This is a genomic window from Algoriphagus persicinus (assembly GCF_035156415.1).
In the GTDB taxonomy this organism is placed as follows: Bacteria; Bacteroidota; Bacteroidia; order Cytophagales; family Cyclobacteriaceae; genus Algoriphagus; species Algoriphagus persicinus.
The window spans coordinates 115,344-173,014 of sequence record NZ_JAYEEY010000003.1 but is presented as its reverse complement, the minus strand read 5'-3'; the positions used below and the strand labels follow the sequence as shown (position 1 = coordinate 173,014).

Below are 57,671 nucleotides of genomic sequence, written 5' to 3'. Positions count from 1 at the left end.
CCACTGCAGGCGGAGATACCATTTCAGCTTTGGCAGCAGGATGCCCAGTGATCTACAAAGGCCACCCAGCACATCCTGATACTTCAAAATTCGTAGCCGAATGCATTTCCAAGGCGGTTAAAAAATCTGGTTTGACTGAGGGAGTATTCACTCATGTGGAAGGTGGAGTAAAAATGGGGCAAGATCTAGTGAAGCATCCTTTGGCAAAAGCAGTAGCCTTTACTGGATCATACGGAGCAGGAAAATCTCTCTTTAATATAGCAAGTGATCGTGAGGAGCCTATACCAGTGTATGCTGAAATGGGCTCTGTAAATCCGATTTTTACCTTTCCGTTGCGGTTGAACAATGAATTAGTCCCTATGGCTCAAAGCTATGTCAGCTCACTCACCTTAGGAGCAGGGCAATTCTGTACCAACCCGGGGTTGATTTTTGTACCGAAAGAATTGGCAGGCAGATTTGAAAATGCGATATCGGAAGCGTTGAAAGGAGCTGCAGATAGCCCTATGCTTCACGAAGGAATTGCGAGCTCCTACTACACTGCGCTAGACAATCTTAAAATGCGATCAGAACTGAATTGGGTAAAAGTGCCAGATGCAGGTCATTTAATCAATGGAAGCCCGGCATTGGCAGAGATCAAAGCTGCCGATTGGATCGCAGATGATCTTTTCCAGCAGGAAGTATTTGGCTCTTTCGCCTTGATGGTAGTGTATGAAAATGAAGCCGAGCTTATAGAGGTTGCCAAAAAACTTCATGGACAGCTTACCATTACCCTGTGGGCGGATTCCTCTGAGCTGAAAGCCAACACTGAACTGATTAATCTTTTGGAAGAGAAATGTGGACGATTGCTATTTGCAGGAGTTCCAACTGGTGTAGAGGTAGGCTATGCGATGCAGCATGGCGGGCCATTCCCTTCTACTACTAGTGTAAATAGCACATCTGTTGGAGCTCATGCAATCAAGCGATTTGCCCGACCGATTGCTTTACAGGATATGCCAGCCGCTTTGCTTCCTGATGCATTGAAGAACGAAAATCCACTTGGAATCACTAGACAGATAAATGGCAAGTTCACCACTGAGAAAATCTAGGGATTCACGAGGTTGGATTTGGGAATTATGTGCATACGATGCACCTCAATTATTTCTAAATAAGTTACCATTGGAAATTTGAGTGTTATCCAGATTTGCTCACTTTCTAGGCTATTTTCGAATCTTTCTATCCACCACGGCCAGGTTCTTCCAATTTTGAAACAACTAATGTCAACAAGACACACCTTTTCCTGCATCGATGCCCATACTTGTGGCAATCCGGTGCGGGTAGTTTCAGGCGGAGTTCCCTTTCTAAAAGGAAATAATATGCTTGAAAAACGCCAATATTTCCTGGACAATTTGGATTGGATCAGGACTGGATTGATGTTCGAACCACGAGGTCATGATATGATGTCCGGCTCGATGCTTTTTCCTCCGCATAATATAGAAAATGATGTCGCTGTGCTCTTTATTGAGACCAGCGGCTGTCTACCTATGTGCGGGCATGGCACGATTGGGACGGTGACGATTGCGATTGAGGAAGGATTGATTTACCCTAAAACTCCCGGAAAGCTAAGATTGGAAACCCCAGCAGGTTTGGTTCTAGTCGAGTATAAGCAAGAAGGTAACAAGGTGAAATCCGTAAAGCTCACCAACGTCAAAAGTTTTTTGGCCGCAGAAGGATTGGAAATAGAATCCGATGAGTTGGGAAAACTCGTCGTAGATGTCTCTTATGGGGGCAACTTCTACTGCATCATAGATCCTCAGGAGAATTTCCCAGGCCTGGAACATTTCAAAGCAGAGCAATTAATCGCTATGGCTCGTTCGCTTCGCCAGAAGATGAATGAGAAATATGATTTTGTGCACCCAGAGCATCCCGCCATCAAAGACATCTCCCACATACTTTGGACAGGAAAAACACTAGATCCAACGAGCACTGCCCGTAATGCCGTTTTCTACGGAGATAAAGCGATTGACCGTTCTCCTTGTGGCACGGGCACATCAGCAAGATTGGCTCAATGGTACGCCAAAGGGCTTCTGAAACCGGGAGAGAGTTTTATCCATGAGAGCTTTATTGGCTCCAAATTTATCGGAAGAATCGAAGAAGTAACAGAGATTTCAGGTAAACCAGCCATTATCCCAAGTATTGAAGGTTGGGCTAAAGTTTACGGATATAACACCATCATCCTTGATGACGATGATCCGTATGTACATGGGTTCCAAGTGATATAAAAAGACATTAGAAACAAGACTCCCTACATGCATTGTATTCCATCTTGATACTAACTACTTGATACTTATTCATGAAACCAACCATCATCATCGGCGGCGGAATAGTGGGACTCTTCTCAGCTTATTTTCTTCAAAAAGAAGGAATCGAAGTCACTGTAATCGATCAGGGCGATATGGAAGTGAATTGCTCCACGGGCAATGCCGGCATGATCGTTCCAAGTCATATTATTCCTCTGGCTGCTCCCGGCATGATCAGTAAGGGTATTTCCTGGATGTTCTCTTCCAAAAGCCCTTTCTATATACATCCTCGAATGGACGCCAAACTTATAAAATGGTGTTACCAATTCTATAAAGCTGCAAATCCTGATCATGTGAAGCGGAGTGTCCCTGTTTTGAAGAATCTAAGTTTGCTAAGCAAAGCACTTTATCAGGAATTCCGGGATGAGCATCCCGATTCATCGATTGCTTTACAGGAGAAAGGATTAATGATGATTTATCAAACTGATGCAGTTGAAAAAGAAGAAATTGAATTTGCTCACCTGGCAAGAAAACACGGTCTGGAAGCAGATATCCTAAGTCCTGAAGATATCCGAAAGTTTGAACCAAATCTGGAGGTAAAAGCCCGTGGAGCGGTTCGATTCCCAGGAGATGCGCACTTGGATCCGGGAAAGCTATATGAATTTTTGAAACGCTTCCTTCAGGAAAAAGGTGTGAAATCCCTACCAAACACTATCGTTCAGAGTTTTGAAAAAAATGGAAATACTGTCAACGCAGTCCTCACAGATCAAGGGAAAATCGAAGCGGATAAAGTAATCCTTTGTGGAGGCTCTTGGTCTGGGGAATTGGCTGATTTATTGGGCTTTACCCTTCCTATGATGGGTGGAAAAGGCTATTCTTTCTTACAAGTGAACAAGCCTGAGATTATGCAATCTTCGATTTTGACAGAAATGAAAGTGGCTGTCAGCCCTTATGGCTCACATATCCGCTTCGGTGGGACAATGGAAATCGCTGGTACCAATCAAAAAATCAACCTCAATCGAGTAAAGGGAATTTACGAATCCATCAATCGCTATTACCCGGAATTTGAAGCAAAATTTCCTGACGAAAACAACATATGGAAAGGACTAAGACCTTGCTCTCCAGATGGACTGCCCTATATAGGTTTTGCACCTGGCTATTCCAATGTGATGGTAAACAGCGGGCATTCCATGATGGGGATCAGTCTTGCTCCTGCCTCAGGGAAAATCATAAGTGAATTGCATCAGCAGAAGGATACAGCATTGGAATTGACAGGATTTGAAGTAGGGAGATATAGCTGAACTTGAATTATGGTACTTGAGACTGAGTCCTTCGAAATTTTGAAAACTTCGAAGGACTTTTTTTTTATAAAACCTGAACCATTTCATTAAATTGCTATAATGAAACCTGAAGAGAAAGACACTGTACAAGAGCCATTTACAGAATACGGAGTGTATTCTTATGCGGACTATCTGACTTGGGAGATAGATGAAATGGTCGAGCTTATAAAGGGAAAAGTATTTCGTTCTGCTGCCGCTGCCCCTAGGAGAAAGCATCAGGAAGTAGCTGGATTACTACATTCTCGATTTTTGATACATCTAGACGGAAAAAATTGCAAGGTATTTATCGCCCCTTTCGATGTGAGATTACCTGTCAAATCCAAAAAGAACGAGGAGATATTTACGGTAGTTCAGCCAGATATTTGTGTAGTTTGTGACCGGTCTAAACTGGATGATGCCGGGTGCGTCGGAGCCCCGGACTTAATAGTAGAAGTGCTTTCTCCTGGAAACAATAAAAAGGAATTAAGAAACAAATATGAAGTTTATGAAGAGTCCGGCGTAAACGAATATTGGGTTATTCACCCCGAAGAGGAGACGTTGATCATCAACAAGATGGTAGATGGCAACTATGTTCCTTCCCGACTTTTCACGCACGGTGACATTGTAAAGTCAGATTGTATCGCTGGTTTTAAGCTTGATCTGGAATATTTCTTTGAGAAGATAGATTGATTGCGGTTTCATAGTACTGGATTTAGTCAGAAAGTAAATTTATCTAGACATAAAAAAATCCTGCTTCAAGAGAAGCAGGATAACGGTTTGATATAAAAACCCTATCGGTTAAGTCGTATAAACCGAATTGAACATTACATAGTCTGTGGTAAGATCGGAACCCCATCCTATACCTTCTTCTTCGCCTGTATTGAGTTCCAAGTGAACTCGAATGTGTGATTCCCGAAGTAATTTCTTCATGTACGATTTTTCAAAATCTACAGGATTCCCTTTGTCCAAGACCTGCACGAGATGGTTTTGGTCTCCAATAAATAGATTCACTTTTTTGTAATTGAAAGAAACGCCAGCGTTCCCAGCAGCTGCAATGATACGTCCCCAGTTTGGATCACGACCAAACATGGCCGTTTTCACCAAGGTAGAATCAGAAATCGCCCGAATCAGAATTCTAGCTATTGCTTCAGTTCTCGCTTTAGTGACTTTGTATTCTATAAACTTGGATGCTCCTTCTCCATCGGATACGATGAGCTTAGCCAAATGCGTCAATAGCCCAAGAAGTTTTTCCAAAAAAATTATATATCCAGGATCTTCTTTACTTAATACCTTTCTATTTCCAGCCAATCCATTGGCCATCACAGCGACCATATCATTGGTGGAAGTATCGCCATCCACGGTAATCATGTTGAATGACCTATCTACACAATAGCTTACTGCTTCTTGAAGTAATTTCTCATCAATATTAAAATCAGTCACAATAAAGGCCAGCATTGTAGCCATGTTTGGATGAATCATTCCTGATCCTTTTGCCACTCCTCCCAGGTTGATTACAGCACCCTCATGCTGGAAATCAACAAATCCTTCCTTTGCGAAAGTATCTGTTGTCAAAATCGCATTGGCTACAAAAGACCCAGCTTTTAATTCATTGCTCAACTTAGGAATATTGACATTCAGGCCTTCCACCACATCTTCCGTAGGAAACTCCACTCCGATAATCCCGGTAGATGCCACGATTACATCTTCCTCTGGTATTCCCAATAACTCAGCTGTAGTCTTCACCATAGCCTCAGCTCCTTCTCTGCCCTGATCGCCAGTACAAGCATTCGCATTTCCAGCATTACAGATGATCACCTGAGCCCGGTTATTTTCTAGGTTTTTTTCCGTGATTTTGATCGGTTCTGCCCGCACTTTATTTAGCGTCAGAGTCGCGGCAGCTGCAGCGGGTACTTCTGAGTAAATAATAGCAAGATCCCGCTTCATTGATTTCACTCCAGTATGCGCACCCCAGCATTTAATACCGCGTACGTTAGTTATATTTTTAATCATATTTTTCTTCTTAAGGTTTTAATGGTACTTGACTCAAACCTTCCGATTCGGCCATTCCAAACATTAAATTCATATTATGAACCGCCTGACTAGCGGCACCTTTTAGCAAATTATCAATTGCTGAGATGACAATGACGCGCTCTGTCCTCGCATCCCAAACAGGAAACACATCGCAGAAATGACTTCCACGTACATCTTTGATTCCTGGAGCTTGATTTCTCAACCTAACAAAAGGCTTGTCCTGGTAAAAATTACGATAAATTTCGGTCAATTTCGCCTGAGTCATCTCTCCTTTGATTTTTGCATAGGCTGTCACCAAAATACCTCTATCTACAGGAAGCAGGTGTGGTGTAAATTGAACTGTCGTCTGATTACCAGCCAAAGCTCCTAGCTGCTCCTCAATCTCAATCGTATGTCGGTGACCTGCTATGCCATAGGCCTTGAAATTCTCATTCACATTAGAAAAATGTGTAGTGGTACTAGCCTTTATCCCAGCTCCTGTAAGACCAGACTTAGCATCGATGATCAGAGATTTTTCCTCTACTAGCTGCTTCGCAAAAAGCGGAGCCATACTTAAAATAGAAGCTGTAGGGAAGCAGCCTGGATTAGCCACAAGATTTGCTGTTTTGATTAGTTCTGCGAAAAGCTCAGGCATTCCATACACAGCCGTTTGGAACCCTTCTGGATAGCTATGCTTTTTATTATACCATTCTTCATAGACCTCTTTGGTAGAAAGTCTAAAATCTCCAGAAAGATCAATGATTTTCGCACCAGAATCTTTCCATTTGGCTACAAAATCCATAGAAACTCCGTGCGGCAAAGCCAAGAAAATAACATCTAGTTTTTTCTTACTCACCTCTTCAGCACTCACCAAAGGAATATCCAATCTAGAGAAAAACTGTGGATGCAAGTCCGAAAATGGTTTGCCTACATGAGACTCTGAAGTAATCATTTCTATAGATACTCCTTCATGATTGAGAAGTAATCTCGCCAATTCAGAGCCTGTAAACCCAGACGCTCCGACTATGGCTACTTTTAATTTTTGAAGGCTCATATTAGGCAGTAACTGCAGTTTCGGTTAAGATTTGGTCTAGCTTTTCAAGGAAAATATTTAATTCATCTCTGCTGATGTTCAATGCCGGTACCAGTCTCAAAATATTTACTGCAGTCGCATTTGCCACTATCCCCTCTTCAAGCAAACGAATCACAAGTGGCTTGGCTTCGGATTTCATTTTGACTCCCAGCATCAAACCTAGCCCTCTGACAGATTCTAGCTCATCATGTTTTACTATCAACTCAGCCAACTTACCTCTAAGCCATTCGCTTGTTTCTGTTGCTCTTTTGCAAAGTTGTTCCTCATTGATCACCTCAATAGTCGCTATCGCCGAAGCAGCGACCAGTGGATTTCCACCGAACGTCGTACCGTGATCACCATACTCAATGGCACTGGCTACTTTCTCATTACACAGCAAAGCTCCGATTGGCGCTCCTCCACCTAGGCCTTTGGCTAAGGTCATGATATCCGGCTGCACTCCGAAATAGTCCTTTGCGAACCAATTCCCCGTTCTGCCGATTCCACATTGTATTTCATCAAAAATCAATAATACACCTTTCTCGTCACAGAGCTTTCTCAGTCCTTCTAAATAAGCTTTTTCCGCAGGTACAACTCCGCCCTCACCTTGGATAGGCTCCACCATTATAGCTGCTGTGTCCTTGTCAATGGCAGCTTGCACTGCCGCAAGATCATTAAAAGGAACTTGCGCAAATCCCGTTGGGATAGGAGCAAATCCTTGCTGATATTTCTCTTGTCCAGTAGCAATGGTAGCCAAGGTTCTTCCATGAAAGGAATTATTCATAGAAATGATTTTGCCTCCTTTGCCATGTTTGTGAGCATATCTTCTGGCTATTTTGATCGCCCCTTCCACTGACTCAGCCCCACTATTAGTCAGGAATACCCGATCTAGGCCTGAGATTTTCACCAGTAATTCACTCAGTGCCACCTGCTGAGGACTCACGAAAAAATTCGAAATATGCATCAGCTGCGCTGCCTGCTCCTGAATCGCTTTCACGACCTTGGGATGGCAATGTCCTACATTATTCACGGCTATCCCAGCCAATAAATCAATGTATTCCTTACCGTCAGCATCCCAGAGCCTACTTCCTTTTCCCTTGATGAAAGCTATAGGAAAGCGATTGAATGTGGGTAAGTAATTTTCTCTGTCTTTGGTATATAAATCTTGATTCGTCATAGTCTTTTAAAGTGTCAAAGTTGTTCCAATTTTCTCATTATCAATCACATATTTTGCAATCTGCTCAGGCTTGGTGCCATTTAGAATGATGGCTTTTTTCACGCCTTCTTTCAGTGCCAGCACACAGGATTGGATTTTCGGGATCATTCCCCCTTGGATGGTCCTTCCCAGGTGCTCTTTCACGGCACTTTCATTGAGTTCGTGAATGATTGAAGCAGGATCTGGGTAGTTGAGAAAAAGCCCATCCACATCCGTCAGTACAATTAGTTGATCAGCACTGACTGCCGCCGCAAGTTTCCCTGCAAAGGTATCCGCATTGATATTATAAGATACTCCATCGTAGCCATCAGCTACACATGCGACCACGGGAACATAACCGGCTTCGCAAAGCATACTAATTAATGCATTATCAATTTCGGTAATCTCTCCCACCAATCCTAAATCCACACTACTGCCATCAGCTGATTTATGCAAATATTTTTGGGCTCGGACCATTCCGGCATCTTTTCCGGAAAGGCCAATTGCTTTCAATTTATTTTGATTAAGCGTGGAGATCAAGTCTGCATTGACTTCTCCTATCAGGGCTTTTTGGATTTCTACGAAAGCATTAGCTTCTGTCACTCTTAGGCCATCTACAAAGTGTGAGTTGATGGCTGCCTTTTCTAATGCTTTATTGATAAATGGCCCACCTCCGTGCACCATGATGACTTCAAATCCCGCTTCTTGAAGTTTAAAAATCTGGGCAGCGATTTCCTGCTGCAACTGGGGATTGATCATCGCATTCCCACCATATTTGATAAGAATTCTTTGCTTAGACATTGCTACTATTTTTATATTAAATTGATTTTTTCCTAACCTGGCTTTCCCTTGTAGACTGTCAGATATGGAAACAAATCAGAATTGAATGACAGTTTTTAAAATGTGGAAAACTTGATAAATACAGGTTTAACTTATTTAAGCCGCTACTATTTTAACAACCTTCGTACCGAAAGAGTATATTTTGCAGAATGACACAATGTTGTTGAAATAGTGAAACTCAAACCTCTTAAAAGACAAATATAAATTAATTATTTGCCTGAGTAAGGTGACAAGGTGGCAGTTGAAAATATGGTTTTTTAAAGAAAACTGTAATCCCAAATCACTTTTTACATGTATATTTTGTGATTACGATCACAAATATTATACATTTTTAGTGATTCACCCCCTTTCCAACACCTTCACCATGTTATCAAATCCCTTTTTGATCTCCGCAATCTGAAGATCTCTGGAAGCTTCCAATGCTTCTTTTGATGCAGCTGTAGCAACTTTGAATTGCTCATAAATTTCAGGAAAATCAATTGCGCGCTGATTTCCTTCCAATCCCCAAGTTGCTAAATAAGCCCCGAGTTTTTCCACTTTCAAACCGACATACGGGACAGCAAAACTCATCGCTGTAATTGCTCCATGCAAACTCGTACCCACATAACACTTCGCATTAGCGATCAAGTACATAATATCCCAGATATTATCAGCATCAAAATACACGTGTGATGTATTCATTAGTTGGCCAAGTTCCTCCAAGGCTTCATGATCATCATGGTCGAGTGCTTTTCCAATTGGACACAGGCAAATATCAGTTTGGCTTTTCAGATTTATCTCATCCAGTCCGCTGCTAATAGACCGCTCATGCCCACGGGTAGTTTTCTTATTGATCTGTGCAAAAACATAATTGCCTCCATTCGCATCAACATATTCAGCCACTTCCAGAGTTACCTTAGTTCGAAGAAAGTCCAAGGGATAAAACTCAGACATCAAAATAGCAGAATCTGGAAAAAGAGCTACACTGACCCCGCTTTCCTTCAAGTTTTCCACAGTCAGCCGATCACGGACGGCAAAATAATCTGTATTCTGAAGCTTTTCTTTTAGGAAATCGTATTTGGCGAAAACTGCGGGGCTAAGTCCGGATCCGCCTAAGGAATTCAAGATCACGGACTGAACGCCAGCAAAATCACTTTTATCAAACACAAAAGGCAGGATTGTCTTTCCTTTCAGGATTTTTTTGGTCCAGGCATTCAGATCCATCACCTTATTCACCTTCACATGCCTTTTATTGATCTGCTGAAAAAGAGGATTAAGTGCTGCATAAAGTGAATTCCATGTGACACCCAATGCTTCTCCTCCCGCGATAATCACATGAACGGGATCAGAAGGATCACTACATGCCTTATAAAACTTCTTTATTCCTTGGGTTGGAATCCCGCCTACTTTGGATAGGTCACTTTCTATCAGTCCAAAATATTCAAACTGGAATTTATCCCCGTATGAACTCAGTTGACTTTCGATCACCAATGGAAAAAGTAGATCCCCATAATTATAACGGTCGAAAGCACCTATAATTAAGACTTTTGTCATGTGTTTGAATATTAAAATATATGATCAATCGAAATCAAACCTGCAATAACTCGTCAAATAAGAGACTTGGCTGGAAGACCGTTGACCGAAGACAGAATGACCTTGCCTGATTTTGGTTTTCACATTCTTGTCTACTGATTAAGATACGGGGACATAAACAATAACCTCATCGTCGCATATTGAATCTTCCTTGCAAAAAAGATACTTGATTTTAAATCCAAAGAAATTAAGCTCAGGAACTATTTTTGGTAAGTAGGAGGTAAATTCAGTACAAAATCATCAAAAGACTATTTTGAGCACCAAACCAGTAGCAGTCCATCGTATTTTTTCAGGTTCAGTCTGGGGGATTTTAGCCAAAATCCTAGATGCAGCTGCCAAGTTTGTCACCATTCCACTTTTGGTAGGCTATTACGGCAAAGCGGATTATGGACTCATCGCACTTGCATTCTCGCTAAATGCATATCTACGGCTCATGGATCTTGGGATGAATGTAGGTTCTGTGCGCTTTTTCTCCATGTGGGAAGCCAAGGCAGACTGGGACAATATAGGAAGAGCTTCACGCTCCAGCATCATTTTCTATGGCACTATCGGACTGGTAAACGCACTGATTTTCATACTCATGGCCAATTACGGTCAGTTGTTTTTCAATTTAAATCCCGATCAAATCCCAACATACCGGATGATGATGTACATTCTGTCAGGCAGCACGGTTTTGAACTGGCTATCGAATGTCATTATACAGTTGCTCAGCGCCAAAGATGAGCTGGGCTATGTAAACCGCGTCACAGTAGTCAGCAGCGTCTTGAATTTTGCGGTGGCTATAATGGCGATTCACTTCAAGTGGTCTTTGCCTCTCTATTTTCTATTCTATACAATTTCCACGCTAGTTCCTATCCCACTGAATATGCTTCGCTTAGGCGTTTTCCCAATCCCTTTGGGACAATTGCTTACCCCAAAGTGGGACGGGAAGATTTTCCGGGAAATAATCGGCTATAGTTCTGCAATATTCCTGATGGGGCTATTCCAGCTGACAGCCAATGAATTGCGGCCAATTCTGCTAGCCAAATTCGCCTCGAGTATAGGCGTACTGACAGATTATCGTGTGATTCAGACGATTGCCATGCTGATTATATCCTTTGGGACGATCTTTCTCCAGGTGCTATTGCCTTCGGCTTCCAAAGTCTATCAAGAGGGAAATCATTCCAAGATGGAAAAGATGGTTTTTACAGCAACCCGCTACATTTCTTTTTTTCTAAGTTTTATTGTTTTTCTTCTGATCTTGAATTCGGAGTCAATACTGCTTCTCTACATGGGCAAAGATTACCTCCATCTGACTAGTTGGCTGAACATTTGGCTACTCACGGTGCTTCTCAATATGCACAATACGCCCGTGGCTAGCTTGGTGCTTTCTTCTGGCAAAACCCGATTCCTGATTTACTCCTCGGCGACGGCTTGTATTCTATCGCTTCCAATTACCGTATTCCTGGCACCCACGCTCAATGTAGGTGCGGCTGTAATCGGGTATTTAGTTTATATGCTGATTCAGATCGGTTTCTTTTATATTTATTATATTCCTAAAGTGCTCAAGCTGGATAGTAAGAAGATATTTTTCGGTGCTTTTTCACCATCTGTCTTAGGTGCTGTGATTGCATTTGGCTTTGCTTTTGGCATAGGAAAATGGATAGAAATACCTGAAGGATTGCTAGGAATCATAGTAAACTCGGCCATTTTCACTACGATTTTTGTCGCATTCCACTTCCTGTTCATCATCAAATCCGCAGATATTGAATTTCTTCGCACGAAACTTTTCAAAAGAAAACCAACCCATGAGCAAGATTAAATTTTCGATTTGTATTCCTGCTTATAAGAGCAAATACCTCCAAGAATGCATTGACAGCATCTTGGATCAGAGCATCCTAGACTTCGAGTTGATTATTTTGAATGATTGCTCTCCAGAGCCGGTTGAAGAGATTGTTTTGAAAAATTCCGATCCTAGAATCCGCTATTTCAAGAATGAAAAGAATGTAGGAGCTTATGATTTAGTGGACAATTGGAACAAATGTCTGGAACTTTCGACTGGGGAATATATCGTCATAATGGGTGATGATGACCGATTGGCGACAGATTATTTAGCTGAGTTTGAAAAATTGATCCAAACTTACCCAACCTTGGATGTCTATCATTGCCGCAGCAAAATCATAGACGATGATGGGAATGATCTGGTGCTCACACCAGCACTTCCGGCCTTTGAGTATGTCTATGATTCGATCTGGCATCGCCTACGCCAGTTACGGTCAAATTATATCTCGGATTACGTGTATAACACTTCGGCTCTAGGGGCACAAGGCGGCTTCTATAAACTCCCTCTGGCCTGGGGATCCGATGATATCACGGCATTTATCGCCTCTGCGAAAAACGGGATTGCGCATAGCAATACCCCCATTTTCGAGTATCGCAGCAACAAACTTTCTATTACTTCCACAGGAAATGACTTGCATAAGATGATGGCTGACTTGAGCTATGCGGACTGGCTGAAAGATTTCCTGGAAAACCATCCTCCACATCCTTCAGAAAAGGTGATTTATCAGCATTTGCTGAAGGAAAAAGATAAGTACATGCATGAGAAGAAGCTTTACACCATGATGCTTTCTATGCGCAGTAATCCTCTGGAGAAAGCAAAAATTTGGATGAATACCCGGGAAAAATTCGGGTTGTCGATCAAAGACATTGGGGTTGCGCTTGCTAAAAGTATGAATTCAAACCGATCCTAATTGATGAATTCGCCTATCAAAATCATCTTCAATCCCTGCGAGAACAAGGAAAATCAATACATCGATATTCTGGTCAATGGACTGGAAAAGCATGGCTTTGAAGTGAGTCCACTGGATGATTTTTTAACTTCTGTAGCCCATTTTCAATCGATCAAACTACTTCATCTAAATTGGTTTGAGAACCTGGATGATAGCAGTGCAAACAGCATGTGGAAAAGCTATATTAGAAAATTGGTGGTGCTGGCTGCCATCAAATTTGGGAAAAAGAAGCTGGTATGGACGATGCACAACAGGCTTTCCCACGAGAAAAAATCAGGAAAATTAAGTAGGGCATTAACCCGGAAAATCGTCGCTCAAGTAGATGCTGTTGTAATTCATGCTTCGATCACGAAAGATATTTTACGTAACCAATATCCAAATCTACAGGCCAAAATCGTCCACATTCCACATCCAGACTTTATCGATGTCTATGGTCCGATGTGCCCTGAAAACTCGGTCGAATCTAATTCTCCATTGAAGCTACTTTTCCTAGGAGCCATCAAGCCCTATAAAAACATTGAATTACTTATTGAAATCGCTCAGCAATTCCCAACTGATATCCACCTGACAATTGCTGGCAATCCGAATTCTGAATCTTATCAAGGCGAATTACAACACCTAGCTTCTGAAGCAAGCAATATGACACTGGAGTTGAAATTCATTCCCGACCAGGACTTACCAAACTTTATTCATCACTCAGACTTACTCATTCTTCCATATTCGCTGGAAAGCAGCCTGAATTCAGGAACTGTGATCTTGGCATTTTCTTATGGGAGAACTGTCATCTGCCCGAGAATTGGCACTATTGATGACTTGGATGCTGGAGAAAACGTATTTGACTACACCTATGCTTCCGAGGCAGAACACCGCGAAGCACTTGAAAAACAAATTCATAGAGCCATTTCCCTGAAACGAAATAATCCAGAATCTTTGAGGAAAAAAGGACTTAGCATGCGGGAAATGGTGCAAAAGAAAAATGATAAAGAAAATGTGTCTGCTCAGTTAATTGACCTGTATAAGACCTTGCTCGATTAAATTCGTTTTTTCAGCTAAATCCAACACATGAAATCGAGCATGATTCTAGCGTCACACAGAGGAATGATTATTGACCATGCGAGATTCTCCCGATCCGCCGCGGCGGACGGGACAGGCTATGTGGCCTTTAAAAAACAATTATCATCACATGAAAATACTATACATCAATTCTCTCTATAGCCCACTGATCGAAGGTGGTGCAGAGATCTCCCTGAAGCTGATCGTGGAAGGAATGAAATCTCTGGGGCATGAAGTTGTGGTGTTGAGTTTGATGCCTGAGGAGGGGTTGAGAAAAGAGCAGGTGGAAGGAGTAACTGTGTATCGGGCAGGACTCCAAAATGGGTATTGGCCTTATTCCAAAGCAAAGAAAAGTAAGCTTTCTAGATTAGCTTGGCACTATAGAGATCAGTCAAATGAGGTAATGGCTGAAGTGGTACGAGAAATTTTGCTTGCCGAAAAGCCTGATATAGTCTCTTGTCACAATCTTGCTGGCTGGTCTACCGCTGTTTGGACACCGATTCATCAGGCAGGTATTCCCATCGTTCAGGTTTTGCATGATCTGTATTTGCTTTGCCCCAACAGCAACATGTTCAAAAATGAGCAAACCTGTGAAGATCAGTGCTTCAGCTGCAGGCTATTGCGAAGCAATCATTCAGAGAAGTCTAAGCAAGTTTCGGCAGTAGTAGGTATCAGCAATAGCATCTTGCAACGATTTATAGACTTTGGGTATTTTGCCAATGCCTCCAAAAATATTATTTATAACACACGAAGCTTATCCAATCCACCTTTACAGCCAGCCAGAAAATCCGGACAGAAAATCCGCTTCGGATACCTGGGTACACTTTCGAAAGTAAAAGGGCTGGAATGGCTAATCGAGCAGTTTAAGAAATTAGATTTTGATACAGACCTACGAATTGCGGGAAAAGGTGAGCCCGTTTACGTGCAGCATCTCAAAGAACTAGCTAAGGACGCTAAGATAGTGTTTGTAGGCTATGTGAATTCCACAGAATTCTTGGCCGAAATCGACGTATTAGTTGTACCATCTCTCTGGGAAGAACCTCTTGGGATGGTTGCAATAGAAGCATTAGCCAATCATGTGCCTGTGATTGCTAACAAAAGAGGCGGCCTTCAAGAGACCGTAAAAGGTGGCGTTAATGGCTTGTATTGCTATGATGTGAAGCCTGACTCCTTGAGCAATGCAATGCGTAAGCTTTATGAAAATCCTGAGCTATACAATCAATTCTACATAAATGCGCGCCTTTCTGTAGCTTCGATATTGGATGCTGACCGGATGATCGGGGAATATGAAGCAGTGTTGAAACAGGTAGTAGAGAAGCCTATAATCGATGTTTTCAAATGAGCACACCGGAAATCACAGGAATCAATTCTGCGGTAACACTTGATGGAAACCAATGGAAGGCTCTTTCAATTGCTGAATCTCTGTTTTTGATTTCCATCATTTCCATGTTTCTTCCAGTGAAAGTTTACCCGTTGGTTTTTCTGGTCAGCTCTTACTTTTTCTACAGAGAAATCCCACAGCTGAATTTCCCGAGATGGGCTATTGCTTTAGTTGTGTTTAGCTCCTATGCCATAATCAGCTATCTTATCCATTTTCCTGGCGAATCTCTTGCGCTGACTAATATCACCAAGCTGATTTTTAATTTCTGCTTTCTGTTTTTTGCTTTGCTCTGGCTGGGTTCACGGGACAACGAATCCCTGATCCATAGACTGGACACCGTACTTCTCCTAGTGCTGGCGCTTTCTTTTGTGCAGCTTTTGATCTATCATCAAGGGTTTGATTTCAAGCTCATCTCAGGAAGCGAAACATCTGGACAGGCTAGTTCGCTGTACCGGGACTCGCTGTACTTTTGGGGTTTGGATGACAAGAATATGTTTGGCGCTCGCATAGCGTTGATGGGATTTTCATTTATCTGTATTCCTGTGGTATTGAAAAGTAAACTCTCAATGTGGAGAATTGCATTTGTATTTCTGATTGCTTTTTTGAGCCTATCACGTACTCCGATTGTTGCCTTATTACTTGGTGTATTCTTCTTAGTTTGGATGTCTGTGACGAAAAAATGGAAAATAGCACTACTTCTTATTCTAGTCATAGCATTGCCATTTGTGCTTCAAAATGTAATCCGTGTCGATTCTCTGACTTCCTCTAATGATGGGATGGGAATACGATTAGTTTACTGGAAAGCATTTTTCCAGCATTTTGATATGATCTCTCCGCTTGGCAACGGATTTATGAGTGCACCGGCATTTCTAGGAAAATATGCCGAATTCTACCGAGGTGAGCCTCATATTCACAATACGTTTCTTTCTACCTACTTAGAATTGGGACTAGTAGGATTCCTGTCATTTTTGGCTTTCCTCTATTGGCTGATACGTGATTTTTGGCGTCAGACAGCCAATCCAAGACTATGGATCGCGCTTTTCCTCCCGATCTTGGCGATCATGATGATCCTGTATTCTGGCTATGATAATGACGTGGTGATGTATTTTTGCCTGACTTTTCTCATCGGTAGCTGGAGCACGGTAAACTTCCAAAATATGAAACTCAGCTTATGAATAGTCAAAAATGCATATTGATCGACAGTCGCTGGGCAGGGAATACAGGTATTGGAAGGCTGTATCAGGAAGTGATGAACTATGTCCCCAAAGAAGCCTCATGTGAATATGTACAAAGCAAAATGGGATTGGGTAGTATGCTTTCGCCCTTAATGCTCAGTGAGGAAATAAAGAAGTCAAGCGCAGAAGTGTTCTACAGTCCTTCCTTTATGCCTCCTGCCTTTTCTAAGATTCCTTTTATTTTCACTGTGCATGACCTGATGCACTTGTTTTATTATTCGAAGCTGCACAAGATCTATTATGAACAGGTGATCGCCAGGCTGGCGCCAAAAGCGAAGAAAATCATCACCGTGTCTCACTTCAGCAAAAGTCAGTTGGTTGAGCTTCTGGGCATTCCCCAAAACCTGATCAAAGTGATATACAATGGAGTGGATAGTCATTTTCTACACAATGAGGAAGAATATGAAAGTGTGCGTCCATATTTTTTGTATGTCGGGAACCGGAGGAAAAACAAGAATGTGCCAGCTATGCTTTCTGCTTTTGCAAAAGCAAGGATATCCAATGACTTCATGTTTTACCTTTCGGGAAATAAAGATTCAGAACTAGACGCCTTGATAACTAGCCTCGGCATCCAAAAAAGGGTTCGGTTTTTGGGTTTTATTGAAGAACACGATTTACCCAAATTATACAAGGGTGCCCATGCTACTTTATTTGTCTCATTGATGGAAGGATTCGGCTTACCAATCATCGAATCTATGGCTTCAGGAACGCCAGTCTTGACCTCCAATACAAGTTCTCTTCCAGAAATCGCCGGTGGGGCGGCACTTTGCGTGGATCCAACGAGCGTTTCAGCGATTCAGGCAGGCATAGAAAAATTGGTAAGTGATCAGATATTTTACGTGGATTGTAGTGTAAGGGGTCTGGATCGGGCACAGGAATTCAGTTGGGAGAGGACTGCATCAGAAACATGGGAAACAATTCTTTCATAATCTTAGCTATGAAAAAATATTTTCACATCATCTTCATTTTACTTTTTGCCTTGCCAGAATCAGGTTTTTGCAAGATGGAAGATGCCGCAAATGGAAAATTTATCAATGTCCTTGACTATGGTGTGTTGGCAGATTCAAAAAACGACCAAACTGCGGCCATTCAGCAAATAATCGATCAGGCAACTGAGGAGGATACCGTGTTTTTCCCCGCAGGGCTATACCTTATCCGCACCATACACTTGAGATCTGCTGTACATATTCTTTCAGAAGGCACGCTCAAACATCATAATTCAGCGAAAATAGGGGAATTTTCCATAGAAAAGCAGAATTCTCCCAATCCTTTGATCTTAGGTGATCAAGTGAAAAATATTCGTATTTCCCTCCGAGGAGAATCCAAAAACGAGGGGATTTATCTAATCAAAAGCCATCAAATCTGGATTTATAACACAGAGCTAACTGGCGATTCGACCAAGCTGCGATCCTACCCTGGCATTATGACTTTTCAATCAAGCGGGATAGAAATTGCCAATTCAAAAATTCATCATTTTGGGAAGCCACGCGCTGAGACGCATAGCTATCAGCCAGGTACAGGCATCCGGATTTTGTCCAGCAACACCATATCAATTCATGATTCTGAGATTTACAAAAATGGGGAAAATGGGGTTTTTATCCATGGCAGCAGAAAAGTGGAAGTGATCAATAATGTCATCCATCGTAATGGAATGTCCGCGATTCAGGTCGCATTTGGGGATACCGGAAAGGAAAAAGACTACAATTTTTCCTTTAATATTTTGGAAGAAAATGCCTCTGACGCGATTGACATTAACAATCGATCTCAGGAAAAAGCTAAAGATATTGAATGCTTGATCACCGAAAATATCAGCTGTGGAAATGGCTTTGTCAACGGCATAGCCACGCCAGATGGCTCTGGCATAGCTACGCTCATCAATGTCTCAAATGTCATAATCTATAAAAATGAGGCGTATAGAAACAACCGACCGGCAATTTATCTAGAAAGCTGTGGATTGATTCTAGCCAAAAAAAACTGGGCTGACAATGAAGTGGAAATTACCCTCGATCTGCAGGAATTGCTCTTGGATCAAAACAGGTTCAGTAGCATCAATCTGATCGCCAACACGAAGGCAAAGAAAATCCATATTCGGGGAAATACCATAGGTTCACTTTCCCTGCCTAATGGTATCCAAGTGGAAGAATTCCTTATCGAAAACAACAGGTTTTCGAATGCCTCACTCAATCTCAATTTGCAAGGAAGGATTCGCTTGGTTGGAAATAAAATTGAGAACAAATCAACGAATCCTGCCATCTTAATCACCAAAGCTGACCATGCTAGAATAGTAAAAAATGATATTCTTAGTCAAAATTCCTCAGCAATCATTCTTCGTAAAACTGCTGAAAATGTGCATATCATCGAAAATCACATCCATTCGTTCAACACAGCCATCTTTGATGACAGCTCTTCCCACTTACTGATCAAAGACAATGTATTAACCTCAATCCTTGGTGGACCAGAAAACCAAACATTCCGAAGTCACTTTCCAAAGCAACTCAAGATGGAAGGAAATGAACATATCGGAATCGAGAATTCAGTATCAGTTCTATTTGTGGGTAAGGGGACAGCAAGCATAGAAAACGAGAAAATAACCTTGGGAAAGGTAAATTACGGGGAGGTAAAGCTAAATGATTAAGCTACAAGAGAAAGAGCCTAGCAGTGAGCTAAAAGTCAATCTTTATATCCCTACACTAAATGCCGGAGAAATCTGGAAAGATGTTCTCGCTGGCGTGGCAAAGCAAACCTATCCCATTTCCAGGTTAGTGATTATTGATTCTGGCTCGACTGATGGCACGCTTGATTTAATCAATGAAGAAACCTGCTCATTGATCCAAATTGATAGGCAGAATTTCGACCATGGCGGGACACGACAAATGGCAGTGGAGAAATTCGCAGACGCGGATGTTTTCGTCTTTATCACCCAAGATGCCATCCTAGCTGAACCTAATGCAATTTCGGTGATGATTCAAGCATTGGAAGAAAACCCTGAGCTCGGCATGGTCTATGGCCGCCAGCTTCCACATAAGAACGCGAAGGTGTTGGAGACACATGCCAGACTGTTCAATTACCCTGCCGAGTCCAAAGTAAAAAGCATAGAAGATGCTAATCGCTACGGTATTAGAACAATTTCTTGTTCCAATTCTTTTGCAGCCTATCGCAAAAGCACATTTATGGAGGTCAAAGGCTTCCCAACGGGCTCTATTCTAGGTGAAGACGTATTAATTGCAGGAAAAATGTTGCTTGGTGGATGGAAAATGGCTTACCTTTCGAATTCGAAAATATACCACTCACATAACTATTCTGCCATTGATGAATTCAAAAGATATTTTGACATTGGAGTATTCCACGTCAATAACCATTGGATTTTCGAAAACTTTGGCAGGGCAGAAAGTGAGGGATTCAAGTATCTCAAATCAGAACTCACCTATACTTTTCAGCATAACCCTCTATTGATCCCAAAATGCTTACTCGCAACAGGGGCTAAATTGGTTGGCTATCAACTGGGACTTCACTATCTATCACTCCCAGTTGGACTTCGTAAGTCATTTTCTATGACTAAGGCTTACTGGAGCCGAACCTGATATTTTCCTAAAAAGGTGGCATCACTCACAATGTGGGGATCGCTTCTACATAAAAAATGTTAACGGCCTCTTAATATGTGCCCTAATTTCTAAAGTAGGCCAGTTTTTGCTTGGCACTCCAATTGGATACCACCTAGCACCACACTATTTGACTAAAAGTACTAAACCAATGATTCGTAATTCATCACATCAACAAGAAATTGTTTTTAAAGGCTTTCAGTCAGGTCGAATTATACCTGACTTATTTTCACTAACAAACCTATCAAGAAGCTCGGTTTCGCAAACAGTGAACCAGGGAATAGAGGTAACTACAAGGTTTGTAAAAAGATCATTCGATATCTTTTTCTCTTCTCTAGCAATCTTAGCTGGCCTGCCAGTATTCTTTACGCTAATACTTATTACCAAGCTTACCTCAAAAGGACCTGTGTTCTATAAGCAAGAAAGAATCGGAAAGAACGGCTCTCCTTTTTATATCTACAAATTCAGAAGTATGATCGTAGATTCTGAGGTAAATGGTCCTCAATTGACGACCGACAATGATCCTAGAGTTACCAAATGGGGAAATTTCATGCGGAAAACTCACTTAGATGAGCTTCCTCAGTTTTTTAATGTGCTTATCGGTGATATGTCTGTAGTAGGGCCTAGACCTGAGCGTGCTCATTTTATCCAACAAATCGTAGCTAGACAGCCTCTTTACACCCAGTTGCTCAGCATCCGCCCAGGCATTACTTCTATTGGGCAGGTTGACTTTGGGTATGCAGAAACTGTAGAGCAAATGTGTCAGAGAATGTTATTGGATTTGAAATACCTAAGTAGTGTGAATTTGTTGACTGACTTAAACATCATCGGTCAAACTGTGATGACCATGATTAATAAAAAAGGAAAGTAATAAGAACAATTAACAGCGCATCGAATACAAAATCGACAACCCATGTGGTTGTCGATTTTGTTTAAATCCTATATCATACCAGCATTCTACAGGTCATATAAAAAGTACTTTGATTTTTGAATTCTAAAGTTAAATTAGAATAAACTCATCAAAATTCACCCTGAATAATGAAGAAAACAGTACTAGAAGATATAGGATTATTAATCATGAGATTGGGTGCTGGAGGTATGATTTTAACCCATGGCTATCCTAAGCTGATGCGTGTTTTCGGGGATGAGTCAATAAAATTCATGGATTTTCTTGGTTTGGGATCCGTAGTCTCCATATCACTTGCTGTATTTGCTGAGTTTTTTTGTGCCATTTTACTTTTAATTGGCTTCAAGACCCGGCTTGCTACAATTCCCTTGATGATCACTATGCTTATAGAAGTGTTTGTCGCTCATTCAGCGGATCCTTTTGGAAGAAAAGAGCTACCGCTTCTCTACTTTATCGTGTTTTTGAGTATTCTTATTTTTGGACCAGGAAAATTTTCTCTTGATAGGTTTGGTAATCGCAAATCCATGTATTATAAAGGATAACTTTAGCTGCTAGTTTGGCAGTGCAAAAGCAACATAAGAATCTCCGCTTTTGGTCCCTTTACCTCCTCCACAAGCTATTACGAGAAACTGCCTACCATTCATTTCATATACAGCTGGCGTTGCATGTCCTGAGGCAGGAAGTTTGGCTTCCCAGAGAATTTCACCCGTTTCCTTATCAAAGGCACGGATCTTTTCATCCTTCGTAGCCGCAATAAACAACAGTCCCCCAGCGGTGACCACAGGGCCACCGTAGTTTTCAGTACCTGTGGGGGCAAAACCTTGCGCACTCAGCGAGTCAATTTCTCCTAAAGTGACTTGCCATTTTTTCTTGCCGGTATTCATATCGATAGCAGTCAAAAGTCCCCAAGGAGGATTAGATCCATAAAGGCCTTCTTTAGTCACTAATTTTTTATACCCATCCATATAATAGCGAGGAAAAAGCTGCGAAGGAGTACCTTCCAACTCTTGTTTATCACCTTCATCAGGAGCTTTGTCCAGTAAATATTCCAATAATACTTTTCGGTTTTCTGTAGAGATATGGCCAAAAGCAGGCATTGCTCCTCTTCCCTTTTGAAGCAAACGATCCAATGAATCGTAGGTGTATTTACCCTTTACTCCAAGTAAACTTGGGATTGCAGGAGGGTTTCCTTTTCGCTCTAAGCCATGACAGTTGCCGCAATAATTTGTGTAAACAGATTTACCTACATTTTCAAAATCAGCATTTGGAGTCATACCGATGATCCAAGGGATTTGATTCGCGTTCACAAAGAAAGTCTGAGTCATCGGGTCAAAAGCCGCTCCGCCCCATTCTCCTCCACCATCCATTCCGGGAAAAAGGACAATCGACTTCTCAGGGTGTGGAGGAGCCCAAGTATCTCCATAGATAGCTCCCTCAAGTTGATTTCTGATATCAGCTTCCCAGTCCGGGCGAAGGTTGAGAATACTATTTTCTTCAAAAACCATATTCATGAAGGGTTCTGGAAAAGTTGGTATCGGCTGTGTAGCAGAGTTATGCTCTCCGGGCATGATAGAAGGCGTAATGAGTATTTCAGGAATTGGCCAGACAGGATCACCTGTCTCTCTATCAAACACATAGGTCATTCCTTGTTTTGATATTTGGGCCACAGCATCAATCCATTTTCCGTCCTTTTGAAGGCGGATTAGATTTGGATTTGCGGGGAAGTCCCTATCCCATACGTCGTGATGAACTGCCTGAAAGTGCCAAATTCGCTCGCCAGTTTGAGCATTTAAGGCAATCAAAGAATTTGCATATAAATTATTGCCTTTGCGATAGCCTCCCCAGAAATCATACGTAGCTGAACCTGTAGGCACGAATACAATTCCTCTTTCCTTATCCACAGTCATTCCAGCCCAGTTATTTGCTCCACCGATCTGCTTGATATGGTCTGGATCCCAGGTATCGTATCCAAGCTCACCTTCTTGAGGGATGGTATGAAAGATCCATTCTCGCTCGCCTGTACGAATATTATAGGCTCGAATATGTCCAGGTGCTGCATCCAATCCTTCAGACAGACGCATCCCTATAATCAGTAAATCTCCATAGACCACTCCTGGAGCATTAGCGACAATCAGAAAATCTTCACGATCTGTATCCAAGTCTTTTCGAAGATCAACTTTTCCCTGATCTCCGAAACTAAGGATTGGTTCACCGGTCACTGCATCCACCGCCATGAGCCAATTTCCTGCTCCGAAAAGAATACGCTTATCGTCACCATCTTCCCAGTAGCTCACGCCACGATTAGTCCCCGCCCAGGAATTCTCTCCTCCCAAAACCTCAAAAGGATCAAATCTCCAAACTTCCTCACCAGTGGCGGCATTTACAGCAAACACATTCAAAGTAGGCGTAGAGCCATAAAGCAAGCCATTTACCACTATGGGTTGACACTGGATTTGCGAGCGCTCCGTAGCATCACCTGTATTGTATGTCCAGGACACCACTAGTTGGGAGACATTTTCCTTGGTGATTTGCGTCAAAGAGGAGTAGCGGGATCCATCCTCAGGGCCGCCATAGTGCGACCAATCCGTGTAGTCAATTTCGGAGGTTTTGGATTGGCAAGCTGACAAAAGTAAGAGGGCGCTAAAAACAGCGGGTAGAAAGACTTTCATGTATTAGGTTGAGTTGGGTTTGAAAGCAAAATATCGGGAAATATGAGCAAAGTTCACTAAGTAACAATGGTACCCTTGATAAAAGGAAAGTAGGTTGAGATGTCTTTTATCCCGCTAATCATCACAGGGCACTCCATTTCTACTTTTTGGTAAAAATCTTATGCACTCCATAAATCGCAAAACCCAGCACTGTCCAAAGCGCCATATCGGTGATTTCTTCGATTTGGGTGCTACCAAGGAGCCATAGTGTGGCGGCTATCCCGGCAACAGCGAGGGGTATTCCAAACTTCAATTTGTAATAATCTACGTCTGGTTGACTTTTGCGCAAGCGAATCAATGCAGCACAAACCAGCAAGTAAATCAGTAAACGTGCAATAACTGAAATCGCAAGAGAACCCATAAAATCCCATACCGTGGCAACGATAATAATTAAGCATGCAAAGAATAAAACCGCCACAGTGGGTGTTCGGAATCTGGGATGGACAAAGGAAAATATTTCGGGAAATTGCTTTGATTCGCTTAATGCAAACGGCAATCTCGAACCGCTCAGGATCTGCACATTGAGTGTGCCTAAAATAGACACAATTGCCCCAATTGTAATAAACAGCCCTCCACCGTAGCCCATGATGCGAGAGGCAGCATCAGCTAGAGGCTTGTCAGATGTAGCCAAATCAGGTAGAGTTCCAATCGCCACCACTTGAATCAGCACATAGAAAACCGTAATGATCAGCGCTCCGGTCATCAGGGCAAAAGGCAAGTTTTTACGAGGATTTTGGACTTCACCAGAAATGACCAAACCTGCTTCGAACCCTCCAAAAGCGAAAATCAGCAGTAAGGCTGAATTAGCAAATTCGGGCATAGCAGGAGGAGAGCTAAAATCAAATGCAGCTGCATCCAGAAAGAAAAGCCCAACTACAATAAAAAGCGTCAAAGGCACCAATTTGGAAATCGTAAGAATATTAGTGGTGCGAGTGGAATCCTTAATTCCAAGGAGATTAATGGCTGTCAAAACACCTGTGATCCCCACAATCATCAGAATACGCATCCATTCCTCTTGAAAAATCGGAGAGAAAAACGCCATGTATATCACCAGCAAATTAACCAGAGTAGCGTAGCTGAATAGTCTGGTCAACATCAAAACCCACCCAACTGCAAAGGCGGGCATCGCCCCAAAAGCTTCCTTGATATACAGATAAGGACCACCCGTTTTATCGAAGCGGGAACTCACTTCCATAAAAACCAGAATCAGCACCAGCATCACCACCGCACAAACTCCAAAAGCAAGCAAGGAATAGGGGCCAGAAAGCGCAAATGCTTTTGCAGGCAGGCCAAATATCCCCGCTCCTATTACGGAATTAATAATCAAAAAAACCAGATCCCATTTGCGGATACCTCGCTTCAGCATAGAATGAAATTGGATGAATAAAAACTTAAAATAGGTAGAAAATCCAGTTTTCAATTCACAATCTCACTTTTCAAATTCGAAAAAAATGATGCCTGGTAAATTCAAGCTCCACTTCATGGAAAATAGATTTCCAATCCTTCCTCAGTAAGCTCGATTTGATAAACTTCCAAATCACCACAGGAGCCAACTTTCACTTCACCTGTCTTCATATCAAATCTGTATTCATGCAATGGACAGATTATTTCCTCTTCACTAGTAAGCGATCCCTGAAACAAGGATGCTCCACGGTGTGGACAATAGCCTTGGAAAGCATGGAATAATCCTCCAATTCTAACAAGAGCAATTACTTTGTCATCTAAGTGGATTTTATGAATAGCATGCTCTGGAATCATTTGCAAGACTTGGCTTATAGAATTTCCCAGCGTATATGTTTTCATAAGTTTATAAATTGTTTTTTAAATGCCATATAGCCTGTCTCGCATGGCAGATAATCATCCCTCTGTGTGACGCCTGCGTCATGCTCGATTTCATATGATTATAATTTTATTTCAAAGGCCATATGGAATCTCGCATAGTTGATAATCTTCCCTCGCTGTGACTCTTGAGTCATGCTCGATTTCATGTGTTAATTTTCTCTTTTCAAAAAGAATGCAAACCACAACATAAATAAACCATTGGTTTTCTGCCTAATCTTGTTGAATTTAATAGCCGTATAAAATCTCCAGAAATCATGAAAGCTACACTACTTTTCTTTTTAGCTATTTTCTTCTTTGGATTGGCGAATGCGCAAGATCTTGATGGAGCATGGAAACTTACCCATCAAGATGGTCAAGAAGTGAAGGATATGGAATACATCAAAATCTATCAGGATGATTACTTCGCCTTTGGATCAAAGCGTGTTGCAGACAATCACTTCGTCAGTGCAGGAGGTGGCCCTTTCTCCTATGAGGAAGGGAAATATGTAGAAACGCTAGATTTCTTTACACTGGATCCTTTTCAGGTAGGGAATACTAATCGATACACCTTGGACTGGGTAAACGAAAAGATGGTAATCTCCTCCGAAATCAACGGAAAAATGCTGGTGGAAATCTGGGAAAAAGTATCTAATTCAAAAGACGATCTAACTGGGAACTGGGTGATCACCGGCAGAAAAAGAAATGACGAAATATCACGATCTACTCCCGGGGCTAGAAGGACAGTCAAAATCCTCAGTGGAGGCAGATTCCAATGGATTGCTTTCAATTCGGAGACCAAAGAATTCTCAGGAACCGGCGGTGGGACTTACACTGCAGAAGATGGGAAATACATTGAAAATATCACATTCTTTTCCCGAGATGACAGCAGAGTTGGCGCTAGTCTAGATTTCAACTATGAGGTAATCGATGGAGAGTGGCATCACAGCGGACTTAGTAGTAAGGGAGATCCTATCTATGAGATTTGGACACCTTATGCGATTGGGTATACAGGAAAATAAGAATAAGTTCTGAAAGCGGCAAGCCATACTAAAAAGAGGCTGTCTCATAAGTAGGGACAGCCTCTAATTTGTACGGGTAGGTATCTGAGATAAATTCCAAATACTCAAATCTCAGCTTGTTGATTTAAGTTTTGAGACAGCCTCCTCCTTATACTTCTACAGTGTATAATTCTTTTAATTTCCCGATGGTAAAATCGACTTCCTCTATTGTGTTAAATCGACTGAAAGAGAATCTAACTGCATCTCGATCTGGAGTATGATTGATGGCACGTAAAACGTGCGAACCCACTGTAGCTCCAGAACTGCATGCTGATCCTCCGGAAGCTGATATACCTTCCAGATCAAGATTAAAAAGCAACATGCCGCTATTGGCCTCAGATGGAGGCAGACTCACACTCAATACAGTGTAAAGACTATTGTCCATATCAGCAGAAAGTCCATTAAAATCTACTCCCGGAATCTCCTGAGCAAGACTTTGCATGAAATGTTTTTTGATAGATTCTATGTGAATTTGGTGCTCAGCCATGTCTTCATAAGCGATTTCCAGTGCCTTTGCGATCCCGATGATTCCGATCACATTCTCTGTACCTCCACGCATATTTCTCTCCTGTGCCCCACCATGAATCAATGGATGGATTTTCCTATTCTTTTTCACGTAAAGAAATCCAGATCCTTTTGGCCCGTGAAATTTATGCCCTCCAGCCACTATCGCATCCACAGGAAGTGATTTCAAGTCATGGATATAATGTCCCATGGACTGTACAGTATCAGAATGGAAAAATGCACCGTATTCTTTTGCAAGAGAACCTATGCGATTAAGGTCGTTTATATTCCCTATTTCATTATTCGCATGCATCAAAGACACTAGGCTATTTGGATTAGCCTTCAACAAATTCTCTAGCTGACTCATATCCAGCTCACCTTTATCATTCACATCTAGCTTACTAAGCTTGATTTGTCCTTTTTTCTCACATACCTCAAGCGTATGCAAAACTGCATGATGCTCAAGCGGAGAAGTGATCGCGTGAATAATGCCATGGGTTTCGATCCCACACACAATCGCTGTATTATCTGCCTCGGTACCGCCAGAAGTGAAAAAAATCTCTGCCGGTGTCGCATTTAGCAACTCAGCCACCTTCTTACGAGACCGCTCTATTGCCGACCTAACTTCTCTCCCAAAACTATGGACAGAGGAAGGGTTTCCATAGTGATTTCTCATAAAGGGAATCATGGCATCGATCACTCGATCGTCCATGGCAGTGCTGGCTGCATTGTCTAAATAAACTTTCATCGTACTCGTGTTGGGATGTATGTTCTTTCTGGAGGGCTGCTATCAAATCATGGATGCATTCACTACCTCTTTGATATCTGCAATCAGCTTTTTGGCCAAATGCTCAGCGGTAGCCTCTGATTCAGATTCGGAGTAAATACGAATAATCGGCTCTGTATTAGACTTCCGCAAGTGTACCCATTCCTTTTCAAACTCAATTTTGACACCGTCTATATCGTTGATTGGATGGGTTTTATACTTGTTTTTGATCTCAAACAAAATATTATCGACGTCTATCTGTGGTGTCAGTTCGATTTTATTTTTGGAAATATGGTAGTTCGGGTAAGTTGCTCTTAGTCTTGAAATAGTCTTGCCAAAATGAGCTAAGTGCGTCAAAAACAATCCAATCCCAACTAAGGCATCTCTGCCATAATGTGAAGTCGGATAGATAATCCCACCATTGCCTTCCCCACCGATCACTGCATCCACAGCTTTCATCTGATTTACTACGTTGACTTCCCCTACAGCAGCAGCAGTATATACTCCTCCTCTTTTCTCCGTCACATCACGCAATGCTCGGGTAGAGCTTAGGTTTGAAACTGTATTTCCAGGAGCCTTCGATAGCACATAATCCGCCACCGCGACTAAGGTGTATTCTTCTCCAAATGCTGATCCGTCCTCATTGATAAATGCCAATCGATCCACATCGGGATCGACCACAATTCCCAAATCGTAGCTTCCTCTTTCCAATTTCTGAGAAATATCCCTCAAATTCTCGGGGAGCGGTTCAGGATTGTGAGGAAAATGACCATCCGGTGTGCAGTACATCTCTTCAATCTCAGTCACGCCCAAAGCTCTCAAGAGCATAGGCACAGCAATTCCGCCCGTAGAATTTACGGCATCCACCACTACTTTGAAGTTTCTGGCTTTGATCGCTTCTACATCTACCAAATCCAAGTCCAGCACATGCTGCACATGGCGTTCTATGTAATCGTTGATTTGAGTATAGCTACCGAGTTTTTTTACTTCTGCATAAGAAAAATCTTCCTTTTCAGCTTTCTCCAAAATGTCTTTTCCCTCCTCATCTGAAATGAATTCTCCTTTGTCATTCAAAAGCTTCAGTGCATTCCACTGAATGGGATTATGACTGGCTGTAAGGATAATGCCCCCACCGGCTTTTTCCAATGGAACAGCAAATTCTACCGTAGGTGTAGTACTCAGACCCAAGTCTATTACATGGATACCCAAACCTTGAAGAGTGGCAGAAACCAATCCAGAGACCATCTCACCAGAGAGGCGAGCGTCTCTACCTATAATCACTTTAGGATTGTTTGTTTGCTCAAGAACCCAAGCTCCATAAGCTGAAGCAAACTTGACAATATCAATGGGAGTAAGGCCATCGCCGGCTCTACCGCCGATAGTTCCTCTGATGCCAGAGATTGATTTAATTAGTGACACGTACAGTGATCTAGTTAGGTTAAAAACTTATAAACCCTGTTAGCTAACAGGATCGTCATATTACTTGAATTTTGCGAGGACTTTATCCACTTCGTTGTCAGGATTGCCACAACTGCTGTCGGCATCCACCGTTTTTCCACAATAGCCACAGGTTCCCCCATCCTTATTGAGGTAGGGATTTTGAGAGGCACAAGTCCCCTTGAATTGGCCGTTTTTAAGGAATAACAGCCTCACCGACATCAAAATGAAGAACAAAGCAACAAAACCAAGTGTAAGAAATACGGTTGTCATAACGAATAAATTTGCGCAAATTTAAGGCTTTAGATCGAAAACGTTCCTAATTCAAGCATAGTTTCCTCACCCATGACAAATTTGAGTACCCGAGCCGAGAAAGTGGCTGCTTTTGACAGATTACTAACTATCATGGATGAGCTTAGGGAGCAGTGTCCATGGGATAAAAAACAAACGACAGAAAGTCTCAGACATTTGACCATAGAGGAAACTTTTGAACTTTCGGATGCAATACTCGAAGGAGATTCAGGCGAGATCAAAAAAGAGTTGGGCGATATCCTCCTTCACATCGTGTTTTATGCACGAATAGGATCAGAAGAAGGCAACTTTGATATGAAGACGGTAATAGATGCACTTTGTGAGAAACTTATCCGCAGACATCCTCATATCTATGGGGATACCGAGGCTGAGGACGAAGAAGCAGTGAAGCAAAATTGGGAGAAAATAAAACTTACCGAAAAAGGCAACAAATCTGTGCTTGGAGGCGTCCCAAAATCTCTTCCTGCCGTGATCAAAGCTATGCGAATTCAGGAAAAGGCCCGTGGCGTTGGTTTTGACTGGGAGGAAAAAAAACAAGTTTGGGAGAAAGTAGAAGAGGAAATGCAAGAGTTCCAAGAGGAATTTAATGCAGCCAATGATGCAGAAATCGACCGCGATAAAGCTGCCGGAGAATTCGGAGATCTGTTATTTTCTCTGATTAATTACGCACGATTTATAGATATCAATCCAGAGGAAGCGCTGGAAAGAACCAATAAGAAATTTATAAAGAGATTCCAATATTTAGAGTCCGCTGCTCAGCATTCAGGCAAAAAACTGAGTGAGATGACCTTGGCAGAAATGGATGTATATTGGAACGAGGCGAAAGGAAAGTAAACTCGTGTAAGTGAATAGTGATAAGTGGTAAAAATATAACTATAGAATAAAATGAAAAAAATTATTTTTACAAAAGAGTCCCCAGCGCCCATTGGACCCTATTCACAGGCAGTCATAGCTGGAAACACACTTTATGTATCGGGTCAAATTGCCTTGGATGCTGAGACAGGTGACTTGATCAATGAGAACATCACAGAGGAAACACACGCGGTGATGAAGAATTTAGAAGCAGTCCTCAGAGCAGCCGATTTTACTTTCAGCGATATAGTCAAATGCAGCATCTTCATCAAAAACATGGATGAGTTTGGCACAATCAATGAAGCTTATGGGCACTACTTCAAATCGAACCCTCCAGCCCGAGAAACAGTAGAAGTAAGTAAGCTTCCCAAAAATGTAAACGTAGAAATATCCTGTATTGCAGTGAAATAACGAATCTTGAACCTTTTGCCCTACGATAGCGAAACCTTAGTCAGTGCTCTTTCCAAAGAGGAAGTGCTAGGACATTTGAATCGTGTGACGCGAGAGGTCAATTTTTTGGACCAAAGATCACTAAGCAAGGGTGGAATTATTTTCAATGGGTTGATAGGACAAAATGGGTTTAGAATTTCAAAAGTGGTGAACAGAGCCGATACATTTCTTCCTCTGATTTTGGGCAAAATAGAAACTACTCCCCGAGGGTGTATTCTATTTATCAATTACCGTTTGTTCCCTGGAGCACTTTTTTTCATCGCATTTTGGTCAATTATTTTATTGGCTTTCTCCGCGTTCTATTCATTCCTCCTTCCCAATTACGGCTATGCCAGTATTAGTTTTATAATTGGCCTAGGTAATTATATCGTAGCCATGTATTTCTTCAACAGACAGGTGAAAGCTTCGCGAAAAGTTTTTCACCAGCTGATCGATTTCCAAATGAAGGATTAAGGCTTGTATTCTTAGGGAAAAATAGCGTTTAGACTTATTTTAGCGCCACAAAAAGATTCAATAAACCATATCATAATGAGTATCCGCATAGAAAAAGACACCATGGGGCCTGTAGAGGTACCTGCTGACAAATACTGGGGCGCACAGACCCAAAGATCCATTAATAATTTCAAAATAGGGGGTGAGAAAAACCGCATGCCGATAGAAATCACCTATGCTTTTGCGATTTTGAAAAAAGCCGCTGCCCAGACCAATGCTGAGCTTGGGGTGTTGGATCAGGACAAAGCTGATATTATCGGCCGAGTATGTGATGAGATTTTGGAAGGTAAGCATGACGATCAATTCCCTCTCGTAATCTGGCAAACTGGCTCTGGAACTCAGTCCAACATGAATTCAAATGAGGTGATTGCTTATCGTGCGCATGTTCTTCTTGGCGGTTCTTTGGAAGATACCAAAAAGAAAATTCACCCAAATGATGATGTGAACAAGTCTCAGTCGTCCAATGATACCTACCCCACCGCTATGCACATTGCTGCATACAAAATGGTGAAGGAGACTACGATTCCAGGTGTGGAAAAGCTCAGGGATACATTAGCCGAAAAAGCTGAAGCTTTCAAGGGTGTGGTAAAAATCGGCCGTACACACTTTATGGATGCGACTCCACTTACCTTGGGTCAAGAGTTTAGTGGATATGTAGCACAGCTCAATCATGGCTTAAAAGCCCTAAAAAACACCTTAGCTCATTTGTCAGAATTAGCTTTGGGCGGAACAGCTGTCGGAACTGGCCTTAATACTCCTAAAGGATATTCTGAGCTGGTAGCCAAAAAGATTGCTGAGCTTTCAGGACAGCCATTTGTGACTGCGGAAAATAAATTTGAAGCACTTGCAGCTCATGATGCAATGGTAGAATCTCATGGTGCTTTAAAGCAATTGGCCGTTTCTTTAATGAAAATAGCAAATGATACACGGATGCTTTCCTCTGGTCCAAGATCGGGTATAGGTGAGATTTTGATTCCCGAAAACGAACCTGGATCATCCATTATGCCTGGCAAAGTAAATCCAACCCAAGTGGAAGCCCTGACTATGGTTGCCGCGCAGGTGATGGGAAATGACGTAGCTATTTCCATAGGTGGCTCAAATGGTCATTTTGAATTAAACGTGTTCAAGCCTTTGATAGCTTCTAACTTCCTTTCTTCTGCCCGCTTGATTGGTGATGCATGCATATCATTCAACGACCACTGCGCTGTAGGCATAGAGCCAAATACCACCATGATCCAACGGCATCTGGAGAATTCACTGATGCTGGTCACAGCTTTGAATCCGCACATTGGTTATGAAAATGCCGCTGCGATTGCCAAGAAAGCCCATAAAGAAGGAACCAGCTTAAGAGAGGCAGCTATCGCTTTGAATCTGCTTACTTCTGAGCAATTCACAGAATGGGTAAAACCTGAAGAAATGACGGGAAGCCTGAAATAAAGCGGTTTTCCCTTGCAAAAAAAATGGTTCCATCGGAAAATGGAACCATTTTTTATTGAATACTATATTTTAATCATTCGGAGTGAGTGGATTTGATTTTCTTATCATTCCATCTGGCAATTCTCCTTCTGTACTTGCTACTATCGTACAAACTGTGGCATCCCCGGTGACATTCACTACCGTTCGGAACATATCCAAAATACGATCGGGTGCGATAATCAATGCGATACCGGCAGCAGGAACACCAATTGATTCCAATACGATAATCAGCATAATCAATCCAGCTCCCGGAACTCCAGCAGACCCTATGGATGCAAGAGTCGCAGTCAGGACGATCATCAGCTGCTGAGTCAAGCTCAAATCCATCCCTAAAGCCTGTGCGATAAATACCGCAGCAACACCTTGGTACAGGCTGGTTCCGTCCATATTCACAGTAGCTCCCAAGGGAAGCACAAAGCTGGAAATCTCTTCAGACACACCTAATTCCTCCTCCACTTGCTTCATGGTAACCGGAAGTGTCGCAGAACTTGAACTGGTAGAAAAAGCAAGCAATTGAGCAGGCCTGATCGCCTTGAAAAAGTCCGTGTATTTCACTTTAGTAAAGGCCATCAAAATTGCCGGATAAACTACCAAAATCATAGTAAATAAACCTCCTAAAACCACCAAGCTATATTTCAATAGCGCCATCAACAACTGGACTGCAGAATCTGGATTTTCTCCTGCAATCTCTACGATCAATGAAGCCATCAGGGCAAACACTCCATAAGGAGCTATCATCATGATGTAATTTACAATCTGAATAATCACCTCATTCATTCCATCAAAAAACGCGATCACAGGAGCTGCCTTACTTTTTTGGACTTGCAACAGGGCAATACCTACTAGTATAGCAAAGAATACCACTTGCAGCATGGCCGCATTATCAGTGGTAGCTCTAAAGACGTTTTCTGGAACAATATCCACAAGAGGCTGTAATGGACTTTGTTTTTGAAGCTCAGCTGCCTGTCCTACCCGGGAACCTGCATCGCCTTCATACAGGCTCATCAGATTTTCACGAGTTTCTGGAGGCAAACTCTTGCCAGGTTTAAAAACATTAACCAGCACAAGACCAATGGTCACTGCCAAAACTGTTGTCACTAAATAGGTCCCAATGGTCTTTCCGCCGATTCGGCTCAGTTTTGAAACATCACCTAGGTTAGAAACTCCAACTATCAGAGAGGCCAATACCAAAGGCACAGCGATCATTTTCAAACCATTGATGAAAATCGTACCAAATGGCTTGATATAATCTATAGTGAAGGAATTAGGAATTGAAGTCTTGATAACTACTAAACCAAAAATCAACCCCAGAACAAGTCCGATGATAATTTGGGTGTGTAAGGGTATCTTTTTAAGCATATAAATGGGCCTAGAAGTCTTGCAGTTTATTGCTTTTTGATAATAAAATATAATCAGCTATGACCAATGCGGCCATTGCTTCCACAATCGGAACTGCTCTAGGCACTACACAAGGATCATGACGGCCTTTTCCTGAAACTACCACCGCTTCACCGGCCTCATTTACAGACGCCTGGTCTGTCATTATGGTAGCAACCGGCTTGAAAGCCACATTGAAATAAATATCTTCCCCATTTGAAATACCTCCTTGGATTCCACCAGAATGATTCGTTAACGTTCGAACATTATCCCCATCTTGAATAAAGGTGTCATTGTGGGCAGAACCTCGCATTTTCACTCCATCGAATCCGCTTCCGTACTCAAAACCTTTCACTGCATTGATGCTTAACATGGCTTTCCCCAGCTCCGCATGTAGTCGGTCAAATACTGGTTCTCCAATTCCCACTGGAGTATTTTTGATCACACAGCTCACTACGCCACCAATGGTATCTCGCTCCCTTCTTACCGAATCTATCAATTCAATCATTTCCTCGGCAACTTCTGGATCGGGACATCTCACGATGTTCTCTTCAGCTTTTGCAAGGTCTAATTCTGTATAACTTTTAGCCAACTTCAACTCGCCTACCTGGGATACATAAGCCTGGATGCTAATCCCCTTTGTTTCCAAAAGTTGCTTAGCAATGGCTCCAGCAACTACGCGAGCTGCTGTTTCTCGAGCTGAGCTTCTGCCTCCACCTCTATAATCCCTCAGCCCATACTTTTCGAAGTAGGTGAAGTCAGCATGGGATGGGCGAAATTTATCTGAAATATGAGAGTAATCTTTGCTTTTCTGGTCTGAATTATTGATCACAATCCCGATGGGAGTGCCTGTAGTCAGGCCTTCAAAAACTCCGGATTTGATTTCAAATTCATCCTCTTCCTTCCGCTGTGTGGTAATTTTGGACTGACCTGGTTTTCTTCGTTGCATTTCTGCAATAAGTTTTGCCACGTCTATTTTTAGTCCTGCCGGGCATCCTTCGATGATAACCCCTAAAGCTAGCCCATGTGATTCACCAAATGTGGTGATCTTGAATAGCTTTCCAAATGAATTGCCCATTATCTTTTTCTAATTATCAATACAGCCAGCAATGCTACTGCCAAGAGCAGCAAAACGTTGATTGAGACTGTAAAATAGTATTTATATTTCTCGTTTAAAAACCGGTTGTCTTCTGTGGAAATACGATCGTATAGCCCTCCTAATCTCTGGTTGGAAATCGCCTGATTGACCTTACTCTCGCCTACTACGCTGATTTTTGCCTGAGGGCTTAACGTGTCATAAACCACTCGCTCCGGATCAAAGTATACCCACTCAAAATTCTTTCCAAGATCTACTTCTCTAGCTTCATTGATCGTGATATAGTAATTGAATTCCTTGATTCCGGAAACTCTTCCATATCCACGATTAATCTGCTGGCGTACGTTCGGGTCATAAGTATTAAGATTGGCAGTAGGAATCCTTTTTGGTGCAGAGATCGCATTGATATTTCCTATGCCGCTGATACCGAAATTATAGTCAAACCCCTGACCTGTTTCTACTTCAATCGAGGTGATATTTTCTCTGAGTTGAAACTGCCCTACACTCACCTCATTTTTAAGTGGATGTGGTGGAAGTGGCTTGACTTTTATTGTCTTTGGACTGGAATAGAAAGTTTTGTAATCTTCCTGTCTATTTGCTCCAAAAAAAGTTGGGTTTTTCGCGATTTTATATTTGATCATTTCCCATGGGATTCTTGGGATAAGTATTTCTCCTTCGGAAAAAGGGAAAAAAGTAGCCTCATATACCTTAAATTTTGTCCACCTTTTCCCGTTGATGATCACTTGCTCAGGATCAATATTGCTAATGTTGAAATTTTCTTCCCATGCATTTGTAGGTTTTACTTTTTTCAAAACATCATCCAGCTGTCTGCCAGCTTGATGAAAATTAAATTGAGCTTGATTCGACTCAGACATATAAAATGCCAAACTCAGATTGAAGCCCTCCCCTTGATAAATTTCTTCCTTATCCACAGATACAGAGAAAAAAGCATCGTCTTCCATCTCTACATACTCTGGATCTTCCACGGCCGACCGTCCAAAGAAATCAGCAAAAGGATCAGTAGCCGTGCCACGACCATTGGTAGCACTAGCAGCATCTCCGACGGTGATCTTTTTCCCATTAGAAGAATAGGCTTGACCATTGATAGTGAGGTCAAAAGACGACAAAGTAAACTCGCCTTTTCTACTGGGCTTGTAATATTGTATGATACTGTTGGAACTACTCATCTGACCATTGATGAGGTTCATCGAAGAAGATTGGGATATCCCTTGTTTTTGAAAGCTTGGAATATCTGGAAATTGATCGTAAGACTTAATTTTCTCGTTGCTGAGCGTTACTTTGATAGTGAAAGTTTCATTCAAACCGATCTCAGCAGATCCCAGCTCAATTAGAACATCCTGAGCTGTAGCCAATGCTGAAATAAGAAAGAGGCCACATACGAAAATGAATTGGGCAATCGTTTTAATCATGGTTGCGAAAATAGGAAATATTCTACTCTTTGATTTCTAAAATAACGCAACATCTGTAGAAATGCCTTCGTATTAAAACTTAAAATCAGTTAAAAACCAAAACTCTTTAGACTATGATCGAATATGTGAAGACTATCTTACAAAAGGTCAGCTTTTCCAAGTATTTGTTTGAACGTGAGCTGAGAAAAGGATTAAGATTAATATCACCCGCTGAAATTCAGGAATTCAAAGACTGGTGTTACCTGATGTTTGGTAAAATGCATCAGGTCATTCTCAATAGATATTTCGAACCTGCATATTAAATCAAAAGCCCCGACCAATTCTGGAACGGGGCTTTTTTATCTATGATAGTTGGTCTTCTTTAATTAATCCTTTGTTGCAAAATCCGGATAAGCACGCATACTGTGCTCATTGATATCCAAGCCTTCCGTTTCTTCTGCTTCATCTACGCGGATACCGATAGTCTTTTTCAATACAAAGAAAATCACACCTGCAAAAAGAACGCAGAATGCGCCTACGGCAACAACTCCAATCAACTGAGAGATAAATTGACCCACACCAGCCAAATCTCCGAAGATCCCTACAGCCAATGTCCCCCAGATCCCACCGACTAGGTGAACTGAGATCGCTCCTACAGGATCATCCACTTTGATTTTGTCAAAGAAAACAACTGCAAGGACAATCAAACCACCGCCAATCAATCCAATGATAATCGAGGAATTGACGCTCATTTGATCAGCACCAGCAGTGATTCCTACTAAGCCTGCCAAAATCCCATTCAAAACCATGGTGATATCATAGGTTTTGAACATCAAATAAGATACAATCAGTGCCCCAAAAGCTCCGGCAGCAGCAGCCATGGATGTAGTCACAAAAACTTTGGATACCAATCCTGGATCGGCACTTAGCACTGATCCACCATTGAACCCAAACCAGCCAAACCATAATAAAAACACACCAAATGTGGCCAATGGGATATTATGACCAGGAATCGCTGTCATGCCTCGAGAAGTGTATTTCCCAATTCTAGGCCCTAAGAGCGCCGCACCTATCAAAGCTCCCCATCCGCCTACAGAATGTACAATCGTAGATCCCGCGAAGTCATAAAATGGCGTTTCCAATGTATTAAGGAATCCTCCACCCCACTTCCACATCCCTACGATCGGATAACATATCCCTACATATAGAAAAGAGAAAAAGATAAATGGCCCAAGTTTTACCCGCTCAGCCACTGCTCCCGAAACGATGGTCGCTGCTGTCGCAGCAAACATAGCCTGGAAAATGAAATCAGTAAAGTAGGTATAACCTGCGTTGTAATTACTGGTATCCCAACCTTCTGGAAGGGTAAGTCCAAAGCCTGCAAATCCAAAGAAAGAACCTGCATATTCTGCTCCCGGATACATCAGGTTGAAGCCGACAAAAGCGTAAGTCAAAAGTCCAATCGCAGGAATGATTGTGTTTTTGAATAAGATGTTAACGGTGTTTTTTGAGCGGGTAAGTCCAGCTTCCAAGCTGGCAAAACCCAAGTGCATGATGAAAACCATAGTAGTGGCCATCATCATCCATAAGTTATTGACGGTAAATAAATCTTGCATTAGATAAAATAGGTTCGGTGAATAAGTGAATTAGTTTAAAGTGCTTGCTCTCCTGTATCGCTGTTTCTGATACGGTAAGCGTCGAGCACGTCATAGACGAAGATTTTTCCGTCACCAACCTGACCAGTTTTTCCTTCAGCCAGAATACAGTTGATCACAGGATCCACCAATTCCTCTACTGTGACGATTTCAATCTTTGTTCTTGGAATGTAGGCGGGCTCATAAGGTACACCTCGGTACATTTCAAGCCGGGCATGCTCCAAGCCCATCCCCTTCACTTCGTAAAAAGTGAGAAACTTCACGCCAAGCGCAGCCACACAAGAGTGGATCTGGTCAAAGCGGGAAGTCCTGATAATCGCTTCTATTTTTTTCATTTTTTCAATAGGTCTAATGGTTTTTTGAGATTATGGCATAAAACTAAACAGAAAATTAATTTATTTCCTAATCTTAGTGTTTTTTTTACCCATTAATGTGAATAGTTGTATCTATTATTCTAATTATGGTTGGAAACAGCACCTTTATTTCACAGATAGACTATCAATAATTTGAATATTAGGTCAATTATAAACCCATAGATTTTCAGGAAGCATAGTTATTCTCTTGTCCTCCTGACATAAAAACTTAATTTTGCCATCGTTTTAAGAACCTACTATGAACCAGAAACCAACTTTACTAGTACTTGCAGCCGGAATGGGAAGCCGCTATGGCGGGAATAAGCAGATCGATGGATTTGGTCCTAGCGGGGAGACTATTCTTGAGTATTCAATTTTTGATGCAATCAGAGCCGGATTCGGCAACGTAGTTTTCATCGTACGAGAGGAAATTCTCGAAGTAGCCAAAGAAAAATTTCTACCAAAACTTGAAGGCAAAATCAAAGTTGACTTTGTTATTCAATCGCTGGACAGCTTTGTTCCCGCGGAATTGAAGCAAGCTGAGCGCAAAAAGCCTTTCGGCACTGCACATGCTGTACTATGTGCAAAAGATGCAATCAAAGAACCTTTCGCTGTTATCAATGCAGATGATTTTTACGGCAAAGAAGCTTTTGATGCAATCGGTAAATTCCTAACCTCAGAAGTGAAACCAGATCTTCACGCGATGGTAGGCTATGCGATTCAGAATGTGCTTTCCGAAAATGGCACCGTGAGCCGCGGTGTTTGCGAAACCAATGAAAAAGGCCACCTAATCGGAATGGTAGAAAGAACATCTATCGCTAGAGAAGGTGACAAAATAGTCAGCAAAGGCGAAGATGAAGTATTGGAAATCGCTGAAGACACACCAGTGAGCATGAATTTCTGGGGATTCCACCAAGATGTTTTTGCAGCTATCGAAAAAATGTGGAATGAGTTTCTTCCCGCAAATCTCGAAAACCTGAAATCTGAATTCTATATCCCAACAGTAGCCAATAATCTAATTCAAGCTGATGAAGCTGCTTTTGAAATATTGGAAGGTGGAAAAATCTGGTTTGGAGTCACCTACACAGAAGATAAACCTGTGGTGATCGATTCACTGAAAAAACTTCATGACTCGGGAGATTATCCGGCTGATCTATGGAAATAAGATAAAGGAGCCGAAGCTCCTTTATCTTATTTCTCGGTATTTGTTACGCCCCTTTTTTTAGACTAAAAAATAATTTAGAAATCTTATTTAAACAAAATAATTTCAAAAACATGATACCAATTCGGTAACAAACATTCTATCTTTAGTGTTATGAGAGTCATTGCTGTGAAAACGCTTAAAGATTGGTGTGAATCGTACCCAAAAGCTAGACAGTCCTTGCTTTCATGGCATGAAGAAGTGAGCTCAGTAGATTGGGAGAGCCCGCATAACCTGAAATCCCAATTCAGAAGTGCTTCTATAATCTCAAATGAAAGAGTAATCTTCAATATCCACGGTAATAGCTTTCGTTTAATCGTTGACATTGAATACCGGCTAAAAATTGTCTTTATCGTTTGGTTTGGTACGCACAAGGAATACGATAAAATCGATGCTAAAATAATCCGCTATGTTAAAACCGATAAAAACTAACGAAGCATACGAAAAGGCACTTGATCGTGCATACGACTTGATGCAGCAAGAGTTGGAGCCTGGATCAGAGGCTTCCGATGAATTGGAGGTGCTTTCTTTATTGATCAAAGAATATGAAAATGAAAATTTTTCTATTCCAAAACCACACCCAATAGAGGCTATTAAATTTCGCTTGGAGCAATCGGGGATTTCTGAATCAGAACTTACCAAAATCCTAGGAGCTAGATCTAGAAAATCCGAGATTTTATCAGGAAAAAGAAAGCTTAGCCTTACAATGATCCGAAAACTTCATGCTACTTTAAAGATTCCTGCTTCAGTTTTAATTCAGGATTATTGATTAGAAATAATTAATACACTTGATCAAATGCCCGACGTAAGTTATGGCCTTATTGCTGGTGCACTTGAATCTGAGACTACTGAAAATGACTATTCATCAAATGATTTAAAAATCTTTGTATCTCACTTCATCTATTTCGAATTCGTATTGAATCACAAAAATCAATTATTTGACAATAGTCTTTCCATCCTCCAACGAAAAGAAAGAAACCTCAGAATCTAATCCCGAAAGTATCTTCTTTGACCGCTCTGGTCTAGCATCCGTCAAAAATATCTGTCCAAAGGTGTGCTGAGAGATTAACTTCATCAGTTGAGCAATCCTTAGGTCATCAAGTTTGTCAAAGATGTCGTCCAGTAATAAAATTGGCTTTTCGTCTTTTTCATTTTCGAAAATCTGAAACTGCGCCAATTTGAGTGCAATGATATAGGATTTCTGCTGTCCCTGACTACCAATTTTACGAATAGGGTGCTCTCCTATCATAAAGCCGAAATCATCTTTATGGATTCCCGCATTACTATTTTTGGTGATCAGATCTTTTTTCCGCAGGCTTTTGAAATAGGCAGTAAAGTCCTCCCGCAATGCCTCAGTTTCATAAATTACGCTGACTAATTCTTGCCCTTGAGAAATCTCGGAATAGTGACTTTGTAATAAGGGAGCCATTTCTGTCAGAAGCTCATTTCTCCTAGCTGAAAGTTTCACGCTAAGTTCTATTAACTCTGAATCATAATTATCCAAAAGTGTCAAATCCCGTCTTCCAGTTTCGGCGAACTTCTTCAGCAAAGCATTTCGCTGCTTTAAGAAGTGATGGTATCGAATCAATTGATCGAGGTAGGCATGATCAAGCTGGGATATCAACCCATCAAAAAATTTTCTTCGACCATCGCTCCCCCCTTTAATCAGCTCCGTGTCATCTGGAGCTATGAGGACCAAAGGAATAAGTCCTACATGTTCAGAAGTTTTAGCTAGCGCCTTCCCGTTTTGATAGATCTGCTTCTTTTTCCCCAGCTCCACTGTACACCGCACTTCCAGCTGCTTTTCTTCTGCCAATTCAAATTGCCCTTTAATCGCAAAGAAATCCTTCTCGTGTTGGACATTCAAACTATCGCTGGATTGCACTGCACTTTTGGTTAAGGACAAGTAATGAATCCCGTCCAGCACATTGGTTTTTCCACTTCCATTTAAGCCTACAAAGCAGTTTATTTCACTGGAAAATTGGAGTCGAGTCTTCTCATGATTTTTGAATTGTAAGAGTTCGAGAGACTTCAAGTGCATGAGATTGGGTAATTATTTCGCAGGGAGCCTGTTATTTAGGGCGGGTTGATTATATTTGGAACCTAAAATTAGCATATTTTCATCATTACGATATGGCAAAGAAAACTGCAGCAACGAAGTCCAAAGTAAAATATTCGAAGGAAACTTACACCTTTTGGTACGAGAGCATGCTCTTAATGAGGAGGTTTGAGGAGAAAGCGGGGCAACTTTACGGTCAGCAAAAAATCAGAGGATTCTGTCATTTATATATTGGTCAGGAAGCTTGTGCTTCTGGAGCTATTTCTGCTTTGACCAAAGACGACAAGTGGATTACTGCTTATCGCTGTCACGCTCACCCACTGGGATTAGGTACTGATCCTGGAGCTATCATGGCTGAACTTTATGGCAAAGCAACTGGAACTACTAAAGGTAAAGGTGGTTCTATGCACATTTTCGATAAAGAGAAAAACTTCATGGGAGGTCACGGAATCGTAGGAGCACAAATTCCTATGGGACTTGGAATGGGTTTCGCAGAAAAATATAAAGGCACTAAAAACCTGGCAATTTGCTACATGGGTGATGGTGCGGTACGTCAAGGAGCTTTTCACGAAGCATTAAACTTGGCGATGCTTTACAAAACTCCAGTGATTTTCGTAATCGAAAACAATGGCTATGCAATGGGTACGGCAGTGAAGAGATCATCTAACGTGGAAGACCTTTCTACATTGGGAGAATCTTACGACATGCCATCTTTTGCAGTTGACGGAATGAATGTAGAAGCCGTACATGAAGCAGTAGCAGAAGCAGCAGATCGAGCAAGAAGAGGCGATGGGCCAACTTTGCTTGAAATGAGAACATATCGATACAAAGGACACTCCATGTCCGATCCTCAGAAATACAGAACCAAAGAAGAGGTAGAGGAATACAAGCAGCGTGATCCTATGGAGCAAGTGCTAGCTACGATCAAAGAAAATAATATCCTCAGCGAAGAAGAAATCGAGGAAATAGTCAAAGGCGTAAAACAAAAGGTAACAGACGCGGTGAAATTTGCTGAAGAATCGCCTTGGCCAGACGGACAGGATGCTTTCAAGGATGTTTACATCCAGGAAGACTATCCTTTTGTAATGGAATAAATCAAGAAAACATAAGGTCTTAAAAGCCATGAAGACAGAAAGCTTTCATGGCTTTTTTATTGGGCTTTGTGGAAATTATAAAAACCGTATATTTGCGACTGAAATTTGAGTAGCATGGCAACAAAACAAACTAAAAGAGCAAACCAGGAGCATCACAATGATATATTGGAAGATCCTTCCGAGATAGCATCAAGATTAGGTCGAGGTGAGGCTTTTTTAAAGCAGAATAGTAAAATACTAGCTGGCGTATTGATAGCAGCAGTGATTTTGATTGGAGGAATTCTATTTTTCCAGATCAACACACAAAACCAAAATGTGAAAGCACAGAAGGAGATGTTCCAAGCAGTGTATTTCTACGAGCAAGATAGTGTTCAGCTTGCCTTGAATGGCGACGGTATCAATGCTGGCTTTCTTAGCATCGTAGATGACTATCCAAGAACAGATGCAGCAAATCTTGCCCATTTTTACATTGGTTCAATCTATCTTTCTGAGAGAAAATACGAAGAAGCAATCACTGAATTGGAGCAATTTTCAGCAGATGACTTTTTGGTACAGGCAAAAGCTTACACTCTCATTGGAGACGCCAATATGGAGCTTGGCAACCTAGATAATGCTATCTCCAGCTATAAAAAAGCGGCTGAATACGATGAAAACAAGTATTTCACTCCTAAGTATTTGACCAAACTTGCTATTGCATACGAAGCAGCAGGTAAAATCCCTGAAGCAATCGCTGCCTATGGTGAGATCGAAGACACTTATTTCGAATCGTTCGAATTTTCTACTGCTCGAAAACATAAAGCTCGCTTAGAAGGTCTTGCCTCTAAGTAATGCTTTCTTGAATAGCATACTAAGAAGAGTAAGGCCCTGTGGTCTTACTCTTTTTTTGTTTATTCCATTCCTATTTCCCAAAACTTTGCTTTTCCAGAATTACCCGAGTCAATAAGATTAAAATCTTGGCTTTTCGTGCCTATTTCTTGCTTCTTGATTCTTAAATCTAAAACTTTAAAAGTTATCTTATATGGCAACTTCCCTAAAAAGCCTCAGCACACATTCCTCCAAAAACTTAAAGGATATCAGCAAAAAGACTTTTGGAATCATCGTATCCGAATGGAATGAAGATGTGACCGAAGCACTCTATTCCGGTGCCTACCAGACACTTTTGGAAAATGGTGCTAAAAAAGAAAATATCATCCGCAAAAATGTGCCAGGTTCATTTGAGCTCACACTGGCCGCCCAGTGGCTAGCTCAAGAAGAAAGCATCAACGCGGTGATCTGCCTTGGCTGCGTGATCCAAGGAGAGACCAAGCACTTTGACTTTATCTGCGATGCGGTTGCTCATGGCATTACCAATGTTGCTTTGAAATATAATAAGCCGGTGATTTTCGGAGTATTGACACCAAATACGCAACAACAAGCCATGGATCGTGCTGGAGGAAAGCACGGCAACAAAGGCGATGAAGCCGCAATCACTGCTGTGAAAATGCTTGGATTCTAAGACAAAAACCTAATAACCCTTTAATCATAGACCCTATGAAATCAAGCATGACTCAAGTGTCACATATAGGAACAATTATGTGCCATGCGAGATTCCATATGGCCATTAAAAAAACAATCATAAGCATATGAAAATCATGAAATTTGGAGGCACTTCTGTGGGCCGTCCAGAACGCATGCACCAGGTAAAAGACCTGATCACCAGTGGTGATGAATCAAAAATCGTAGTTCTTTCTGCTCTTTCAGGCACTACCAATTCCTTGGTGAGCATTGGCGAGGCATTAGCTGCTGCTGACAAAGTACTCGCTAAAGCAAGAATCGATGAGCTCCATGCACATTACAACCAATTTTATCCTCAGCTATTGAAGTCAGGCTTAGCTAGGGAAAAAGCCCAAGAAATCATCAAAGAACATTTCGAATTCCTAAATATCTTATTGAAAATCTCCTTCAATGAAGCTATCAATCGCGATATTCTAGCTCAGGGAGAATTGCTTTCTACAAAGCTATTTCACACGCTTCTGGAAGAACTGGAGATTCCAGCCGTATTTCTATCTGCATTTGATTTCATGAGTATAGATGAAAATTCAGAACCAGAATTGCAAAAAATCTCAGATCGCCTGAAGGCAATTCTTGCCCAGCATCCGGACGATACTATTTTTATCACTCAGGGATTTATTTGCAAAAACCACCTGAATGAAGTTGATAACTTGAAGCGTGGCGGAAGCGATTATACTGCCTCATTGGTAGCGGCAGCAATTCAAGCCACAGCCTGTGAGATCTGGACTGATATAGACGGGATGCATAACAATGATCCTAGGATCGTTGATAAAACGCGGCCAATTGCAGAGATGTCATTTGACGAGGCTGCCGAGCTCGCCTACTTTGGAGCTAAAATCCTCCACCCCTCATCCATCTGGCCTGCTCAGCAATTCAACGTACCGGTGAAACTGCTCAATACCATGCAGCCAAAAGCTCACGGTACGCTGATCAAAGCAGAAGTAGCATCGGTGGGTGTAAAAGCTATTGCTGCCAAAGATGGCATCACAGCCATCAAAATCAAATCCAGTCGCATGCTTTTAGCTTACGGATTCTTGAGAAAGGTATTTGAGATCTTTGAGAAGTATAAAACTCCAATTGATATGATCACCACTTCCGAAGTGGCTGTATCAGTCACCATTGACGATTTAAGTCACTTGGAGCATATTTTGGAAGAGCTACGTACGTTCTGTAGTGTGGAAATCGATCGAGATCAGACGATCATCTGTATCGTAGGTAATATGGTTTCGGAAAGCAAAGGCGCAATTCAATCCGTCATCGATGCACTGATAGAATATCCTGTTAGGATGGTTTCATTTGGTGGAAGTCGTCACAATGTTTCCGTTCTGGTGGATTCCAAGTTCAAAAAAGAAGCACTTCAAAGTCTAAATCAAGACTTATTTACTTGGTAAATAAAATAGCCGGCCTAGTGCCGGCTATTTTATTTAGACTGATTCATATTACTTTTGGGGGATGCCAACAGAAAACGATAAGCCAAGCTTTCTTCAACGACTACAAACCAAGTGGAAATTGGATAGTCTGCTTCAGGTTGTTTTGGTTTTGGTTGTTTTTGCCTGCACTGGATTAACCATACTTTTTATCAAGAACCCAATTTTGGACTTTTTTGGAGTTGAAAAAGGGGGCTTCCTCAACACCTTACTTTATTTACTTTTAGTTCTGCCACTTTACCAGATTTTCCTTTTAGTCTATGGCTTTATTTTCGGCCAGTTTAACTTCTTCTGGGAAAAGGAAAAGCAGATTTTCAGAAGGATTGCAGGAATATTTTCTAAAAAGAAGTAAAAGCCGAAATAACTTTTACTAACTTATCACGTTAGTAAATTGAACAAATATGATTCTATCATTTGGATCAAAAGAAACTGAGAAGATTTGGAATGGTATCAGAGTGAAAAAACTCCCTCCAGAAATTCAGCAAACCGGTCGAAGAAAATTAAGAATGCTGAATAACTCGCATGAAATCGGAGATTTGCTTATACCTCCTTCCAATCGTTTAGAAAAGCTAGCGGGGAATTTCGCTGGGTACTACAGTATTCGAATTAATATTCAATGGCGAATAATTTTCAAGTGGGAAAACGGAAACTCAACACAGGTAGAAATAGTAGATTATCATTAATACAATGGAAAAATTAGCAAACATACACCCGGGAGAAGTTTTGAATTTGGAATTTTTGGAGCCGTTAAATATCACTGCTTATCGATTGTCTAAAGACCTAAATATACCTCAAACTAGAATTTCAGAGATTATCAAAGGCAATCGTCGAATCACAGCAGATACAGCTCTCAGACTGAGTAAATATTTCGGAAATTCAGCTAAATTCTGGCTTGGAATACAAAACGACTATGATATCGAAGAAGAAGGGACACAAAAAGAAAAAGAACTTAATGACATAAAGCACTTCGAAGAAAAGGATGTCGCTTAGCTTGCAGATCAAGAAATCCTACTCCAATTGACAGCACTCTTCTTCTGTTGCTTTACCTGCCTTAGCACGGGTGCATTTTCTGGCATAGCCAATCCTGGATCTACAGCCAACAATTGCTGGACAGCATCTCTCGCCAAAGTCAATATCTGGGCGTCCTTGCTCAGATCAGCAATCAGCAAATCCGTAATCCCACTTTGCTGGGTTCCCATCAAATCTCCTGGACCACGCAAACGCAAATCCACATCTGCGATTTCGAATCCATCATTTGTACGAACCATCGTCTCCAATCTAACCCGAGAATCCTTAGAAAGCTCATACTTGGTCATCAGAACACAATAACTCTGCTCTGCACCTCTTCCTACTCTTCCGCGCAACTGATGTAGCTGGGATAGCCCAAACCGCTCTGCATTCTCTATGATCATCACCGATGCATTGGGAACATTGACGCCCACCTCGATTACTGTGGTCGCGACCATTATTTTGGTTTCTCCCTTCACGAAGCGCTGCATCTCATATTCCTTTGCATCAGCCTTCATACTACCGTTCACGATGCTAATCGGGTAGTTGGGAAAAGCACGGGAAATACTTTCGTAGCCATCCATTACATTTTTCAAATCCATTTTTTCGGATTCTTCGATGAGGGGATAGACGATGTAAACTTGCCTGCCTTTTTTGATTTCCGTATTGATAAAGCCAAAAACTTTTAGTCGGTCTTTGTCGAAACGATGTACAGTCTGGATTGGCTTGCGTCCAGCAGGCATCTCATCGATCACAGACACATCCAAATCCCCATAAAGCGTCATCGCCAGCGTCCTTGGAATTGGTGTAGCTGTCATGACCAATACATGAGGGATAAATTCTTCATTCTTTGCCCAAAGTCTGGCCCGCTGAGCCACTCCGAAACGGTGCTGTTCATCAACGATTGCCAATGCCAAGTTTTGGAACTGAACGATATCTTCCAAAAGGGCATGGGTACCGATCAAAATCTTCAATTCTCCGGATTGCAGTTCTTCGTGAATCAACCTTCGGACAGATTTCTTGGTGGAGCCCGTCAACAGGGCCACTTTCAACCCCATCATATCTGCAAATTCCTTCAATCCTGAATAATGCTGCGTCGCCAAAATCTCCGTCGGAGCCATCAAACATGCTTGTGCTCCAGAGCTGATTGCTATCAAAGCACAGATAAAAGCCACCATAGTCTTTCCACTACCTACATCACCCTGGATCAGGCGGTTCATCTGTTTGCCAGATTTCAAATCATTATAAGCCTCCCGGATTACCCGCTTCTGTGCGTTGGTTAGCTCGAAAGGAATATGATTGGTATAAAACTCAGTGAGTAATTCTGTATTGTTCAGTATCTGACCGTGAAACTTCTCTGTCCTGGCTACTTTCAGCATGAGCAGACGGAGCTGCAAATAGAAGAATTCTTCAAATTTCAAGCGCTTTCTGGCTCTTTGCAAAAGAGTTGGCTCTGTAGGGAAATGAATCTGGCGTATTGCTTCCTTTTTCTCAATCAGCTGATATTGCCTCAAAATCTCAGCGGATAGGCTCTCTTGAATATGGGGAAAGCAAACTTGCACCAATTGCTCCATGATTTTGGAAATCCCTTTGGAATCCAAAAATCTGGCTCTTAGCTTTTCTGTCGTAGAATATATTGGCTGAAAATTATTTCTTTTCTCATTGGCCGTGGTCAGTGGTTCCATCTCAGGATGCGCGATGCTCCATTTTCTGCCAAACTGGGCAGGTTTTCCCAAAAAAACATAAGCTGCACCCGGAGCTATGTTCTTTTGTACCCAAGCTATACCTTTGAACCAGGTCATTTCCATCTCACCGGTTTCATCGGCGACATGAGCTACGAGCCGCTTTTTATTGCCCATGCCCACGAGCTCTACCTTGCGGATTTTGGCAATTATCTGCACAGACTCCATATCTGAATGAAGCTCTCGGATCTTAAAAAATTTGGTTCTGTCTTCGTAGCGAAAAGGATAATGCTGTAGCAATTCCCCGAAGGTGAAAATATTCAACTCCTTGTTGATCAGAGCGGCCCGCTGCGGACCAACTCCTTTGAGAAATTCTATCTTGGTGTCAAAAAAACCGGGCAAGGAAAATTGATTTTAGGGAAAAGACAAATTAAACCCACTCTGCCCAATTGCCAATAAAAAATGTCTGGAATTGCTGAAATCAATTTCAGGATTGCGTGACAGATTTCCAGATTTTTTCCAAATCTGGTTTAGTTGCCTGAAGGCTTTGCAGCAAAATCATCTGGTTTTTTGCCCTATGAAAATTCTGATCTGGATACTCCACCTTGTAATACACATTGCCTTGAAGGTGATCGGTAAAAAAACGCAGTCCCATAATGCAGGTCATTACTTCTCCGGCAAGGAGAAATGATCTGGTTTCCTCCCGTGTAGCCAGCGATTTCACTCCTGCCCAATAGCCCTTAAGCAGTTGCTCAAATACTGGAATTTCAAGTTTGATGGCCTCCCAATTTTGGCTGGTTTCTGGCGCAGAACAGGCAACGGTCCGTACCAAATCGCCAAAATCGTACATTAGATATCCACCCATCAGCGTATCCAAATCCACAAGTGCCTCTACTTTGGAGAGATCACTTGAAAGAATCAGGTTGTTGATTTTGGTGTCGTTGTGCGTCAATCGATCTGGCAAGACAGCTTGATATTCTTTGTATTCAGCGATAAGGTCACTTTGTCCTAAGTAGAAATCCAATACTTTCTGATCTTCAGCCGGAAGATTTCCTTTGTCGTTTGCGACCTCCTGAAGCTTTGCATAGCGCAAATCCAATCGGTGAAAATTTGGAATAGACTCCTGGAGCTGATTAGTTTCGACTACTTTTCCCCATTCTGCAAAAACCCCGTAAGCCTTTGCCGCCAAATATGCCTGCTCTAATGCTGTAATTTCTTGAATAGTTCGTCCAGATACGAATTCAAACAATCGAAATAACTTCCCATTCCATTCTGTAATCAACTTTTTATCCGAATTAAGAATGGGCAAAGGCAACTGGAATTGCAGTAGCTTTTCATCGCCTAGGGATTTGACCAGGCGCTGATTATGTGATATTCGGTCTGGATATGGAAACACACCGTTATTGAATTCCTGCAAAATGAATTTCAAATCTCCAGCTTCTATCAAATAGGTTCCGTGGATCAAACCTGCTCCAAAGGTTTGGAACTCAAAGTTTTCGAATGAATTAAACCTGTAATTGGCGAGTATACCAGCAATGTGTTCCTTAATCATGTCCCAAAGCTATAGTATCGCAGGCAAAACCGAATTATTAGGCCCAAAAAAACCGACCATATACATCGGTTTTAATAGTATGATATTCACAATTAGTCATTTTGATAAACTCTCAGGAAGCCATCACCCTCAGAACTTACAATTAACAAAGGCTTTCCATTTGGCCTCTCCTCCGCAGAGATAAATAGTTCTCCTTCCGGGGCATCACCTGTTTCCAGCACTTGTTCAAAACTGAAAACATATTGAATTCATATTAAAATCAATCCGTCCAAACAAAAGAAATCTCATTTCCATACATTTTATTTTGAAATTGACTGAATACCGTAATTTCTGATTAAACTTCTGAGTCAGACTTTTTCCCATTTGACAGAAAATAAATACATTAGCAAAATTTATTATTTAAGTTGAAGGTATTTTCAAAAAAATATTAAAGAATTCATTAACCCCAATACGCTATGAATGTAACCTCCATTGACTGGGCGATCATTGCCGCTTTCTTTGTCATCTCCCTATTGATAGGGCTTTATACATCGAAAAAAGCTGGTTCCTCTGCCAAGGAATTTTTCCTTTCCGGTAGAAATATGCCGTGGTGGTTATTAGGTGTTTCTATGGTTGCGACTACTTTCTCTGCGGACACGCCGAACTTGGTGACAGATATCGTTCGTAAAAATGGTGTTGCAGGTAACTGGGCATGGTGGGCATTCTTGCTGACGGGTATGCTTACCGTATTTGTCTATGCCAAACTATGGAGAAGATCTGAAGTGACGACCGACTTAGAATTCTACGAATTAAGATACTCAGGCAAAGGCGCAGCTTTTTTGAGAGCCTTTCGAGCCATATATCTAGGCGTATTCTTCAATGTAGTGATTATGGCAACCGTCTCTCTAGCAGCTATCAAAATCGGCGGCGTCATGCTAGGATTAACACCAATTCAGACTTTGCTGATTGCGTCTATCGTCACGGTCGTTTACAGCTCTCTTGGTGGATTAAAAGGAGTATTGCTAACTGACTTCTTCCAGTTTTTCATTGCGATGATAGGATCATTTGGGGCAGCATACTTTATCATTGACCTTCCTGAGATTGGAAGTTTAAACAATCTTTTGACTCACGAGAATGTGGCTGACAAGCTAAACTTTCTTCCTGATTTCTCCGATCCCAACGCATACATCCCGCTTTTCTTGATGCCAATCGCTATTCAGTGGTGGGCCACCTGGTATCCAGGTGCTGAGCCTGGAGGAGGTGGATACATAGCGCAGCGTATGCTTTCTGCCAAAGATGAAAAGAATGCAATAGGAGCAACTTTGTTTTTCAACATCGCTCATTACGCGATGCGTCCTTGGCCGTGGATTTTGATTGCACTTTCATCCCTGATCATTTTCCCAAATATCTCTGATTTACAAACGGCTTTCCCAAATATTCCCGTAGATAAACTAGGCGACGATTTGGCTTATTCAGCCATGCTCACCTTTCTCCCAACAGGTTTGATTGGCATTGTGCTAGCTTCGCTCATAGCAGCTGTCATGTCCACTCTTTCTACGCACTTGAACTGGGGATCGTCTTATATCGTGAATGATTTCTACCTGAGATTCATGAAGCCAGAGGCTTCAGACAAGGAATTAGTAGCTGTCGGAAGAATCTCTACCGTGGTGCTTATGATGCTGTCTGCAATCTTGGCATTAGCCCTTTCCAGTGCATTGGATGCATTTAACATTCTCCTTCAAATCGGTGCTGGAACAGGCCTAATCTTTATCCTAAGATGGTTTTGGTGGAGAATTAACGCCTACACAGAAATCTCAGCTATGGCGATTTCATTCGTTGTGGCCATCTTCTTTGAAGTGGTCAATCCTAAAGTAAATTGGATAATGATCCCAGAAAACCAAGCATACCTGAAGCTAATCTATAGTGTCAGCATTACTACTATTGGTTGGTTGATCGTTACGTTCATGACTGCTCCAGAAAAAGACGAGGTATTACTTTCCTTCTATAGAAAGGTAACTCCGGCAGCTTTTGGTTGGAAAAAAGTACTTGATAGATATCCAACCGAAAAGCAAGTCATTGGTCAATTACCGAAAGAAATCGGCTTGATGATGATAGGATCGGTGATGGTCTATGCAGCTTTATTCTCTACAGGATTCTTCATTTACGGAAATATGATGGCAGGATTCATCGCTGGAGCCATTGCCTTGGTTGGAGGAATCATCATTATCCGATCCTGGAAAAAGCTGAGTTAATCAACAAATTTTACTGAATTCATCAAGTGAGCCATGTCCTCCTTGATGAATTCTATAACAGGAGCAAGAGAATCATTTTTCATCGCTGTATCGAAATATAAAGCACCTCGAAGGAAATTTTTCGTGGAGTCAGTTACAAAAAACTGAAACTGTGTAGGCACTTCGCCTGTAAGTTCTGCTACCACCCCTGTATAACCTTCGGGAGTTAAGAGAACTGCTTCCTCGATACCATAAGCTTTCACTTGATGCTGTGATGTTAGGCGAAAAGCATCATTGGATAATTGTCTAAAATTGACCTTATCCCCATCGATTCGCTTATAGGTCAAATGCACTTTTGCACCAAAATCCGAATAGTTTAAATTGATCCAAGCTTCCTCAGCTAGATTAAAAGAATCCGCTTCGACTCTAGAATAACTAGAATAGTCGATTTGATATGGATATCCCTCAGACAGTCTCTCGAAAGCATGGGTTGGCAAATCAATACGGTTATAACCAGTTGGTTTTGGCAAATAAGTCTCATCACAACCTACCATACCAACTAACAATAATCCGATCCACAATTTTTTTAACATTGTTTAAAATTAGGCAAAGTGTTTGATTTGGTTTGGGAATACTTGAAATTTAAGAAAATAACCAACCTCTATTCAAATGAAAAAAGTACTTCAATTTCTCTCAGGCAGCATACTAGTTGCCATTTTTATGTTGGCTTCTACAGCCGTTTCTGCACAGACTACGAAAGACGAGTTCCTTAGCAAATGGCAAAACAGTAAGCAATTCACACTAGATGTCCTGGATAAAATGCCGGACTCAGGCATGGATTACAAAACTGATCCTGCAGCCATGTCTTTTAAAGAGCAGATCCATCACGTTGGAAATGCTATCGTGGGAATTTCACAAGGATTCCTAAAAGGAGGTGATCCTGGATTCACCATTGATGTTGCCACGGCTTCTAAGGCTGATCTGGCTGCTTATGTAGGAAAATGCTACGACTACGGCACAGCCACCATGAAAGCGCTTTCGGATGCTGATGCTGGAGAGTCTATTGAAGTATTTGGCAACAATGTAAGCAGACGGCAGGTGATGGCCTTACTAATGGATCACTCCACACATCACAGAGGCGCCGCTATAGCTTACCTGAGAGCAGAAGGAGTGGAACCGCCGGCTTTCGTGGGCTTCTAAACAAAATATTTATAAAAAAGCGGCAATGATTAATTTCATTGCCGCTTTTTTATGAAATAATTATTCTCTGATCCAAGCTACTTTTTCATCCATACTTTCTCTTTTGCCTTCTGGCCAAGTATCTGATGCTGGCTTTGCCACATAGAAAAAGCCCATCAACGCATCTTCTCCTTCTAAGCCAAAATCTTCTCTTGCCTCTTGCCAGAAAGTTGGCCCCCCGGTTCCCCAATATGCTGCAAGTCCATGAGCAGAAGCAGTTAAATACATATTTTGAACGGCCATCGAGACTGCTGCTATCTCTTCCATCAAAGGAATGCCCTCAGATCTTTTTAAAATAATAGCGATCATATGGGATGCTTTCAGTGGCTGCTGCTTAAATTTCTCATACGTAGCTTCCAGAAAAGGAGTCCCATTCTTCTCCGCGCGACTCTTATACATGTCAGCCTGATAGTCCGCAAACTTCTTCAAACCATCTCCAGTATATACTATAAATCTCCATGGCTGAGTTAATTTGTGAGTGGGAGCCCAACGTGCATTTTCTAACAGTTCTTCAATGATGGCATCGTCCACAGGGTCATTTTCTTTGAACTGAGCTGCAAACATGGATCTACGTCCACGGATAATTTTATTTACTTCTTCGATGTTGAAATCGGGCTTTTGCATAAAAAAGAGTAGTGTTTAATTCTAGTAGTGAATGAGATTAAGGCATATTAATCGACAAAAGTTTCCTTTATCACAGATTTACATTTTCTTATTTCTGACTGTGTCAATTTATCAAACACCTTGATAATCCTGGAGCGATCAATTGTCCGCAGTTGATCAATGGCTATCATTCCTCTGTATATATTTCCTACGCACTTAAAAAAAACCTTATTCTCTACTAAAAATCATCTCCATCATCCCCGCCTTCTCTTCGGCTATTATTCGCATCATTTTTCTCTTTGAATCCTCCGAATCTATAGGTAAAAGCAAGGGTTCCTACCCGAGTCTCCCGTTGAAAAACCCGCTTCTCATCAAACCTTGGATTGTTCGTAGTAATCCTGAAATTCCTAGTATTGAAGATGTCGCTTACATTTAGGGATACTGTAGCTTTGCCATCGAGCAAGTCCTTACGGAGTCCAATATTCAAACTGTATTGTGGTTCGATTTGACCTTGAGGCAAGACTATTGGCCCCCGGAAATTACCTTGCGCCTGAACGCTAAACCAATTAGGAATCAACCAATTTGCCAGCAAATTTAATGTCCAACTGAAGTTCTCATTACTGAAATTTTGCTCTATGTTTTCTGCATTGATTTTAGAATAGAATAAATTTCCAGTCAAAGTCGCATCTAAATTAGTGTAAACCTGGATCTGATTAATCAACTCGAAACCAGTGCTGGATCTTGTGTCTGCATTTTGACGGCTCTGAATTGCCACATTATCATCTGTCAAGATCGTAATTCTAGTTTCCACATCGGTGCTGTAGCGATGATAAACCGTGGCATTGAGCAAGTATTTCTCCCAGCCTTTCATGTAGCCTACTTCATAGCTATCGGTGAATTCTGGCTGAAGATATGGATTGCCAATGCTAAAATTGTATTGATCCCTTACTCTATAAATCGGTGCCAAGTCCCAGATACTAGGTCTCGATATTCTTCGGGTGTAATTCAAGGTTAGTTCATTCTCCGGCGCAATGGTATAGCTCAAAAATGCACTTGGAAATACATTGAAGTAATTATTCGGGATCCTTTCTTGATTCCTCACCGTTTCACCCAAGGTTTCTGTGTATTCTCCCCTCAAGCCCAGCTGATAGCCAAATTTCCCAATAGTATTTCTAAAAGTGAAATAACCGGCATACACATGCTCATCAAAATCAAAGGTATCTGTCAGTGAATCTACCACCGCTGGCTGGAAGTCTGTAAACTCATCACCTTGCGCAAACCGCTGGCTCCATTGCCAGTTTCCAATAGTAGCTTTCAGGCCTGTTTCTATTGACGCTTCATTTACAAAAGGCTTCTCATAGTCCACTTGAGCTACATATAAATTACTTATTCTAGGCCGATCATTGGTTTGAGTCAATCGTTTTGCGGGTTCGGATAGGCCATCTGCATTAAAAAATTCTTGATTATAAAATTCCGTCTGCTCACGGTTGAGCATAAGAATACGAAAGCGAAGTGTAAAGTTTTTGACCTAGGGAGTCTATAGTCCAGGCATAATTAATCCCCCCCTCATAATTGCCGCTTTTGCTCAATTCATCATTAATTCGAACAAAACTTGAATCCAATGAACTGCTTTCACTCAAATTTAGCTGCGTGATCTTAGAATATTCTACCTCATTATCGAAATTCCCCTGAAAATATGCACCTAGCAATCCTCTTTCAGAAACATTATAATCTACTCCAGTTCTGATCAAATGCGTCTTTTCAATCTCATATCCATCTTGAACTTGCTCTAATCTTGGCGAAAAACCATTCAAATAATTAGTTCTGCTTCCTTCGCCATTTTCACGCTGGCGACGATCTTGCCAATTATAGGATGCATAAAAATTGGCTTTCTCTGTGCCATAATTTAGGTTAAGACCCGCTTGATATTTCTCGCGAGTCCCGATCGAGGCATTCACCTGACCATTGAAGCCCGTCTTCTCATTTTTCTTCAATACGATATTGATAATCCCACCCACACCTGTGGCATCATATCGCGAAGATGGGTTTGTAATCAACTCTACGGTCTTGATACTATTCGCTGGAAACTGAGACAAAATACTTTCTGCATCATCTCCAGAGAGATTGGACGGACGTCCATTGATGTAGATCAGAATATTACCACTTCCTCGCATGGTTATTCCGCCCTCATCATCCACCTGTATAGATGGCAAAGTGCTGAGCAGTTGAGAAGCGGTTTGTCCTTCTGCCACTATACTGTTTTCTACATTATAAGTACGCTTATCTATATCTGATTCAAACATGGAAGTCACACCTTCTACTACTACCTCGTCCAGGTTTTGCGCATCTTCTTCCAAAGTGATTGTGCCCAGATTTACCGAATTTTTATTTTCCCTGAGGGCTATTTTCTCAAAAAATTCCAAATACCCAATGAATCCAACTCGCAAAATATATTCTCCAGCACTGGTTGAAAAATCGAAACTTCCGTCCAAGCCACTCATTCCACCCGTGACCACAGCAGAGTCCAAAGGAGAAAGCAAAGCAATATTTGCAAACTCTAGCGCAGATTCACGCTTGCCATCCATTACCTTACCCTTCACATGGATCTCCTGCGAAAAGACATCCAAAGACGTCATCATGAAAAATAATAGAATTGAAAAAAGGGGAATTTTATTCATAATATTAGGTTGAATTGGTATTGGGAAATGAGGTGCCTCTTTGTGAGCTTTAAACAGCTAATAATCAATTAATTAAAAAAATATACTCATATCTATAACCTTTAATTTGTCCTAAGGTTTCGATTTCACTCTAAAACTTTTCCGATGGAAAACTATCTGGATAACATGAGATTTAACCATTTAAACGGCGATTTTTATTCGCGAAAAAATCAATTGCTATAAGAATGCGCTAGATACAACTCGCAAACTATTGATTTACTTATCTTTAAAAATGATTCGATTGATCTTCTCATTGGGCTGTATGCTAGCCTACATCCTTGCTAGTGTAAGCTCCATCGCTCAATCCTCTCCAGATACTATTCAGAGAAAAA

Annotated in this window: 58 protein-coding genes (2 of these 58 cut by a window edge); 34 read left to right on the top strand and 24 right to left on the bottom strand. The window is 41.6% G+C overall.

The window, feature by feature from the left end; genetic code table 11:
* The 4 genes from U3A58_RS03820 to U3A58_RS03805 form a co-directional block, all read left to right on the top strand.
* Positions 1–1,085: the 3' portion of an aldehyde dehydrogenase (NADP(+)) gene (locus U3A58_RS03820; protein WP_323822063.1), read on the top strand. 370 nt of this gene lie to the left of the window's left edge; 1,085 of the gene's 1,455 nt are visible here — the last part of the coding sequence; its start codon lies beyond the left edge, outside the window; its stop codon occupies positions 1,083–1,085.
* A 168-nt stretch (positions 1,086–1,253) separates the two neighbouring features.
* Complete coding sequence (locus tag U3A58_RS03815; RefSeq protein WP_323822062.1) at positions 1,254–2,258, top strand: 4-hydroxyproline epimerase; 1,005 nt, start codon at positions 1,254–1,256, stop codon at positions 2,256–2,258.
* Positions 2,259–2,329: 71 nt separating this feature from the next.
* A complete protein-coding gene (locus tag U3A58_RS03810; RefSeq protein ID WP_323822061.1) occupies positions 2,330–3,577 on the top strand; it encodes an NAD(P)/FAD-dependent oxidoreductase in 1,248 nt (415 codons plus the stop codon).
* Positions 3,578–3,676: 99 nt separating this feature from the next.
* Complete coding sequence (locus U3A58_RS03805) at positions 3,677–4,285, top strand: Uma2 family endonuclease (protein ID WP_416377277.1); 609 nt, start codon at positions 3,677–3,679, stop codon at positions 4,283–4,285.
* Positions 4,286–4,393: 108 nt separating this feature from the next.
* Here the strand turns inward: U3A58_RS03805 and argJ are convergent, their stop codons facing one another.
* The 5 genes from argJ to U3A58_RS03780 all read right to left on the bottom strand — a co-directional run bounded on the left by argJ (position 4,394) and on the right by U3A58_RS03780 (position 10,245).
* Entirely contained in the window at positions 4,394–5,605 is a 1,212-nt protein-coding gene (argJ, locus tag U3A58_RS03800) for a bifunctional glutamate N-acetyltransferase/amino-acid acetyltransferase ArgJ (protein ID WP_323822060.1), read from the bottom strand.
* A 10-nt stretch (positions 5,606–5,615) separates the two neighbouring features.
* On the bottom strand, positions 5,616–6,659 hold the full coding sequence (gene argC, locus U3A58_RS03795; RefSeq protein ID WP_323822059.1) for an N-acetyl-gamma-glutamyl-phosphate reductase: 1,044 nt from the start codon (positions 6,657–6,659) through the stop codon (positions 5,616–5,618).
* A gap of 1 nt (position 6,660) precedes the next feature.
* Positions 6,661–7,854 (bottom strand): aspartate aminotransferase family protein, encoded by a 1,194-nt coding sequence (locus U3A58_RS03790; RefSeq protein ID WP_323822058.1) that lies wholly within the window; start codon positions 7,852–7,854, stop codon positions 6,661–6,663.
* A 6-nt stretch (positions 7,855–7,860) separates the two neighbouring features.
* A complete protein-coding gene (gene argB / locus U3A58_RS03785) occupies positions 7,861–8,673 on the bottom strand; it encodes an acetylglutamate kinase (RefSeq protein ID WP_323822057.1) in 813 nt (270 codons plus the stop codon).
* A gap of 378 nt (positions 8,674–9,051) precedes the next feature.
* Positions 9,052–10,245 carry a polysaccharide pyruvyl transferase family protein gene (locus tag U3A58_RS03780; protein ID WP_323822056.1) on the bottom strand — a complete coding sequence of 398 codons (1,194 nt, stop codon included), beginning with the start codon at positions 10,243–10,245 and terminating at the stop codon, positions 9,052–9,054.
* Positions 10,246–10,537: 292 nt separating this feature from the next.
* On the opposite strand from U3A58_RS03780, the gene U3A58_RS03775 reads away from it, so the two are divergent.
* The 11 genes from U3A58_RS03775 to U3A58_RS03725 all read left to right on the top strand — a co-directional run bounded on the left by U3A58_RS03775 (position 10,538) and on the right by U3A58_RS03725 (position 21,772).
* The gene (locus U3A58_RS03775; protein ID WP_323822055.1) at positions 10,538–12,085 is read left to right on the top strand and encodes a lipopolysaccharide biosynthesis protein; all 1,548 of its coding nucleotides are present in this window, start codon (positions 10,538–10,540) and stop codon (positions 12,083–12,085) included.
* Positions 12,072–13,016, top strand: coding sequence for a glycosyltransferase family 2 protein (locus U3A58_RS03770; RefSeq protein ID WP_323822054.1), 945 nt, complete (start codon positions 12,072–12,074; stop codon positions 13,014–13,016). Before U3A58_RS03775 ends, U3A58_RS03770 begins: the two co-directional genes overlap by 14 nt.
* A gap of 3 nt (positions 13,017–13,019) precedes the next feature.
* Complete coding sequence (locus U3A58_RS03765) at positions 13,020–14,090, top strand: glycosyltransferase (RefSeq protein WP_323822053.1); 1,071 nt, start codon at positions 13,020–13,022, stop codon at positions 14,088–14,090.
* A gap of 27 nt (positions 14,091–14,117) precedes the next feature.
* Positions 14,118–14,270 (top strand): hypothetical protein, encoded by a 153-nt coding sequence (locus tag U3A58_RS03760; RefSeq protein ID WP_323822052.1) that lies wholly within the window; start codon positions 14,118–14,120, stop codon positions 14,268–14,270.
* Positions 14,239–15,450, top strand: a complete 1,212-nt coding sequence (locus U3A58_RS03755; protein ID WP_323822051.1) for a glycosyltransferase family 4 protein — start codon at positions 14,239–14,241, stop codon at positions 15,448–15,450. The genes U3A58_RS03760 and U3A58_RS03755 overlap by 32 nt, the downstream gene beginning before the upstream one ends.
* Positions 15,447–16,664, top strand: a complete 1,218-nt coding sequence (locus U3A58_RS03750) for an O-antigen ligase family protein (RefSeq protein ID WP_323822050.1) — start codon at positions 15,447–15,449, stop codon at positions 16,662–16,664. The genes U3A58_RS03755 and U3A58_RS03750 overlap by 4 nt, the downstream gene beginning before the upstream one ends.
* Positions 16,661–17,653 (top strand): glycosyltransferase family 4 protein, encoded by a 993-nt coding sequence (locus U3A58_RS03745; RefSeq protein WP_323822049.1) that lies wholly within the window; start codon positions 16,661–16,663, stop codon positions 17,651–17,653. The genes U3A58_RS03750 and U3A58_RS03745 overlap by 4 nt, the downstream gene beginning before the upstream one ends.
* Positions 17,654–17,661: 8 nt before the next feature.
* A complete protein-coding gene (locus U3A58_RS03740) occupies positions 17,662–19,359 on the top strand; it encodes a right-handed parallel beta-helix repeat-containing protein (RefSeq protein WP_323822048.1) in 1,698 nt (565 codons plus the stop codon).
* Positions 19,352–20,305, top strand: a complete 954-nt coding sequence (locus U3A58_RS03735; RefSeq protein ID WP_323822047.1) for a glycosyltransferase family 2 protein — start codon at positions 19,352–19,354, stop codon at positions 20,303–20,305. Before U3A58_RS03740 ends, U3A58_RS03735 begins: the two co-directional genes overlap by 8 nt.
* A gap of 286 nt (positions 20,306–20,591) precedes the next feature.
* Positions 20,592–21,194, top strand: a complete 603-nt coding sequence (locus U3A58_RS03730) for a sugar transferase (RefSeq protein WP_323822046.1) — start codon at positions 20,592–20,594, stop codon at positions 21,192–21,194.
* A 167-nt stretch (positions 21,195–21,361) separates the two neighbouring features.
* On the top strand, positions 21,362–21,772 hold the full coding sequence (locus tag U3A58_RS03725; protein ID WP_323822045.1) for a DoxX family protein: 411 nt from the start codon (positions 21,362–21,364) through the stop codon (positions 21,770–21,772).
* Positions 21,773–21,781: 9 nt separating this feature from the next.
* Here the strand turns inward: U3A58_RS03725 and U3A58_RS03720 are convergent, their stop codons facing one another.
* The 3 genes from U3A58_RS03720 to U3A58_RS03710 form a co-directional block, all read right to left on the bottom strand.
* On the bottom strand, positions 21,782–23,899 hold the full coding sequence (locus tag U3A58_RS03720; RefSeq protein ID WP_323822044.1) for an outer membrane protein assembly factor BamB family protein: 2,118 nt from the start codon (positions 23,897–23,899) through the stop codon (positions 21,782–21,784).
* A gap of 139 nt (positions 23,900–24,038) precedes the next feature.
* Positions 24,039–25,304: an APC family permease gene (locus tag U3A58_RS03715; protein WP_323822043.1), complete on the bottom strand. Its 1,266-nt coding sequence runs from the start codon at positions 25,302–25,304 to the stop codon at positions 24,039–24,041.
* Between the two features lie 113 nt (positions 25,305–25,417).
* Positions 25,418–25,741, bottom strand: a complete 324-nt coding sequence (locus U3A58_RS03710) for a Rieske (2Fe-2S) protein (RefSeq protein WP_323822042.1) — start codon at positions 25,739–25,741, stop codon at positions 25,418–25,420.
* A gap of 293 nt (positions 25,742–26,034) precedes the next feature.
* Between U3A58_RS03710 and U3A58_RS03705 the strand changes: the two genes are divergently transcribed.
* Positions 26,035–26,778 carry a hypothetical protein gene (locus tag U3A58_RS03705; RefSeq protein ID WP_323822041.1) on the top strand — a complete coding sequence of 248 codons (744 nt, stop codon included), beginning with the start codon at positions 26,035–26,037 and terminating at the stop codon, positions 26,776–26,778.
* A 148-nt stretch (positions 26,779–26,926) separates the two neighbouring features.
* Here U3A58_RS03705 and U3A58_RS03700 read toward each other — a convergent pair whose 3' ends face one another.
* The 3 genes from U3A58_RS03700 to U3A58_RS03690 are packed head-to-tail and all read right to left on the bottom strand — an operon-like array spanning position 26,927 to position 29,797.
* Complete coding sequence (locus U3A58_RS03700) at positions 26,927–28,069, bottom strand: cysteine desulfurase family protein (protein WP_323822040.1); 1,143 nt, start codon at positions 28,067–28,069, stop codon at positions 26,927–26,929.
* A 42-nt stretch (positions 28,070–28,111) separates the two neighbouring features.
* The gene (gene glmM / locus U3A58_RS03695; protein ID WP_323822039.1) at positions 28,112–29,506 is read right to left on the bottom strand and encodes a phosphoglucosamine mutase; all 1,395 of its coding nucleotides are present in this window, start codon (positions 29,504–29,506) and stop codon (positions 28,112–28,114) included.
* Positions 29,507–29,566: 60 nt separating this feature from the next.
* On the bottom strand, positions 29,567–29,797 hold the full coding sequence (locus U3A58_RS03690; protein WP_323822038.1) for a hypothetical protein: 231 nt from the start codon (positions 29,795–29,797) through the stop codon (positions 29,567–29,569).
* Between the two features lie 72 nt (positions 29,798–29,869).
* Here U3A58_RS03690 and mazG point away from each other — a divergent pair, with 72 nt between their 5' ends.
* The 4 genes from mazG (at position 29,870) to fumC (ending at position 33,067) form a co-directional block, all read left to right on the top strand.
* Complete coding sequence (gene mazG / locus U3A58_RS03685) at positions 29,870–30,670, top strand: nucleoside triphosphate pyrophosphohydrolase (RefSeq protein WP_323822037.1); 801 nt, start codon at positions 29,870–29,872, stop codon at positions 30,668–30,670.
* Positions 30,671–30,721: 51 nt separating this feature from the next.
* Positions 30,722–31,099: a RidA family protein gene (locus U3A58_RS03680; RefSeq protein WP_323822036.1), complete on the top strand. Its 378-nt coding sequence runs from the start codon at positions 30,722–30,724 to the stop codon at positions 31,097–31,099.
* A 15-nt stretch (positions 31,100–31,114) separates the two neighbouring features.
* A complete protein-coding gene (locus U3A58_RS03675; protein ID WP_323822035.1) occupies positions 31,115–31,591 on the top strand; it encodes a hypothetical protein in 477 nt (158 codons plus the stop codon).
* Positions 31,592–31,666: 75 nt separating this feature from the next.
* A complete protein-coding gene (fumC, locus tag U3A58_RS03670) occupies positions 31,667–33,067 on the top strand; it encodes a class II fumarate hydratase (RefSeq protein ID WP_323822034.1) in 1,401 nt (466 codons plus the stop codon).
* Between the two features lie 69 nt (positions 33,068–33,136).
* On the opposite strand, the gene U3A58_RS03665 is transcribed toward fumC, so the two are convergent.
* Genes U3A58_RS03665 through U3A58_RS03655 form a run of 3 tightly spaced genes read right to left on the bottom strand, consistent with a single transcriptional unit; the run spans position 33,137 to position 37,009 of the window.
* Positions 33,137–34,465 carry a dicarboxylate/amino acid:cation symporter gene (locus U3A58_RS03665; protein ID WP_323822033.1) on the bottom strand — a complete coding sequence of 443 codons (1,329 nt, stop codon included), beginning with the start codon at positions 34,463–34,465 and terminating at the stop codon, positions 33,137–33,139.
* Positions 34,466–34,475: 10 nt separating this feature from the next.
* Positions 34,476–35,561 (bottom strand): chorismate synthase, encoded by a 1,086-nt coding sequence (gene aroC / locus U3A58_RS03660; RefSeq protein ID WP_323822032.1) that lies wholly within the window; start codon positions 35,559–35,561, stop codon positions 34,476–34,478.
* The gene (locus tag U3A58_RS03655; protein WP_323822031.1) at positions 35,561–37,009 is read right to left on the bottom strand and encodes a BatD family protein; all 1,449 of its coding nucleotides are present in this window, start codon (positions 37,007–37,009) and stop codon (positions 35,561–35,563) included. The genes aroC and U3A58_RS03655 overlap by 1 nt, the downstream gene beginning before the upstream one ends.
* A gap of 113 nt (positions 37,010–37,122) precedes the next feature.
* Between U3A58_RS03655 and U3A58_RS03650 the strand changes: the two genes are divergently transcribed.
* Positions 37,123–37,311: a hypothetical protein gene (locus U3A58_RS03650; protein WP_323822030.1), complete on the top strand. Its 189-nt coding sequence runs from the start codon at positions 37,123–37,125 to the stop codon at positions 37,309–37,311.
* 63 nt (positions 37,312–37,374) lie between these two features.
* Here the strand turns inward: U3A58_RS03650 and U3A58_RS03645 are convergent, their stop codons facing one another.
* Together U3A58_RS03645 and U3A58_RS03640 are read right to left on the bottom strand one after the other, a co-directional pair.
* On the bottom strand, positions 37,375–38,604 hold the full coding sequence (locus tag U3A58_RS03645) for an ammonium transporter (RefSeq protein ID WP_323822029.1): 1,230 nt from the start codon (positions 38,602–38,604) through the stop codon (positions 37,375–37,377).
* Between the two features lie 35 nt (positions 38,605–38,639).
* On the bottom strand, positions 38,640–38,978 hold the full coding sequence (locus U3A58_RS03640) for a P-II family nitrogen regulator (RefSeq protein WP_323822028.1): 339 nt from the start codon (positions 38,976–38,978) through the stop codon (positions 38,640–38,642).
* Positions 38,979–39,255: 277 nt separating this feature from the next.
* Between U3A58_RS03640 and U3A58_RS03635 the strand changes: the two genes are divergently transcribed.
* From U3A58_RS03635 to U3A58_RS03625, 3 genes are all read left to right on the top strand, one after another.
* A complete protein-coding gene (locus U3A58_RS03635; RefSeq protein WP_323822027.1) occupies positions 39,256–40,161 on the top strand; it encodes a nucleotidyltransferase family protein in 906 nt (301 codons plus the stop codon).
* Positions 40,162–40,311: 150 nt separating this feature from the next.
* Positions 40,312–40,629: a type II toxin-antitoxin system HigB family toxin gene (locus U3A58_RS03630; RefSeq protein WP_323822026.1), complete on the top strand. Its 318-nt coding sequence runs from the start codon at positions 40,312–40,314 to the stop codon at positions 40,627–40,629.
* Positions 40,607–40,966: a helix-turn-helix domain-containing protein gene (locus U3A58_RS03625; RefSeq protein ID WP_323822025.1), complete on the top strand. Its 360-nt coding sequence runs from the start codon at positions 40,607–40,609 to the stop codon at positions 40,964–40,966. The genes U3A58_RS03630 and U3A58_RS03625 overlap by 23 nt, the downstream gene beginning before the upstream one ends.
* Before the next feature lie 165 nt (positions 40,967–41,131).
* On the opposite strand, the gene recF is transcribed toward U3A58_RS03625, so the two are convergent.
* Complete coding sequence (gene recF / locus U3A58_RS03620; RefSeq protein ID WP_323822024.1) at positions 41,132–42,238, bottom strand: DNA replication/repair protein RecF; 1,107 nt, start codon at positions 42,236–42,238, stop codon at positions 41,132–41,134.
* A gap of 92 nt (positions 42,239–42,330) precedes the next feature.
* On the opposite strand from recF, the gene pdhA reads away from it, so the two are divergent.
* The 7 genes from pdhA (at position 42,331) to U3A58_RS03585 (ending at position 47,318) form a co-directional block, all read left to right on the top strand.
* Entirely contained in the window at positions 42,331–43,350 is a 1,020-nt protein-coding gene (gene pdhA, locus U3A58_RS03615; RefSeq protein WP_323822023.1) for a pyruvate dehydrogenase (acetyl-transferring) E1 component subunit alpha, read from the top strand.
* 114 nt (positions 43,351–43,464) lie between these two features.
* A complete protein-coding gene (locus U3A58_RS03610; protein WP_323822022.1) occupies positions 43,465–44,178 on the top strand; it encodes a tetratricopeptide repeat protein in 714 nt (237 codons plus the stop codon).
* Positions 44,179–44,368: 190 nt separating this feature from the next.
* Positions 44,369–44,845 carry a 6,7-dimethyl-8-ribityllumazine synthase gene (gene ribH, locus U3A58_RS03605; RefSeq protein WP_323822021.1) on the top strand — a complete coding sequence of 159 codons (477 nt, stop codon included), beginning with the start codon at positions 44,369–44,371 and terminating at the stop codon, positions 44,843–44,845.
* A 127-nt stretch (positions 44,846–44,972) separates the two neighbouring features.
* A complete protein-coding gene (locus tag U3A58_RS03600; RefSeq protein WP_323822020.1) occupies positions 44,973–46,292 on the top strand; it encodes an aspartate kinase in 1,320 nt (439 codons plus the stop codon).
* Between the two features lie 61 nt (positions 46,293–46,353).
* Positions 46,354–46,680 (top strand): DUF6787 family protein, encoded by a 327-nt coding sequence (locus U3A58_RS03595; protein WP_323822019.1) that lies wholly within the window; start codon positions 46,354–46,356, stop codon positions 46,678–46,680.
* A 49-nt stretch (positions 46,681–46,729) separates the two neighbouring features.
* A complete protein-coding gene (locus U3A58_RS03590) occupies positions 46,730–47,011 on the top strand; it encodes a type II toxin-antitoxin system RelE/ParE family toxin (RefSeq protein ID WP_323822018.1) in 282 nt (93 codons plus the stop codon).
* A gap of 4 nt (positions 47,012–47,015) precedes the next feature.
* Positions 47,016–47,318 (top strand): HigA family addiction module antitoxin, encoded by a 303-nt coding sequence (locus U3A58_RS03585; RefSeq protein WP_323822017.1) that lies wholly within the window; start codon positions 47,016–47,018, stop codon positions 47,316–47,318.
* Between the two features lie 8 nt (positions 47,319–47,326).
* Here U3A58_RS03585 and recG read toward each other — a convergent pair whose 3' ends face one another.
* Both recG and U3A58_RS03575 read right to left on the bottom strand, forming a co-directional pair.
* A complete protein-coding gene (recG, locus tag U3A58_RS03580; protein ID WP_323822016.1) occupies positions 47,327–49,420 on the bottom strand; it encodes an ATP-dependent DNA helicase RecG in 2,094 nt (697 codons plus the stop codon).
* Between the two features lie 85 nt (positions 49,421–49,505).
* On the bottom strand, positions 49,506–50,570 hold the full coding sequence (locus U3A58_RS03575; RefSeq protein WP_323822015.1) for a phosphotransferase enzyme family protein: 1,065 nt from the start codon (positions 50,568–50,570) through the stop codon (positions 49,506–49,508).
* Between the two features lie 455 nt (positions 50,571–51,025).
* Between U3A58_RS03575 and U3A58_RS03570 the strand changes: the two genes are divergently transcribed.
* Positions 51,026–52,801 carry a sodium:solute symporter family protein gene (locus U3A58_RS03570; RefSeq protein ID WP_323822014.1) on the top strand — a complete coding sequence of 592 codons (1,776 nt, stop codon included), beginning with the start codon at positions 51,026–51,028 and terminating at the stop codon, positions 52,799–52,801.
* Here U3A58_RS03570 and gldD read toward each other — a convergent pair.
* Positions 52,798–53,373: a gliding motility lipoprotein GldD gene (gene gldD, locus U3A58_RS03565; RefSeq protein ID WP_323822013.1), complete on the bottom strand. Its 576-nt coding sequence runs from the start codon at positions 53,371–53,373 to the stop codon at positions 52,798–52,800. The two genes, U3A58_RS03570 and gldD, sit on opposite strands and share 4 nt — an antisense overlap.
* 76 nt (positions 53,374–53,449) lie before the next feature.
* Here gldD and U3A58_RS03560 point away from each other — a divergent pair, with 76 nt between their 5' ends.
* The gene (locus U3A58_RS03560) at positions 53,450–53,980 is read left to right on the top strand and encodes a DinB family protein (protein ID WP_323822012.1); all 531 of its coding nucleotides are present in this window, start codon (positions 53,450–53,452) and stop codon (positions 53,978–53,980) included.
* Between the two features lie 60 nt (positions 53,981–54,040).
* On the opposite strand, the gene U3A58_RS03555 is transcribed toward U3A58_RS03560, so the two are convergent.
* The 4 genes from U3A58_RS03555 to U3A58_RS03540 are packed head-to-tail and all read right to left on the bottom strand — an operon-like array spanning position 54,041 to position 57,300.
* Positions 54,041–54,643, bottom strand: coding sequence for a nitroreductase family protein (locus U3A58_RS03555; protein ID WP_323822011.1), 603 nt, complete (start codon positions 54,641–54,643; stop codon positions 54,041–54,043).
* Positions 54,644–54,690: 47 nt separating this feature from the next.
* Positions 54,691–54,813 carry a hypothetical protein gene (locus tag U3A58_RS03550; RefSeq protein WP_323822010.1) on the bottom strand — a complete coding sequence of 41 codons (123 nt, stop codon included), beginning with the start codon at positions 54,811–54,813 and terminating at the stop codon, positions 54,691–54,693.
* A gap of 47 nt (positions 54,814–54,860) precedes the next feature.
* On the bottom strand, positions 54,861–56,117 hold the full coding sequence (locus U3A58_RS03545; RefSeq protein ID WP_323822009.1) for an outer membrane beta-barrel family protein: 1,257 nt from the start codon (positions 56,115–56,117) through the stop codon (positions 54,861–54,863).
* Positions 56,104–57,300, bottom strand: a complete 1,197-nt coding sequence (locus U3A58_RS03540; RefSeq protein ID WP_323822008.1) for a carboxypeptidase-like regulatory domain-containing protein — start codon at positions 57,298–57,300, stop codon at positions 56,104–56,106. Before U3A58_RS03540 ends, U3A58_RS03545 begins: the two co-directional genes overlap by 14 nt.
* Positions 57,301–57,571: 271 nt before the next feature.
* Here U3A58_RS03540 and U3A58_RS03535 point away from each other — a divergent pair, with 271 nt between their 5' ends.
* Positions 57,572–57,671 carry the start of a hypothetical protein gene (locus U3A58_RS03535; protein ID WP_323822007.1) on the top strand. It continues 299 nt past the right edge of the window, so 100 of the gene's 399 nt are visible here — the first part of the coding sequence; it begins with the start codon at positions 57,572–57,574; its stop codon lies beyond the right edge, outside the window.

Coding starts and splice junctions, on each gene's coding strand:
- U3A58_RS03650 (WP_323822030.1), top strand. CDS start 37,123: ATGATCGAATATGTGAAGACTATCTTACAAAAGGTCAGCTTTTCCAAG.
- U3A58_RS03600 (WP_323822020.1), top strand. CDS start 44,973: ATGAAAATCATGAAATTTGGAGGCACTTCTGTGGGCCGTCCAGAACGC.
- pdhA (WP_323822023.1), top strand. CDS start 42,331: ATGGCAAAGAAAACTGCAGCAACGAAGTCCAAAGTAAAATATTCGAAG.
- U3A58_RS03720 (WP_323822044.1), bottom strand. CDS start 23,899: ATGAAAGTCTTTCTACCCGCTGTTTTTAGCGCCCTCTTACTTTTGTCA.
- U3A58_RS03640 (WP_323822028.1), bottom strand. CDS start 38,978: ATGAAAAAAATAGAAGCGATTATCAGGACTTCCCGCTTTGACCAGATC.
- U3A58_RS03765 (WP_323822053.1), top strand. CDS start 13,020: ATGAATTCGCCTATCAAAATCATCTTCAATCCCTGCGAGAACAAGGAA.
- U3A58_RS03740 (WP_323822048.1), top strand. CDS start 17,662: ATGAAAAAATATTTTCACATCATCTTCATTTTACTTTTTGCCTTGCCA.
- ribH (WP_323822021.1), top strand. CDS start 44,369: ATGGCAACTTCCCTAAAAAGCCTCAGCACACATTCCTCCAAAAACTTA.
- aroC (WP_323822032.1), bottom strand. CDS start 35,561: ATGGGCAATTCATTTGGAAAGCTATTCAAGATCACCACATTTGGTGAA.
- U3A58_RS03555 (WP_323822011.1), bottom strand. CDS start 54,643: ATGCAAAAGCCCGATTTCAACATCGAAGAAGTAAATAAAATTATCCGT.
- U3A58_RS03595 (WP_323822019.1), top strand. CDS start 46,354: ATGCCAACAGAAAACGATAAGCCAAGCTTTCTTCAACGACTACAAACC.
- U3A58_RS03630 (WP_323822026.1), top strand. CDS start 40,312: ATGAGAGTCATTGCTGTGAAAACGCTTAAAGATTGGTGTGAATCGTAC.
- U3A58_RS03590 (WP_323822018.1), top strand. CDS start 46,730: ATGATTCTATCATTTGGATCAAAAGAAACTGAGAAGATTTGGAATGGT.
- U3A58_RS03770 (WP_323822054.1), top strand. CDS start 12,072: ATGAGCAAGATTAAATTTTCGATTTGTATTCCTGCTTATAAGAGCAAA.
- U3A58_RS03710 (WP_323822042.1), bottom strand. CDS start 25,741: ATGAAAACATATACGCTGGGAAATTCTATAAGCCAAGTCTTGCAAATG.
- U3A58_RS03540 (WP_323822008.1), bottom strand. CDS start 57,300: ATGAATAAAATTCCCCTTTTTTCAATTCTATTATTTTTCATGATGACG.
- U3A58_RS03635 (WP_323822027.1), top strand. CDS start 39,256: ATGAACCAGAAACCAACTTTACTAGTACTTGCAGCCGGAATGGGAAGC.
- U3A58_RS03735 (WP_323822047.1), top strand. CDS start 19,352: ATGATTAAGCTACAAGAGAAAGAGCCTAGCAGTGAGCTAAAAGTCAAT.
- U3A58_RS03545 (WP_323822009.1), bottom strand. CDS start 56,117: ATGCTCAACCGTGAGCAGACGGAATTTTATAATCAAGAATTTTTTAAT.
- U3A58_RS03715 (WP_323822043.1), bottom strand. CDS start 25,304: ATGCTGAAGCGAGGTATCCGCAAATGGGATCTGGTTTTTTTGATTATT.
- U3A58_RS03680 (WP_323822036.1), top strand. CDS start 30,722: ATGAAAAAAATTATTTTTACAAAAGAGTCCCCAGCGCCCATTGGACCC.
- U3A58_RS03575 (WP_323822015.1), bottom strand. CDS start 50,570: ATGATTAAGGAACACATTGCTGGTATACTCGCCAATTACAGGTTTAAT.
- U3A58_RS03655 (WP_323822031.1), bottom strand. CDS start 37,009: ATGATTAAAACGATTGCCCAATTCATTTTCGTATGTGGCCTCTTTCTT.
- argC (WP_323822059.1), bottom strand. CDS start 6,659: ATGAGCCTTCAAAAATTAAAAGTAGCCATAGTCGGAGCGTCTGGGTTT.
- argB (WP_323822057.1), bottom strand. CDS start 8,673: ATGTCTAAGCAAAGAATTCTTATCAAATATGGTGGGAATGCGATGATC.
- U3A58_RS03705 (WP_323822041.1), top strand. CDS start 26,035: ATGAAAGCTACACTACTTTTCTTTTTAGCTATTTTCTTCTTTGGATTG.
- U3A58_RS03550 (WP_323822010.1), bottom strand. CDS start 54,813: ATGATAGCCATTGATCAACTGCGGACAATTGATCGCTCCAGGATTATC.
- U3A58_RS03560 (WP_323822012.1), top strand. CDS start 53,450: ATGAAAAAAGTACTTCAATTTCTCTCAGGCAGCATACTAGTTGCCATT.
- U3A58_RS03750 (WP_323822050.1), top strand. CDS start 15,447: ATGAGCACACCGGAAATCACAGGAATCAATTCTGCGGTAACACTTGAT.
- U3A58_RS03810 (WP_323822061.1), top strand. CDS start 2,330: ATGAAACCAACCATCATCATCGGCGGCGGAATAGTGGGACTCTTCTCA.
- gldD (WP_323822013.1), bottom strand. CDS start 53,373: ATGTTAAAAAAATTGTGGATCGGATTATTGTTAGTTGGTATGGTAGGT.
- argJ (WP_323822060.1), bottom strand. CDS start 5,605: ATGATTAAAAATATAACTAACGTACGCGGTATTAAATGCTGGGGTGCG.
- U3A58_RS03805 (WP_416377277.1), top strand. CDS start 3,677: ATGAAACCTGAAGAGAAAGACACTGTACAAGAGCCATTTACAGAATAC.
- mazG (WP_323822037.1), top strand. CDS start 29,870: ATGACAAATTTGAGTACCCGAGCCGAGAAAGTGGCTGCTTTTGACAGA.
- U3A58_RS03780 (WP_323822056.1), bottom strand. CDS start 10,245: ATGACAAAAGTCTTAATTATAGGTGCTTTCGACCGTTATAATTATGGG.
- U3A58_RS03585 (WP_323822017.1), top strand. CDS start 47,016: ATGGAAAAATTAGCAAACATACACCCGGGAGAAGTTTTGAATTTGGAA.
- U3A58_RS03570 (WP_323822014.1), top strand. CDS start 51,026: ATGAATGTAACCTCCATTGACTGGGCGATCATTGCCGCTTTCTTTGTC.
- fumC (WP_323822034.1), top strand. CDS start 31,667: ATGAGTATCCGCATAGAAAAAGACACCATGGGGCCTGTAGAGGTACCT.
- recF (WP_323822024.1), bottom strand. CDS start 42,238: ATGCACTTGAAGTCTCTCGAACTCTTACAATTCAAAAATCATGAGAAG.
- U3A58_RS03760 (WP_323822052.1), top strand. CDS start 14,118: ATGAAATCGAGCATGATTCTAGCGTCACACAGAGGAATGATTATTGAC.
- U3A58_RS03700 (WP_323822040.1), bottom strand. CDS start 28,069: ATGAAAGTTTATTTAGACAATGCAGCCAGCACTGCCATGGACGATCGA.
- U3A58_RS03645 (WP_323822029.1), bottom strand. CDS start 38,604: ATGCAAGATTTATTTACCGTCAATAACTTATGGATGATGATGGCCACT.
- U3A58_RS03755 (WP_323822051.1), top strand. CDS start 14,239: ATGAAAATACTATACATCAATTCTCTCTATAGCCCACTGATCGAAGGT.
- U3A58_RS03725 (WP_323822045.1), top strand. CDS start 21,362: ATGAAGAAAACAGTACTAGAAGATATAGGATTATTAATCATGAGATTG.
- U3A58_RS03610 (WP_323822022.1), top strand. CDS start 43,465: ATGGCAACAAAACAAACTAAAAGAGCAAACCAGGAGCATCACAATGAT.
- U3A58_RS03790 (WP_323822058.1), bottom strand. CDS start 7,854: ATGACGAATCAAGATTTATATACCAAAGACAGAGAAAATTACTTACCC.
- U3A58_RS03665 (WP_323822033.1), bottom strand. CDS start 34,465: ATGCTTAAAAAGATACCCTTACACACCCAAATTATCATCGGACTTGTT.
- U3A58_RS03745 (WP_323822049.1), top strand. CDS start 16,661: ATGAATAGTCAAAAATGCATATTGATCGACAGTCGCTGGGCAGGGAAT.
- U3A58_RS03690 (WP_323822038.1), bottom strand. CDS start 29,797: ATGACAACCGTATTTCTTACACTTGGTTTTGTTGCTTTGTTCTTCATT.
- U3A58_RS03815 (WP_323822062.1), top strand. CDS start 1,254: ATGTCAACAAGACACACCTTTTCCTGCATCGATGCCCATACTTGTGGC.
- U3A58_RS03625 (WP_323822025.1), top strand. CDS start 40,607: ATGTTAAAACCGATAAAAACTAACGAAGCATACGAAAAGGCACTTGAT.